General features: G+C 68.3%; 51 protein-coding genes, 2 tRNA genes and 1 pseudogene (1 of these 54 cut by a window edge). 27 read left to right on the forward strand and 27 right to left on the reverse strand.

Annotated elements, in window-relative coordinates:
• Window positions 1–1,097: pseudogene (locus AB0B96_RS28700) on the forward strand (IS256 family transposase); the annotation flags it as partial.
• A gap of 977 nt (window positions 1,098–2,074) precedes the next feature.
• Here AB0B96_RS28700 and AB0B96_RS28705 read toward each other — a convergent pair.
• Window positions 2,075–2,147, reverse strand: a tRNA-Arg gene (locus AB0B96_RS28705).
• 1,293 nt (window positions 2,148–3,440) lie between these two features.
• On the opposite strand from AB0B96_RS28705, the gene AB0B96_RS28710 reads away from it, so the two are divergent.
• Window positions 3,441–4,520, forward strand: coding sequence for a D-alanyl-D-alanine carboxypeptidase family protein (locus AB0B96_RS28710; protein WP_362903538.1), 1,080 nt, complete (start codon window positions 3,441–3,443; stop codon window positions 4,518–4,520).
• A gap of 57 nt (window positions 4,521–4,577) precedes the next feature.
• Here AB0B96_RS28710 and AB0B96_RS28715 read toward each other — a convergent pair whose 3' ends face one another.
• Window positions 4,578–4,778 (reverse strand): DUF397 domain-containing protein, encoded by a 201-nt coding sequence (locus tag AB0B96_RS28715; RefSeq protein ID WP_362903541.1) that lies wholly within the window; start codon window positions 4,776–4,778, stop codon window positions 4,578–4,580.
• The gene (locus AB0B96_RS28720; protein ID WP_362903543.1) at window positions 4,765–5,601 is read right to left on the reverse strand and encodes a helix-turn-helix transcriptional regulator; all 837 of its coding nucleotides are present in this window, start codon (window positions 5,599–5,601) and stop codon (window positions 4,765–4,767) included. Before AB0B96_RS28720 ends, AB0B96_RS28715 begins: the two co-directional genes overlap by 14 nt.
• A gap of 985 nt (window positions 5,602–6,586) precedes the next feature.
• On the opposite strand from AB0B96_RS28720, the gene AB0B96_RS28725 reads away from it, so the two are divergent.
• A complete protein-coding gene (locus AB0B96_RS28725; RefSeq protein WP_362903545.1) occupies window positions 6,587–6,826 on the forward strand; it encodes a hypothetical protein in 240 nt (79 codons plus the stop codon).
• Entirely contained in the window at window positions 6,811–7,143 is a 333-nt protein-coding gene (locus AB0B96_RS28730) for a hypothetical protein (RefSeq protein WP_362903547.1), read from the forward strand. Before AB0B96_RS28725 ends, AB0B96_RS28730 begins: the two co-directional genes overlap by 16 nt.
• 205 nt (window positions 7,144–7,348) lie before the next feature.
• On the opposite strand, the gene AB0B96_RS28735 is transcribed toward AB0B96_RS28730, so the two are convergent.
• The 5 genes from AB0B96_RS28735 to AB0B96_RS28755 all read right to left on the reverse strand — a co-directional run bounded on the left by AB0B96_RS28735 (window position 7,349) and on the right by AB0B96_RS28755 (window position 12,000).
• Entirely contained in the window at window positions 7,349–7,954 is a 606-nt protein-coding gene (locus AB0B96_RS28735) for an RcpC/CpaB family pilus assembly protein (RefSeq protein WP_362903549.1), read from the reverse strand.
• A 165-nt stretch (window positions 7,955–8,119) separates the two neighbouring features.
• Window positions 8,120–8,932 (reverse strand): S-methyl-5'-thioadenosine phosphorylase, encoded by an 813-nt coding sequence (locus AB0B96_RS28740; protein ID WP_362903551.1) that lies wholly within the window; start codon window positions 8,930–8,932, stop codon window positions 8,120–8,122.
• A 179-nt stretch (window positions 8,933–9,111) separates the two neighbouring features.
• Complete coding sequence (locus AB0B96_RS28745; protein WP_362903553.1) at window positions 9,112–9,483, reverse strand: FmdB family zinc ribbon protein; 372 nt, start codon at window positions 9,481–9,483, stop codon at window positions 9,112–9,114.
• Window positions 9,484–9,655: 172 nt separating this feature from the next.
• Window positions 9,656–11,161, reverse strand: coding sequence for a potassium/proton antiporter (locus AB0B96_RS28750; RefSeq protein ID WP_362903555.1), 1,506 nt, complete (start codon window positions 11,159–11,161; stop codon window positions 9,656–9,658).
• 185 nt (window positions 11,162–11,346) lie between these two features.
• Complete coding sequence (locus AB0B96_RS28755; RefSeq protein WP_362903557.1) at window positions 11,347–12,000, reverse strand: 5-formyltetrahydrofolate cyclo-ligase; 654 nt, start codon at window positions 11,998–12,000, stop codon at window positions 11,347–11,349.
• A gap of 25 nt (window positions 12,001–12,025) precedes the next feature.
• Here AB0B96_RS28755 and galU point away from each other — a divergent pair, with 25 nt between their 5' ends.
• The 7 genes from galU to AB0B96_RS28790 all read left to right on the forward strand — a co-directional run bounded on the left by galU (window position 12,026) and on the right by AB0B96_RS28790 (window position 16,871).
• Entirely contained in the window at window positions 12,026–12,925 is a 900-nt protein-coding gene (galU, locus tag AB0B96_RS28760; RefSeq protein ID WP_362903559.1) for a UTP--glucose-1-phosphate uridylyltransferase GalU, read from the forward strand.
• Between the two features lie 5 nt (window positions 12,926–12,930).
• On the forward strand, window positions 12,931–14,118 hold the full coding sequence (glp, locus tag AB0B96_RS28765; protein WP_362903561.1) for a gephyrin-like molybdotransferase Glp: 1,188 nt from the start codon (window positions 12,931–12,933) through the stop codon (window positions 14,116–14,118).
• A gap of 44 nt (window positions 14,119–14,162) precedes the next feature.
• The gene (gene moaC, locus AB0B96_RS28770) at window positions 14,163–14,633 is read left to right on the forward strand and encodes a cyclic pyranopterin monophosphate synthase MoaC (protein ID WP_362903563.1); all 471 of its coding nucleotides are present in this window, start codon (window positions 14,163–14,165) and stop codon (window positions 14,631–14,633) included.
• Between the two features lie 34 nt (window positions 14,634–14,667).
• Window positions 14,668–15,141 (forward strand): MogA/MoaB family molybdenum cofactor biosynthesis protein, encoded by a 474-nt coding sequence (locus AB0B96_RS28775; RefSeq protein ID WP_362903565.1) that lies wholly within the window; start codon window positions 14,668–14,670, stop codon window positions 15,139–15,141.
• A 47-nt stretch (window positions 15,142–15,188) separates the two neighbouring features.
• Window positions 15,189–15,842: a GNAT family protein gene (locus AB0B96_RS28780; RefSeq protein ID WP_362903772.1), complete on the forward strand. Its 654-nt coding sequence runs from the start codon at window positions 15,189–15,191 to the stop codon at window positions 15,840–15,842.
• 124 nt (window positions 15,843–15,966) lie between these two features.
• Window positions 15,967–16,740, forward strand: coding sequence for a hypothetical protein (locus AB0B96_RS28785; RefSeq protein WP_362903567.1), 774 nt, complete (start codon window positions 15,967–15,969; stop codon window positions 16,738–16,740).
• 57 nt (window positions 16,741–16,797) lie between these two features.
• Window positions 16,798–16,871 (forward strand) — tRNA-Ala (locus AB0B96_RS28790).
• Window positions 16,872–17,069: 198 nt separating this feature from the next.
• On the opposite strand, the gene AB0B96_RS28795 is transcribed toward AB0B96_RS28790, so the two are convergent.
• The 4 genes from AB0B96_RS28795 to AB0B96_RS28810 all read right to left on the reverse strand — a co-directional run bounded on the left by AB0B96_RS28795 (window position 17,070) and on the right by AB0B96_RS28810 (window position 21,377).
• Entirely contained in the window at window positions 17,070–17,663 is a 594-nt protein-coding gene (locus AB0B96_RS28795) for a hypothetical protein (RefSeq protein WP_362903569.1), read from the reverse strand.
• A gap of 434 nt (window positions 17,664–18,097) precedes the next feature.
• Window positions 18,098–19,303: a barstar family protein gene (locus tag AB0B96_RS28800; RefSeq protein WP_362903571.1), complete on the reverse strand. Its 1,206-nt coding sequence runs from the start codon at window positions 19,301–19,303 to the stop codon at window positions 18,098–18,100.
• A gap of 282 nt (window positions 19,304–19,585) precedes the next feature.
• Window positions 19,586–20,554, reverse strand: coding sequence for an ankyrin repeat domain-containing protein (locus AB0B96_RS28805; RefSeq protein WP_362903573.1), 969 nt, complete (start codon window positions 20,552–20,554; stop codon window positions 19,586–19,588).
• Window positions 20,555–20,834: 280 nt separating this feature from the next.
• Complete coding sequence (locus AB0B96_RS28810; RefSeq protein WP_362903575.1) at window positions 20,835–21,377, reverse strand: hypothetical protein; 543 nt, start codon at window positions 21,375–21,377, stop codon at window positions 20,835–20,837.
• A gap of 224 nt (window positions 21,378–21,601) precedes the next feature.
• On the opposite strand from AB0B96_RS28810, the gene AB0B96_RS28815 reads away from it, so the two are divergent.
• Together AB0B96_RS28815 and AB0B96_RS28820 are read left to right on the forward strand one after the other, a co-directional pair.
• The gene (locus AB0B96_RS28815) at window positions 21,602–21,808 is read left to right on the forward strand and encodes a hypothetical protein (protein WP_179825708.1); all 207 of its coding nucleotides are present in this window, start codon (window positions 21,602–21,604) and stop codon (window positions 21,806–21,808) included.
• A 1-nt stretch (window position 21,809) separates the two neighbouring features.
• Window positions 21,810–22,241, forward strand: coding sequence for a PIN domain-containing protein (locus tag AB0B96_RS28820; protein ID WP_362903578.1), 432 nt, complete (start codon window positions 21,810–21,812; stop codon window positions 22,239–22,241).
• A 442-nt stretch (window positions 22,242–22,683) separates the two neighbouring features.
• Here the strand turns inward: AB0B96_RS28820 and AB0B96_RS28825 are convergent, their stop codons facing one another.
• Together AB0B96_RS28825 and aceE are read right to left on the reverse strand one after the other, a co-directional pair.
• On the reverse strand, window positions 22,684–22,863 hold the full coding sequence (locus tag AB0B96_RS28825) for a hypothetical protein (protein WP_362903580.1): 180 nt from the start codon (window positions 22,861–22,863) through the stop codon (window positions 22,684–22,686).
• A 413-nt stretch (window positions 22,864–23,276) separates the two neighbouring features.
• Window positions 23,277–25,736 carry a pyruvate dehydrogenase (acetyl-transferring), homodimeric type gene (aceE, locus tag AB0B96_RS28830; protein WP_362903582.1) on the reverse strand — a complete coding sequence of 820 codons (2,460 nt, stop codon included), beginning with the start codon at window positions 25,734–25,736 and terminating at the stop codon, window positions 23,277–23,279.
• A 60-nt stretch (window positions 25,737–25,796) separates the two neighbouring features.
• Between aceE and AB0B96_RS28835 the strand changes: the two genes are divergently transcribed.
• Complete coding sequence (locus AB0B96_RS28835) at window positions 25,797–26,408, forward strand: GntR family transcriptional regulator (protein ID WP_362903584.1); 612 nt, start codon at window positions 25,797–25,799, stop codon at window positions 26,406–26,408.
• 508 nt (window positions 26,409–26,916) lie between these two features.
• Window positions 26,917–27,396, forward strand: coding sequence for a hypothetical protein (locus AB0B96_RS28840; protein ID WP_362903586.1), 480 nt, complete (start codon window positions 26,917–26,919; stop codon window positions 27,394–27,396).
• Window positions 27,397–27,860: 464 nt separating this feature from the next.
• Here the strand turns inward: AB0B96_RS28840 and AB0B96_RS28845 are convergent, their stop codons facing one another.
• On the reverse strand, window positions 27,861–28,637 hold the full coding sequence (locus AB0B96_RS28845) for a MerR family transcriptional regulator (protein WP_362903588.1): 777 nt from the start codon (window positions 28,635–28,637) through the stop codon (window positions 27,861–27,863).
• Window positions 28,638–28,954: 317 nt separating this feature from the next.
• Window positions 28,955–31,249 (reverse strand): MMPL family transporter, encoded by a 2,295-nt coding sequence (locus AB0B96_RS28850; RefSeq protein WP_362903590.1) that lies wholly within the window; start codon window positions 31,247–31,249, stop codon window positions 28,955–28,957.
• A gap of 52 nt (window positions 31,250–31,301) precedes the next feature.
• On the opposite strand from AB0B96_RS28850, the gene AB0B96_RS28855 reads away from it, so the two are divergent.
• The gene (locus tag AB0B96_RS28855) at window positions 31,302–31,553 is read left to right on the forward strand and encodes a hypothetical protein (protein WP_362903592.1); all 252 of its coding nucleotides are present in this window, start codon (window positions 31,302–31,304) and stop codon (window positions 31,551–31,553) included.
• Window positions 31,554–31,767: 214 nt separating this feature from the next.
• Here AB0B96_RS28855 and AB0B96_RS28860 read toward each other — a convergent pair whose 3' ends face one another.
• Window positions 31,768–32,757, reverse strand: a complete 990-nt coding sequence (locus AB0B96_RS28860) for an NAD-dependent epimerase/dehydratase family protein (RefSeq protein ID WP_362903594.1) — start codon at window positions 32,755–32,757, stop codon at window positions 31,768–31,770.
• Between the two features lie 442 nt (window positions 32,758–33,199).
• Here AB0B96_RS28860 and AB0B96_RS28865 point away from each other — a divergent pair, with 442 nt between their 5' ends.
• The 3 genes from AB0B96_RS28865 (at window position 33,200) to AB0B96_RS28875 (ending at window position 37,051) form a co-directional block, all read left to right on the forward strand.
• A complete protein-coding gene (locus AB0B96_RS28865; protein ID WP_362903596.1) occupies window positions 33,200–33,814 on the forward strand; it encodes a TetR/AcrR family transcriptional regulator in 615 nt (204 codons plus the stop codon).
• 208 nt (window positions 33,815–34,022) lie between these two features.
• Window positions 34,023–35,672, forward strand: a complete 1,650-nt coding sequence (locus AB0B96_RS28870; RefSeq protein WP_362903598.1) for a glycoside hydrolase family 13 protein — start codon at window positions 34,023–34,025, stop codon at window positions 35,670–35,672.
• A gap of 38 nt (window positions 35,673–35,710) precedes the next feature.
• A complete protein-coding gene (locus tag AB0B96_RS28875) occupies window positions 35,711–37,051 on the forward strand; it encodes an NAD(P)-binding domain-containing protein (RefSeq protein WP_362903600.1) in 1,341 nt (446 codons plus the stop codon).
• Window positions 37,052–37,282: 231 nt separating this feature from the next.
• Here the strand turns inward: AB0B96_RS28875 and trpS are convergent, their stop codons facing one another.
• The 3 genes from trpS to AB0B96_RS28890 all read right to left on the reverse strand — a co-directional run bounded on the left by trpS (window position 37,283) and on the right by AB0B96_RS28890 (window position 39,749).
• The gene (gene trpS / locus AB0B96_RS28880; protein ID WP_362903602.1) at window positions 37,283–38,263 is read right to left on the reverse strand and encodes a tryptophan--tRNA ligase; all 981 of its coding nucleotides are present in this window, start codon (window positions 38,261–38,263) and stop codon (window positions 37,283–37,285) included.
• Window positions 38,264–38,619: 356 nt separating this feature from the next.
• A complete protein-coding gene (locus tag AB0B96_RS28885; RefSeq protein WP_362903604.1) occupies window positions 38,620–39,120 on the reverse strand; it encodes a GtrA family protein in 501 nt (166 codons plus the stop codon).
• 212 nt (window positions 39,121–39,332) lie between these two features.
• Window positions 39,333–39,749 carry a DoxX family protein gene (locus AB0B96_RS28890; RefSeq protein WP_362903606.1) on the reverse strand — a complete coding sequence of 139 codons (417 nt, stop codon included), beginning with the start codon at window positions 39,747–39,749 and terminating at the stop codon, window positions 39,333–39,335.
• A gap of 139 nt (window positions 39,750–39,888) precedes the next feature.
• Between AB0B96_RS28890 and AB0B96_RS28895 the strand changes: the two genes are divergently transcribed.
• Window positions 39,889–40,464 (forward strand): TetR/AcrR family transcriptional regulator, encoded by a 576-nt coding sequence (locus AB0B96_RS28895; protein WP_362903608.1) that lies wholly within the window; start codon window positions 39,889–39,891, stop codon window positions 40,462–40,464.
• A gap of 203 nt (window positions 40,465–40,667) precedes the next feature.
• Here the strand turns inward: AB0B96_RS28895 and AB0B96_RS28900 are convergent, their stop codons facing one another.
• A complete protein-coding gene (locus tag AB0B96_RS28900; RefSeq protein ID WP_362903610.1) occupies window positions 40,668–41,099 on the reverse strand; it encodes a glutaredoxin domain-containing protein in 432 nt (143 codons plus the stop codon).
• A 362-nt stretch (window positions 41,100–41,461) separates the two neighbouring features.
• Between AB0B96_RS28900 and AB0B96_RS28905 the strand changes: the two genes are divergently transcribed.
• Complete coding sequence (locus tag AB0B96_RS28905) at window positions 41,462–42,379, forward strand: aminoglycoside phosphotransferase family protein (RefSeq protein WP_362903774.1); 918 nt, start codon at window positions 41,462–41,464, stop codon at window positions 42,377–42,379.
• Between the two features lie 385 nt (window positions 42,380–42,764).
• The gene (locus tag AB0B96_RS28910) at window positions 42,765–43,568 is read left to right on the forward strand and encodes a hypothetical protein (protein WP_362903612.1); all 804 of its coding nucleotides are present in this window, start codon (window positions 42,765–42,767) and stop codon (window positions 43,566–43,568) included.
• A 239-nt stretch (window positions 43,569–43,807) separates the two neighbouring features.
• Here the strand turns inward: AB0B96_RS28910 and AB0B96_RS28915 are convergent, their stop codons facing one another.
• A complete protein-coding gene (locus AB0B96_RS28915; protein ID WP_362903614.1) occupies window positions 43,808–45,502 on the reverse strand; it encodes a hypothetical protein in 1,695 nt (564 codons plus the stop codon).
• A 482-nt stretch (window positions 45,503–45,984) separates the two neighbouring features.
• Entirely contained in the window at window positions 45,985–46,599 is a 615-nt protein-coding gene (locus AB0B96_RS28920) for a TetR family transcriptional regulator (RefSeq protein ID WP_362903616.1), read from the reverse strand.
• Window positions 46,600–46,661: 62 nt separating this feature from the next.
• Between AB0B96_RS28920 and AB0B96_RS28925 the strand changes: the two genes are divergently transcribed.
• Window positions 46,662–47,594, forward strand: a complete 933-nt coding sequence (locus tag AB0B96_RS28925; protein ID WP_362903618.1) for an NAD(P)H-binding protein — start codon at window positions 46,662–46,664, stop codon at window positions 47,592–47,594.
• A 172-nt stretch (window positions 47,595–47,766) separates the two neighbouring features.
• On the opposite strand, the gene AB0B96_RS28930 is transcribed toward AB0B96_RS28925, so the two are convergent.
• Window positions 47,767–48,606, reverse strand: a complete 840-nt coding sequence (locus AB0B96_RS28930) for an alpha/beta hydrolase (protein WP_362903620.1) — start codon at window positions 48,604–48,606, stop codon at window positions 47,767–47,769.
• Window positions 48,607–49,293: 687 nt separating this feature from the next.
• Between AB0B96_RS28930 and AB0B96_RS28935 the strand changes: the two genes are divergently transcribed.
• Window positions 49,294–50,613 carry a glutaminase gene (locus AB0B96_RS28935; protein ID WP_362903622.1) on the forward strand — a complete coding sequence of 440 codons (1,320 nt, stop codon included), beginning with the start codon at window positions 49,294–49,296 and terminating at the stop codon, window positions 50,611–50,613.
• 177 nt (window positions 50,614–50,790) lie between these two features.
• On the opposite strand, the gene AB0B96_RS28940 is transcribed toward AB0B96_RS28935, so the two are convergent.
• Window positions 50,791–51,264 carry an NUDIX domain-containing protein gene (locus tag AB0B96_RS28940; RefSeq protein WP_362903624.1) on the reverse strand — a complete coding sequence of 158 codons (474 nt, stop codon included), beginning with the start codon at window positions 51,262–51,264 and terminating at the stop codon, window positions 50,791–50,793.
• A 139-nt stretch (window positions 51,265–51,403) separates the two neighbouring features.
• On the opposite strand from AB0B96_RS28940, the gene AB0B96_RS28945 reads away from it, so the two are divergent.
• Entirely contained in the window at window positions 51,404–52,399 is a 996-nt protein-coding gene (locus AB0B96_RS28945; protein WP_362903626.1) for a MerR family transcriptional regulator, read from the forward strand.
• A 204-nt stretch (window positions 52,400–52,603) separates the two neighbouring features.
• On the opposite strand, the gene AB0B96_RS28950 is transcribed toward AB0B96_RS28945, so the two are convergent.
• The gene (locus tag AB0B96_RS28950; protein WP_362903628.1) at window positions 52,604–53,896 is read right to left on the reverse strand and encodes a lipase; all 1,293 of its coding nucleotides are present in this window, start codon (window positions 53,894–53,896) and stop codon (window positions 52,604–52,606) included.
• A 161-nt stretch (window positions 53,897–54,057) separates the two neighbouring features.
• Here AB0B96_RS28950 and AB0B96_RS28955 point away from each other — a divergent pair, with 161 nt between their 5' ends.
• Window positions 54,058–55,269 carry a histidine kinase gene (locus AB0B96_RS28955; RefSeq protein ID WP_362903630.1) on the forward strand — a complete coding sequence of 404 codons (1,212 nt, stop codon included), beginning with the start codon at window positions 54,058–54,060 and terminating at the stop codon, window positions 55,267–55,269.
• Window positions 55,266–55,934 (forward strand): response regulator transcription factor, encoded by a 669-nt coding sequence (locus AB0B96_RS28960; RefSeq protein WP_362903632.1) that lies wholly within the window; start codon window positions 55,266–55,268, stop codon window positions 55,932–55,934. The genes AB0B96_RS28955 and AB0B96_RS28960 overlap by 4 nt, the downstream gene beginning before the upstream one ends.
• Window positions 55,935–56,054: 120 nt before the next feature.
• Here the strand turns inward: AB0B96_RS28960 and AB0B96_RS28965 are convergent, their stop codons facing one another.
• Window positions 56,055–56,737: the 3' portion of a helix-turn-helix domain-containing protein gene (locus AB0B96_RS28965; protein WP_362903634.1), read on the reverse strand. 295 nt of this gene lie beyond the right edge of the window; 683 of the gene's 978 nt are visible here — the last part of the coding sequence; its start codon lies off the right edge, out of view; it ends in the stop codon at window positions 56,055–56,057.

A 56,737-nucleotide genomic window follows, 5' to 3' on the forward strand; every position in this document is an offset into this window, starting at 1 on the left:
CCCGACCGAACCGCGGTACGCCATGGCAGCGACGCCGGATCGGTAGTGCTCGGCGGCCGTCGCCTACCGATCCGCCGACCACGGGTGCGCACCGCTGACGGCACCGGCGAGGTCACCATCCCGGCCTACGAACTGTTCTCCTCCACTGAGATCCTCGATGAGATGGCGCTGGGCAAGATGCTCGGCAAACTGTCCACCCGCCGCTACCGGCTCGGCCTGGAGCCGGTCGGCGACCGCATCGAGCAGGCCGCCACCGGCACCTCCAAATCGTCGATCTCGCGGCGGTTCGTCGCCGCCACCGAACGCGCACTCGCGGACATGATGTCGGCCGACCTGGCCGGACTGCAGCTAACCGCACTGATGCTGGACGGCGTGCACTTCGGCGAGCACACCTGCATCGTGGCGCTCGGGATCGGCATCGACGGCACCAAATATCCGCTGGCGCTGGTGGAGGGCTCCACCGAGAACGCCACCTTGGCCCGCGAGCTCATCGTTGGCCTGCGTGAGCGCGGCCTCGACGTCACCGCGCCAATCCTGGTGGTGCTGGACGGCTCCAAAGCGCTGCGCCGCGCGGTGCTGGACGTGTTCGACCATCCTGTGATCCAGCGCTGCCAGCTTCACAAGATCCGAAACGTTCGCGACCGGCTGCCACTGAAACTCCGCGCCGCCGCCGAGAAACGCATGCGAGAGGCCTACCACGCCGACACACCGCTGGTCGCCGAGGCCGCGCTCACCGCCCTGGCCGCCGAGTTGGACAAGACCCACCCCGGAGCCGCGGCCTCACTACGGGAGGGCCTGGAGGAGACCCTCACGATCCTGCGGCTGGACGTGCCGCCGATGCTGGCGCGCACCCTGCGCTCGACCAATCCCATCGAGTCGATGATCTCGATCTGCCGTGACCACGCCGTCAACGTCAAGAACTGGAAGGACGGCACGATGGCGCTGCGCTGGTGCGCGGCCGGCATGGCCGAGAGGCCACCAAACAGTTCCGCCGCGTCAACGGCCATATGCACCTGCCCAGACTCCGTGCCGCTCTCGATCGGCATGCCGCGACGCAGAATCCCAGCCCGGACTGCTACAACGAGAACATCGCCTGACTGTCGGACCGCTGATCAAGTTCCACGAACGTCGGGACATCCTCTCCGCCACGCTGCCGCGTCCCTGTGGCTCAATGCCGGGGTCCCGGCAACTGAGGTGGCCAAGCGGGCGGGGCACAGCGTCGATGTGCTGCTGAGGGTCTACGCCAAGTGCATCGAGGGGCAACAGGCTCGCGTAAACGGAAAGATCGCTGATGCTTTACGGGAATAACCCTCTACGAAAGGACCCCGGTTTTGCTGGGGTCCTTTCGTGTTGCATCAGATGTCGCAAGTGAGGAAAAAGCCTACTAATGATCAATGTGAGGTGTACGCTCCGGCCGTACGACTTAGCGCTAGATCGTGAGAGAGGTAGCCATGCAAGAGAGGCGATGGACAACAACAGTCAACGTGTGCAGCACCACGTGGGGTGATGCGCAGGATGAGGTGGGGTGTTCTATCTTGTCTGAAGTCTTGAACGACTGCCTGAGGGCTTTCAACGAAGGCTGCCGGATATATGTCGTTGATGCTCCAATGGAGGGTGATCGGGGGTATTTTCAGATTTTGGCTGACCCGTACTCTCGGCGTGGGCATCGTGAGAATCGGCGTCATGGCCAAGGCGCACGCTACTATGCGCCCCACTCGGTGCGTGTCGATCGGCAGGTATGGAGGATGTTGGCGGCGAAGGGCAATAATTGCTCGGTGTTCGCCGAAGGGGTAGCGCGGGCGCTCGCATGTGGTTCTCGGATCTTTGCTGAAGATCCGGACTCAGGGAACCTGTGCAGGGTGTATGCCCCGACTGGCTGATGGCCTTGTGGAGAGATCAAGTTAGTAGACAGGCCTCGGGTTGCCCGAGGCCTGTCGTTTTGGGGCCGACCTGGGAAGACGTCGGAAAGACTGGATCGCATATGGTTCGCGATCACTGGCCTACGGCTGCAGGTGATCGTTGAGAGAGAGCCTGCTAAGCCCCAGGTCAGGGGGCAAGCGGCTGGTCGGAAGAGTGCCCCCGGCATGATTCGAACATGCGACACCCGCTTTAGGAGAGCGGTGCTCTATCCCCTGAGCTACGGAGGCAGGGGCTCCTAGTAAGAGTAGCGAAAGTAGCGAGTGGTTGCGCGCCCGAAGGGGGAGTTGGGGGCGGAGGGCGGGTTATCGGTTCGCTGGCCTGGAGTAATAAGGGGGGCAAGTGGTCGGGTGTGCGGCGTTGGGTGAGGTTAGCGTCACGATCTGTGATCGGCAGGCGACGGAAGCGCATTCGCGGGCATCGAGCCCTGCGACCGGTGGTGCTGTGCGGTGCGATGCTGGCGCCCGCGCTTCTGGCCGGGGGGTTACTGGTGGCCGAGCTCACCGGGTACGAGGCCGCTGTCCAGCGGGCCGACGCCGGTGCGGAGCCTGAGGGGCCTGGGGAGGTCGAAGAGGGCGGGAGGGCCAGTGAACTCCGGGAGGCCGAACGGGCGAGAGAAGCCGAACGACTCGGGGAGACGGCGGGAGCCGGGGAGGCCCGGAGAGCCCAGGAGGCTGAAGAGGGCGGGGAAACCGAGAGTTTTGACGACGGTGAGGCTCTCTGGGTGGGGGACAGGGGGCGCCGGGGGTTCCGGGAAGGCGGGGGAGCCTGGAGAGGCACGGCTTCTCGACTGAGGGCCGGAGAGCCTGTGGAGTCGCCGGGCGACGAGTCGCAGGATGAGCCGCAAGGAGCCGCGGGGACACCGGCGGAGGCGGAAACACCGGCGGAGGCGGGAACGCCAATAGAAGCGCCGACAGACGTGGAGACACCTCGAGAAGCAGGGACGCCCCGAGAAGCGGAGAAGTCGCGAGAGGCGCGAGCACCGGAAGAAGTGGTGGCCGTGGTACCGGTCGTGGTCGGGTCCGTACGGAGCCGGGTGTTCGGGCCGAGGCTGATGCCTCCGCCGTTGCGGCCGGAGCGGGTGTACGGGGGATGGATGCCTGTCGCGGCGAAATCAAGGATGCGCGACACGGATCCAGACGAGGCCGGTTGGCAAAGCAACCCGAGCGGGACTGATGGTGTGAGCGAGGCGGAGGTGGTCGTTCCCATCACACCTCGCCCGCAAGCCTCCAGAGGCCCACGGAAGGTGGCATCTCCACCCCCTGCGGCACCTGAGTCTCGGGTGCGGCGTACGCCGCCACTCGCGCGACCTGAGCGCCGCGACGAGTGTTCGGCGGAGTGGAAGGGGACGTGGCTCTGGGGGGTCTGCAAGAAGCACGCGCGGCAAGAAGCCTGACTTGTCCGGTCCCAAAAAGGGGTGTTCGGCGCATAACGGCTGTGGAGAGCTGGCCCGTTCACTTGGTCAGCTGTAGTAGCGTGCGTGCCTGACCCAGGTCACGAGTTCGCAAACGGAGGGGTCGAACGTGCCACCTCGTCGATCAGCGGGTCTGATCGCCGTCGTCGCGACGCTGACGTCCCTCCTGCCGGGATCCGCTGTCGCGCAGCGGGCGCCTGCGGAGGTTCAGGCCGTCGTCGCCGCGGATCCGGTGAACCTCACAGAGCTGCGTCGTGAGGCGGAGAAGGCCGCGAAGGATCTGGAGGCCGCTACCAAGGCCCTGGAGCAGCGGCGGACCCAGATCCGCAACTCGGAGAAGGAGCTCTCCGCCAAGCTGCGGGAGCTGCAGGTGGCCGAGCGGGCCTTCGCCCAGGTGCGGCAGCCGCTGTCGGACCTCGTCGGGATCCTCTACCAGCAGCCCTCCGGTGGGGATCTGGCCGGCTTCTTATCCGGCGAGTCCAATGCCGACACCTTGCGCGCGATGGCCGGCCTCACCCAGATCGTCGCCGAGCGCGACCGCATCCTTGAGGACAGCAGCCGTCTGCAGCTGGAACGGGAGCGCTTGGCGGGCGAGGCGCAGGAACTCAGGGCGGGCAACCTCCTCGCGGAGGCGCAGATGGGCGCCGAGATCGGAACGCTCAGGGCACGCTCGCAGAAGATCGTGCAGTCTCTCACCAAGGCCCTGGTGAAACTGGGCGTCAAGATCGACAAGAAGGGGCGTCCGGCCGCCGGGTGCGACCCGACCAGGGCGACCTCGATGAGCGAGTTTCCCAACGGGCTGATCCCGCAGGCGTACCTCTGTCCGCTCCAGCAGAGCGGCAACCAACTGCGAGGGGACGCCGCACTCGCGTTCATCAGCCTCAACGAGGCGTACAAGCGGCAGTTCGGCAAGCCGATGTGCGTGACCGACAGCTACCGGAGCCTGGCCGAGCAGCAGTCGGTCTACTACCGCCGCCCTGGCCTGGCAGCGGTCCCCGGTCGCAGCAACCACGGCCTGGGACTCGCCGTCGACCTCTGCGGGGGCGTCGAACGCTTCCGCTCAGCCGAGTTCAACTGGCTGGAGACGAACGGCAAGAAGTACGGCTGGATCCACCCCAAGTGGGCCTATGTCAGCCCCTTCGAGCCCTGGCACTGGGAGTACGACCCCGAGATCGGGTCCCTGCTTTAAAGGGTTTTACGGTTTCAGGGACAGCTGTCCCTGAAACCGGTGGTGCTTGGCGTCAGGTCAGATCTTTCCGTTGCGGATGCCCGCCAGGAAGTCGGTCCAGGCCGTGAGGGAGAAGGCCAGCGCGGGGCCGGAGGGGTCTTTGCTGTCGCGTACGGCGACGAGGCCCGGCAGGTTGGTTGCTACCTCGACGCAGTTGTTGTTGGCTCCACTGAGGCTGGAGGTGCGGAACTTGGCGCCGGACAGATCAGGGGAGATCATGGTCGCTCCTCAACGCGGTGATGAGCGCCGCGGATTCTTTGGGGGACAGGCAAACCTCGGTAAGGCGCTCAAACGTCAGCATAAGTTGCTTGACCTGCTCGCTGTCCTCGACGTACACCTCGCCTGCCGGGCATTCGGCGTAACCGAGGTCCGGATCATCATCGAACAACAGTATTGAGAAGGTCCCTTCCATGCCGCCGTGTGCACCGACCGCCAACGGGAGGACCTGGACCGTGATGTTCGGTTGTTCCATGGCTTGGAGGATGTCGCCAAGCTGACGGGCCATGGTGCCAGGCGCTCCCACGGGATGACGCAGAGCACCTTCGGCGATAAGGGCATGCAGTGTTGTATGAGCGCCGAACAGGCTGGTCTTGCGCTGTATACGGGCGTCGACACGGCGTGCCAGCTCAATGTCCGACCGATCGGGATGACCTGCTCGGATGATCTCTCGGGCATACTCCGGGGTCTGGAGCAGGCCGGGGATCAGTAGCGGTTCCCAATGCCGGATCGTCCTCGCTGCCGCCTCGAACTCGACGTACGACCCGGTGAACACGTCCGAGTAGGCCGTCCACCAGCCGCGTCGGGCGACTTCACGGGTGAGCTGCATCATGGCCTCGGTGGTCGCCGTCTCCACGCAGTACAGGTGACAGATGGCCGCCACGTCCTCGGGTGCCGGAGCGATCTTGCCGGTCTCGAAGCGGTTGAGCTTCGACCTGGACCAGCCGAGTTGTTCAGCGGCGGCCTCGGTCGTCAGGCCAGTGGTCGCGCGCAGGGTGCGCAGCTCACGAGACAGACGGCGCAGGCGGACCGTGGAGTACTTCATGCGGTCAGTTTGCCGCAGGTCAACCGCCTCTTCTCGCTCAACGCAACAAATTTGTGAGATGGGATTGTCAGCGTGAGATTCTCACGGCATCATGATGCTGGTCACATAGGGTAGTGGGATTAGAACGTATGGTGACGGGCTTGCGTCCGTGTCACCGCAAGCAACCTTGATACAAAAAACGGACCCGCCACCGGTCTTGCACACCGGTGAAACGGGTCCTTGATCAGGAAGTGAGTCCTGACCCGTGAACAACCCTAGTGCTCCGGTGCTCGACTGGAGCGTGGTGAGCGGCTGCGGCTGTTTCGCCGATGCGCCGCCGTTGCCGATGGGGTGTGCCGCCTGCGGGCACGCTCCCTACGCGCACGGTTGCCCCGGCTGGCCAGCCGATCACGAGTACGCGCAGCCTTCGGGCGCCTTGATGGACATCCGCATGGAGGCCCGTCGTACGGGGAACCGCTTCATGCCCTGCTTCGAGCCGCTCGCCCCCGCATGCCCTGCCGAGGCGATCCTTTCGGTGCCCGCCCAGCGGCCCGCAGAGCAGGAGCAGGAGCAGGCCGAGGTTCAAGCTGAGGTCCGGGCTGCGGAGGACATCGCGCCGGTGGCCGTTCAGCGTCTTTCCCGACTTCACGAGTCCTGTCCAACCGGCCGACTCCGGTCAGGCACCGGGTGGTCTCGCGTGCCCCACCCGAACGTGTCTCACTCGGACGCGCCTCACTCGAACGTGCCTCACCGGAACGCGTTCCGCTCGAACGCACCACACCCGAACGAGCCCCGACCGCCCCGGACACCCCGGCCCTTCACCCCCGAGCGCCGCCTCAAGCGAACGACCGCCCGCACCCCGTGCCGCGCGGCGCTCACCCCATCTCCGTACCGGCCGCTCGGCCCGTACGGCTCACCCCTCCGTGTTCTCGCCCGTTCCACAAAGCGGGCCCGTCCACCGCTACCAACGTCCGGACGGGCCCTTGATCGGATGGAGGTCCAATCAATGAACGATGGTAGGTCCAGCGTCCCCGAACCGGCCATCCCCGGCTGGCGGCTGATCCTCAGCGACGCCGGGCGGCTGTGGGCCAGTCGTGAGGAGCCCTTCTCGTCGATCGCGTTTCACGCCGGAGCCGAACGGACCGTCGACGCCGACACCCTCGACGCTCTCCAGGCCGAGACCGAACGGCAGGAGAGCATCGCGAGGAAAGCCCAGGAGCAGGCCGCGGGATGGGGGATCTCGTAATCCGCCGCCTTCCGAGCAGGCGGGCCTACGCTCGCGGGCGTCACCGTGACGGTGTGGTCGCCGTCGCCGTCCCCCACTACACCTGGGACCACCAGGCGCGTGCGGAGGCGGCACTGCTGCAGGTCACCTGGCCGGGCTGGGCCGTGCTGTACGGCACTGGCAGCCGACTCTTCCACGCCATCGCCACCTGGCCCACCCCGGAACCGGTGCTGCTCTGCGACCGGACCGTTGAGGGCCTGAAGTCCCAGATGCGCGAGGCCGAGATGACCGCGATTGTCCAGCGCTGGGCGATCACCGAGACGACCGACCGCCCCTGAGCGGGTACGGCGGCCAGGGCCGGGAAGGGCCCCGGCCGCCGTACCCTCGTCGGCCGCCGTGAGGCCCCCGCGCGAGAGTCGATCGTGACGAAGCAGCGTCGTCGGGAGACCTCACCCCGTGCGGGAGTCGTTCATGATGGGGCGTCGTCGTCAGGAGAGATACCTATGCGGGAGGCGGCCATGATGGAGGGCCGTCGGGAGAAGCTCATCCCGCGCGGGGGCCGATCGTGATGGAGAGTCGCCCGCCGGCCTGGGCGGAGGCGAGTTCGGTGGCCTGGGCCGGTGTGGTGGCCAGCACGACGAGCGCACCCCGCTCCGACTCCCCACCGGGGGTGGCGAGGACCGTGACGTCCTCGGCCACGACGGTCGCCGGGGCGGTGCCGTCCCACGCCGAGGTCGCGGCGAGCACGTTCACCACGTCACCCGGCGAGAGCAGGCGCGCGGTCTCGGGATCGGCGACCCGTACGGGAGTGGCGACCGTTCCCCGGCCGTGGGCGGCGAGCAGGCCGGGGCCGAGCAGGCGGACGTCCGTCAGCGGCTCCCCTCGCCTCGCGGGACCCGTCAGGACCTTTCCCGCGAACGGCGTGCCGGGCCTCAGGGCGCCGTCGGGGGCCGTACCGGGTCTCAGCGGAGCCGGTATCAGGTCGGCCGTCCCCAGCACGCCTCCGGACAGATCCCTCGCGGCGACCAGGACGGTCACCGAGGCGGTGTCCTGACGCAGCGCGAGGATGGCGCAGCCCATCGCCGCAGCGGCGACGACGGTCGCGATGAGACGGTGACGACGGCCGAGGAAGCGGCGCAGAGCGCGCATGGCTGACTCCAGGAGTGGGGAGTCGGGCGGCGCGGTGCCCGCGATGGGTGGTGGGATCACTCAGCGAAGTGACGGAGTGGCGGTGGACCAAGGCCAGGGCGGCTGCGGCCCGGCGCGACTACGGCCAGGCCGCCACGGCACAGCCCGGCCGCTACGAAAAAACGGTCAGCCCGGAAGCTCGAAGGGGAGCTTGAGGCCGTCCAGGACGTCGGGGCAGGGGCAGGTGCGTTTCTCCGGGAGTGCGGCGACGACGTCGCCGATGAGGGAGCGCATGCGGCCGACGTTGGTGGCGAAGAAGGAGAGGACCTCCTCGTGGGTGACCCCCTCGCCCGCCTCCACCCCGGCGTCGTGGTCGGTGACGAGGGAGAGCGTGGTGTAGCAGAGGGCGAGCTCACGGGCGAGGATCGCCTCGGGGAAGCCGGTCATGCCGACGATCGACCAGCCGTTGCCGCTGAACCAGCGGGACTCGGCGCGGGTCGAGAAGCGCGGGCCCTCGATGACCACGAGAGTGCCGCCGTCGACGACCTCCCAGCCCTCGGCGGAACGCGCGGTGGAGATCGCCGCCGTACGGCCCAGGGGACAGTAGGGGTCGGCGAAGGAGACGTGGACGACGCCGCCCGCGTCGTAGTAGGTCTGCGGGCGGCCGATGGTGCGGTCGACGAGCTGGTCGGGAACGACCAGGGCGCCGGGACCGATCTCGGCGCGCAGCGAGCCGACCGCGCTGGGGGCGAGGACCTGGCGGACGCCGAGGGAACGCAGCGCCCACAGGTTCGCCCGGTAGGGGATGCGGTGGGGTGGGAAGCGGTGGTCGCGACCGTGGCGGGGCACGAAGGCGACCGAGCGCCCTCCGATGCGGCCGACGGTGACGACGTCGCTGGGCGGGCCGTACGGCGTGGTGATCTCGACTTCTGTGGCGTCGTCGAGCAGGGAGTAGAAACCAGAGCCGCCGATGACCCCGATGTCCGCGCGAGTGACCATGAAGCTGAGGCTAGCGCCACGAACCGACCACTGAGGACCCCCGATGACGGCCTGTGGATAACCGAGTTCGCCGGGTAATCATCGGGGGTTGACGAGGCTGAGGGGGTTGAGGGCGGGGAGGGGGTGAAGGAGCTGGGGACGGGGGCAAGAGGGCTGGGGAACGGCTCCGGGCGCGCGGCTCAGGAGGCCGCGGCGGCCGTGCTGCTCGTGGCCTTCGCGGGCTTGGAGTCCGACGAGGTCGAGGAGCTCGACGACGAGGACGACGAAGAAGACGAGGACGAGCTCGACGAGTCGGAGGACTTCGAGGCGCCGGAGTCCGAGGAGCCGGAGGCGCTCGACGAGCCGTTCGCGGAGGTCACGGTGCTCGACGACGACGACCGGCTGTCGGTCCGGTAGAAGCCGGATCCCTTGAAGACGATGCCGACCGCGGAGAACACCTTGCGCAGGTCGCCCGCGCAGCTCGGGCACTCGGTGAGAGCATCGTCGGAGAACTTCTGGACGATTTCGAACTGGTGGTTACAAGCGGTGCAGGCGTACTGGTAGGTGGGCACGCTCTCCTCCTCGTGTGATCCGCGCCGATTGGCACTCTAGTGGCGCGACTGCTAATGGTATGCAGCTGACAAGCTTAAACGCGAGTCGGGGTCCTCGCATTCCGTAGCCGGATTCCGATCGGATGAGGCCGTAGCGAGGGCGAATCCCCTGCTCAGAGGGCCTGTCGGGACGTCACGTCCCCTTCTCGCCGTACCATCCGGCGAGCTTGCCCCTGCGGCTGATCGCGCGCATCCGGCGCTCGACCACGTCCCGGCAGGCGGCCGTGGCGACGACGAGAAGCTGATCGTCGACCCTGATCCTCGTGGAGTCGGAGGGGACGAACGAACGGCCTTCCCGCACGATCAACGTCACCTGGGCGTCCCTGGGCAGCCGCAGCTCGAAGATCTCCACGCCCTGCAGCTTGGACGTCGGCGGCACCTTGACCTGGAGCAGGTCGGCGTTGAGCTCCTCCAGCGGCGCCGACTCGACCTCCAGGTCGCGGGCCTCCTCCGGCCTGGTCAGCTTGAGGAGTTTCGCCACGAACGGCAGCGTCGGCCCCTGCAGCAGGGTGTAGACGATGACGATCACGAAGACCTCGTTGAACACGAACTTGGCGGTGCCGTCGGGGACGGAGTCGGCCGCCCACGGGATGGTCGCGAGCACGATGGGCACCGCGCCGCGCAATCCGGCCCACGACAGGAACGCCTGTTCCCGCCAGCCCAGCCGGTCGATGCGGAGCAGCCGGGCCAGCAGCGCGGAGACGATGATCGATGCGGGGCGGGCCACCGCGACCAGGATCAGCCCGGCGACCAGGCCGGGTACGAGCGAGGACGGCATCTCGGAAGGGCTGGCCAGCATCCCGAGCATCACGAACAGGCCGATCTGCGCGAGCCAGGCCACGCCCTCGGCGAAGCCCCGCGAGGCCGCGCGGTGCGGCATCTGCGAGTTGCCCATGACCAGCGCCGCGAGGTAGATCGCGAGGAAGCCGCTGCCGTGCAGCAGCACGGCCCCCGCGTAGGCGACGAACGCGAGCGCGAGCACCGCGATGGGGTACAGGCCCGAGATGGGCAGCGCGATGCGGCGCAGCGCGTACGCGCCGAGCGGGGCGACCGCGAGGCCGACGGCGGCGCCCACCGCCAGCTCGAAGAGCACGTCGACCAGCGCCACCCCCAGGCTGGGAGAGGCGGCGGTGCTCAGCAGCATGACGGCGATCACGGTGGGGGCGTCGTTGAAGCCCGACTCGGCCTCCAGGATGCCCGCGAGGCGCGGCGGCAGGGGCAGGCGGCGCAGTACGGAGAAGACGGCGGCGGCGTCGGTGGAGGCGAGGATCGCGCCGAGCAGGAACGCGGTCCGCCAGTCCATGCCGAGGATGAGGTGCACCGGGACCGCGACGGCCGCGATGCTCACCCCCACGCCGACGGTGGCGAGCACCAGGGAGGTGGGGATGGCGTCCTTGACGTGGCTCCAGGAGGTGGTCAGACCGCCCTCGGCCAGGATGATCGCGAGCGCGATCATGCCTATCTGCTGTGCTAGCTGCGGGTTCTCGAACTGCAACCCGAGCCCGGCCTCGCCGACGATCAGCCCGAATCCGAGAAAGATGAGGAGGCTGGGCAGTCCGCTGCGATGGGCGACGCGTACCGCGACGATGGCCGCGATGACGATCCCGGCGCCGAGAAGCAGCCAGACGTCCAGTCCCATCTGGCCCCCTCTCTCACTCCGGGGACCATTGTGTCGTATTCGCAAAGGCCGTCACGACCAGGTGACGGACGCCTCCCGGCACGTTCCGGCGCCTTCGACCCCGTACCCGGCGGGGGTTTCGCAGGTGATCCGGTCGGGGCACTTCGCCCGGGCTTCTGACGGAGTCCGGGCGGCTGAGTGATAGGTCACACTCCGGCGGCGGCGGTCCTGAAGATTCCCGAGGGGGTTGCGGCGTAGCGGACCGGGACGTCGTGGGGCTCGGCGGGCACCCCCTCGAAAGCGCCGCCGAGAGTGCTGTCGAAACCACTGTCGAGAGCGTCGTTGGAACCACTGTCGCGAGCACCGCCGAGCAGCTCGCCCTCGTGGAGCAGCGCCACCGTCGGCACGTTCGGGCCGACCCTGGCCAGCGCGCGGTCGTAGGAGCCTCCGCCCCTGCCCAGCCGTACGCCGGTGGAGACGTCCACCGCGAGCGCGGGCACGATCACCAGGGCCGCGGTCCTTATGGCGTCGACCCCGCGCCTGGTGTCGACCGGTTCCATGATCCCGAAACGGCCGGGGGCGAGGGTGTCCGGGCCGTCGTACACCGCCCAGTCGAGATCGTCGTCGTCGCGGAGCACGGGCAGGATCACGGTCGCGCCGTGTTTCCACAGGGCGAAGACGAGCCCGTGCGTCGCGGGCTCGGTACCGACCGACCAGTAGCACGCGACCAGTCCGGCCATCTGGACCCAGGGACGGTCCAGCAGGGACTCCCTGATCTGGACGGAGGCCGCATGCCGCTGCTCGTCGGACATCGAGGCGCGTGCCCCCTCGATTGTGGTACGCAGCGTCTGCTTGTCCACAGGTCCCTCCACTATGGTTTTGGTTATGGCCGACTTCGAAGCTGTGACGAAAGCCGTCGTTCCCGCAGCGGGTATGGGCACCCGTTTTCTCCCGGCGACCAAGGCGACGCCCAAGGAGATGTTGCCCATCGTCGACAAGCCCGCGATCCAGTATGTCGTTGAGGAAGCCGTCTCCGCCGGGCTGCTCGACGTCCTCATGGTCACCGGGAAGAACAAGCGTTCCATCGAGGATCACTTCGACCGGGCCCACGAGCTCGAGGAGATCCTGGAGGCCAAGGGAGACGACGAGCGACTCTCCCAGGTGAGAGAGCCCGCCGACCTGGCCATCCTCCACTACGTACGGCAGGGCAAGCCACGCGGCCTCGGCCACGCGGTCCTGTGCGCCAAGCAGCACGTGGGCGACCACCCCTTCGCCTGCCTGCTCGGCGACGACCTCATCGACCCCCGAGACGAACTCCTCAAGCGCATGATCGAGGTGCGCGGCACGTACGGCGGCAGCGTGATCGCACTCATGGAGGTCCCCCAGGAGCAGGCATCCCTGTACGGCTGCGCGGCCATCGAACCCACCGGCGAGGACGACGTGGTCAGGGTGACCGACCTGGTGGAGAAGCCCCCGGCGAACGAGGCCCCGTCCAACTGGGCCGTCATCGGCCGGTACGTGATCGACCCGGCCGTCTTCGAGGTCCTGGAGAACACCCCGCCGGGACGCGGCAACGAGATCCAGCTCACCGACGCCCTGCGTACCCTCGCCGGGCGTGGCAACGACCAGGGCGGCCCGGTGCACGGCGTGCTGTTCAGGGGTCGCCGCTACGACACCGGTAACAAGATCGACTACCTGCGTACGGTGGTGCAGTTCGCCGCCGAACGCCCCGACCTGGCGCCGGAGTTCATGCCCTGGCTCAAGGAGTTCCTGGCCTCGCGATGAGCTCCATGAAATCAGTCGACGACCACCTTTCCGACATCCTGGGCACCGTGCGGGTGCTCGCCCCGCTGGAGTTGGAGCTGGAACGGGCACAGGGCACCACGCTGGCCGAAGAGGTCACGGCCCCGATCCCGTTGCCCCCCTTCGACAACTCCGCGATGGACGGCTACGCCGTGCGGGCCGAGGACGTCGCGGACGCCCCGGTGACGCTCCCGGTGATCGACGACATCGCGGCCGGAGACGGCCGAGTACAGGCCATCGGCCCCGGCATGGTCATGCGGATCATGACTGGGGCCCCGATGCCCGCCGGGGCCGACGCGGTGGTCCCGGTCGAGTGGACCGACGGCGGCACCGCGCAGGTCACGATCAGCCGCCCCGCCGAGAAGGGCAACGCCGTCCGCAGGTCCGGGGAGGACGTGCGGGCCGGTGACGTCGTCCTGCCCGAGGGCACCCCGATCGGGCCCGCCCAGCTCGGGGTGCTCGCCGGCGTCGGCCGCCGCAGGGTTCTCGTACGACCACGCCCGAGGGTGGTCGTGATCTCCACGGGGGCCGAGCTGGTCGAGCCCGGCCTGCCGCTGGGAGACGGCCAGATCTGGGAGTCCAACAGCTTCACCCTCGTCGCCGCCGTCCGCGAGGCGGGCGGCGAGGGCTACCGGGCGGGGATCGTCGGCGACGACGCCGCCGGCTTCCTCGACCAGCTCGACGCGCAACTCCTGCGGGCCGACCTCGTGATCACCAGCGGCGGCGTCTCGATGGGGGCGTACGAGCCCGTCAAGGAGGCGCTCGGCCCGCTCGGCACGGTCCGTTTCGAACGGGTCGCGATGCAGCCGGGCATGCCCCAGGGCTTCGGCGTGGTAGGCGAGGACCAGATACCGATCTTCGCGCTGCCCGGTAACCCGGTCTCGTCGTTCGTGTCGTTCATGTTGTTTGTCCGGCCCGCGCTGCGCAAGATGAACGGCCTGCCCGACGAGCCCACGCCGACCGTACGGGCGGTCACCACGAGCCCGATCCGCTCACCCGCCGGCAGGCGCTCCTACCTGCGCGGCGTGCTCGGGCGCGACGGCACGGTCGGCCCGGTGCGCGGGCAGGGCTCCCACCAGCTCGCCGCCCTCGCCGCGGCCAACGCGCTGATCGTGGTGCCCGAGGACGTCACCGAGCTCCCCGAGGGCGCGGACGTGGAGGTCATCCCCCTGTGAACGAGCGGGAGCGGAGCCTACGAACGAGCGGGGAGCGGAGCGAAGTGACCGGATTCACCCACATCGACGAGACCGGCGCGGCGCGCATGGTGGACGTCTCGGCCAAGGACGTCTCCGTTCGTACGGCGACCGCGACCGGCAGGGTGCTGCTCTCCGCCGAAGCCGTGGCGCTGCTGCGCTCCGGCGAGGTCCCCAAGGGCGACGCGCTCGGCACCGCGCGGATCGCCGGGATCATGGGCGCCAAGCGGACCCCCGACCTGATCCCGCTCTGCCACCCCATCGCGCTGCACGGGGTGAAGGTCGAGCTGACCGTGGCCGACGACGGCGTGGAGATCATGGCGCGGGTCAAGACCGCCGACCGTACCGGCGTCGAGATGGAGGCGCTGACCGCGGTCTCCGTCGCCGCGCTCGCCCTGATCGACATGGTGAAGGCGGTCGACCCGGCGGCGGTGATCACCGATGTCCGCGTCGAGGAGAAGACCGGCGGCAAGACGGGGATCTGGACCCGCCCCTGAGACCGGACCCCCGAGATCCTGGGAGAATGAGCCCATGAGAGCTCTGGTGATCACCGCGTCCAACCGGGCCGCCGCGGGGACGTACGAGGACACCTCGGGGAAGCTGCTCGCCGAACTGCTCACGGCGGCCGGATGCGACGTGGACGGCCCGAGGGTGGTCCCCGACGGCGATCCGGTCGAGGCGGCGCTGCGCTCGGGGGTCGCCGAGGGGTACGACGTGATCGTCACCACCGGCGGCACCGGCCTGACCCCCGCGGACCTCACCCCGGAGATGACCCGGCGGGTGATCGACAGGGAGGTCCCGGGCATCGCCGAGGCCATCCGCCACGTCAACCGGGACAAGGTGCCCACCTCGATCCTGTCCCGCGGGCTCGCCGGGCAGGCCGGCGGCACGTTGATCGTCAATCTGCCGGGCTCCTCGGGAGGGGTACGCGACGGTATGGGGGTGCTGTCTCCCGTGCTCAGGCACGCCGTGGATCAGATCAGGGGCGGAGACCACCCCCGCTGACCCGTCTGCCCGGCTCACATGGCACGACGGGCACTCTTGGGGGGATGATGGAGGGCGTGGATCGACTTCGTGGCTGGCCGGTGACCCTGACGGAAGGCCCGGTAGGACTTCGGCCGCTGCGACTGCGGGACGTACGCGTCTGGCGGGAGTCGCGGCTGCGCAACGCGAACTGGCTTCGCCCCTGGGAGCCGAGCAACCCCGAAACCCCCCTCTTCAAGACCGGTCTCGGTCCCTACATCTCCATGGCCGGCACCCTGCGTAGGGAGGCCAGGCAGGGGCTCGCGCTGCCGTGGGTCGTCACCTACGAGGGCGCCTTCGCAGGACAGCTCACGGTGGGTGCCATCGTCTGGGGTTCGGCCAGATCGGCCCAGATCGGCTACTGGGTGGACGGCGCGCTCGCGGGTCGCGGGATCATCCCCACCGCGGTCGCGCTCGCCGTCGACCACTGCTTCTTCACCACCGGGTTGCATCGTGTCGAGGCCAATATCCGCCCAGAGAATCACGCAAGCCGCAGAGTGGTTGAAAAGCTAGGCTTTAGGGAAGAAGGGGTCAGACGTCGACACTTGCATATTGATGGCGCCTGGCGCGACCACATCTGCTACGCGCTCACGGTCGAGGACGCGCCAAGAGGGCTGCTCGTACGGTGGCGACGGGACCGTGAGGCAGCCGCCCACGGCGGCACTCCCCACGAAGAGGTTTGAAGATCTCGCGACACACCGCATCGAATGCTCGTCAAATAGTGACACGCGGTCTTACGGTGCGTGACATGAGCAGATTGAGGACGCCGGGAGACCACCCCTGTCCTCACGCTGCCCGGAGGTGGTCGTGAGCAGCGGTGTCGTCCTCTATCTGGCCATTGTCGTCATGTGGCTGTGCGTGCTCGTGCCCATGTGGCTGCACCGCGACCGCAACACCCTCCCCGAGACCCACAAGGACGCCGAGCCGTACGCCTACGACGAGCGGGTGATCGACGAGGACTCCGCCGAGACCCTCGCCGAGCCCCTGCCCGTCCCCTCCGCCGCCCCGTCCTCCCCGCCTCCTTCATCCTTGGAGGGGGATGACGCCGCGTCGTCCGGTGCCGGGGAGGTGCGCGGCGCCGGGGAAGCCCCTGCGGGCGTCCAGGCCGCGTCGGAGCCCGCGGCCTCCGGGGTCGCGGCGACGCCCGCCGGACCCTCGGCAGGTAAGCCCGCGACCGGCAGGGCCGCCACCGGTGGCGTTCTCTCCGAGCGTCGCCGTGCGGAGCTTCGCCGCAGGGGCAAGCAGGTGGCCAAGCGCAGGCGCCTCACGCTCTGGTGCGTGCTGCTCCTGCTCGCCTCCGTGGTGACGGCCGCCGTCCAGGTCATCCCCTGGTGGGGCGTGGCGCCCTCAGTGGTGCTCCTGGGGATCTACATGGCCATTCTTAGGGTCACGGTCCAGATCGACGCCGAGCGGCGCGTGGCCATCGCTCAGGCCCACGCGGAACGTGCCAAGCGCGCCCGCCGCCGCGCCGCCCTGCTGGAGGCCCAGCGCCCCGTGGCCGAGATCATCGACCTCGCCGCGCTCCGCGACGAACTCTTCGACCAGTACGCGGAGACACCCCGCCGAGCGGTCGGCGACTGACCCGCGCTCCGGATGGCGCGAGTGCCCTTGGAAGTTTGCTAATCTAGTCCACGTCTTGGGGATGTAGCGCAGTCCGGTAGCGCACTTCGTTCGCATCGAAGGGGTCAGGGGTTCGAATCCCCTCATCTCCACAAGATCGAAAAGGTCCGGTTCCAGTCATGGAGTCGGGCCTTTTCGTTGTTCAGGTGATGTGCAGGTCGTTGGTGGCCGCGATCGCGCGGTGCGGTGTCCGCTGAGGACTCCGAGGCTGGAGTCAGCGAAAAGTCAGCGGACGTTCTCGGAGCGGGTGAGCCGCCCCACCGTGACGAGGAAATCGGCCTGTGACTGGGTCAGGCACCAGGGTTGTCGAGGATGACGACGGGGACGTCCACCACATCCGGCCAGTCGCTCTCGAAGCCCAGGCCGGTGGCCGCCTCGATGAAGGCGAACGCCGCGCTGCGCTTGCCGGAGTAGTCCTCCGGGTCGAGGCCGTCGAGCATGGTACGGAAGCCGGCCAGGATAGTTGGATCGCCTTCCTCAACGGCGTACTGGGCGGAGAGAAAGTTGCGCATCCGCGCTCTGATCTCGCCGCTGGCCGCGTGGAGGATCGTGTAACCCCCGTTGAAGTGCCAGGTCACCATCCACACGCGTGACTCCGCGCTGAGTGCGGTGAGGACGCGGTCGGACAGGCCGAAGCCGTAGGCGAGTTCGAGGAAACCCCAGGTTCCCTCTCCCCTGGAGACGAGGAGGACGGGGCGGTTCTCATCCCCGGCCTCTTCTCGGGGATACTCCATGACGCGCTGCTCGGGGGCGAGGCCGCCGTTCAGTCGTCGCAGGAGGTCGTCCACAGTGATCTCTTCGTTGAGGGGTTGCACGACGGTCCAGGAGAGTCCGTCCTCCAGCCACTGATGCTGCTCGAAGAAGCTGCGGTAGTAATCGATCACATGATCATTGTGAGGGAAGCCAGAGACGGAACACGCCCATGTGGTGCTTCTTTTCGCCGTCATAGCCCTTTATGGGGCGAGAGGCCGAAAGACCCGACTCCAGCTCGTGGAATCGGGCTTCACCGTGTTCGGGCTATGTGGCTGATTCGTCAACGGACGATTGTTGATCCATGGAGAGGACCTTTGGGAGGAGGCCAGGGAGAAGTCAGCGAATACCGCGCGAGCCCTGTTGTTGCGGTCGCGTGAGGCGTGCGTGTAGCGGTTGAGCGTGGTCGAGATCTGCTCGTCGACAACAGGTGTGAGTCTGGGCTCTTAACTCGGCTTCAACCTTTGATCTTCGTTCTGCCCTGTTGGCACTGATGGCGACTCATCGCGCATGGCGGACGGTGGTGAGGGCATGTCGGCTCGAACGACAAGAGGCGGCCAGTGTTGAGTCAGCGGAGCTCGACCTCGATGTCGTGCTCGGAAAAGATCTCCAGGAGGTCGTTCAATTCGACGCTCGGCCCCCAGTCGAGCAGGCGGTGGTCCGGCCGGTCATAACCAGGGATGAGAAACCGGCGGGCCACGTCGGAATGGTGCCAGACCAGCTGGAACGGGCCGGCGGCGCCCCATCCGTGGTCGAGACAGTCGTCGAGGGTGCTGAGGTTCCAGCCGAAGTAGCCGCCGGGACCGTTGATCGCCTCGCCGATGGCGCAGTAGAAGGCGTCGATGTCGGTGACGAAACGGCCGTCGAGGTGATAGGTCGTTCCAGCCGGTTTGTCAGGCAGGTCCTGAAGACGGTGACTGGCTGCCAAGCCGGGCCATTCGTGCCGCATCAGCCGGTCGTAGCGTGCCCACAGGTTGGGCTCGGCAGGGCCGCCGTCGTACCACATCTGGAAGATTTCGCGGGCGCCCCTCGGCAGTGGTTCTTCCATCCCGTCGTCGAGGGCGATGTCCAGCAGGCCGTCGCCCGACCTCGACGGGCAGACCGAGACGACGGTGGCCGACAGCACCCCGGCCCCTCCGGCGATGCGTCCGTCGCGTTGGATGGCCACGACGGACGCTGTGATCCTGCGCCCCTCGACAATCCCCGGCAGCGGTGCTTCGGGGCGGAAGCCGATCAGCGTCACCGGCCGGACGGGCGTAGTGGGGCGCTTGCGGAAGACTCCGACGACATCCAGGCACTCGCCGAGCTCCTCGTTATCGAGCGCAGCCAGGCGGAAGCCCGTCACGTCGGGCTTCTCTTCTGGCAATCCCCATTCCGGAAGCAGCCGTATGTATCCGCGTAAGTCGAGGTCCACCAGGCCAGCCCGCGTTGCCGACGGGCGTTGGTTGACCACGGTGATGTCGATGAGCTCTTCATCGCACGTACACCCATGCTCATGCTGTCGGCACGTGGCGGGCCGTTGCTGCGGTCGGTGGACGGGAACGAGGGCGATGCTGGGCAGCCACGCCCGCTCGGTCCCTGTATGCCGCAGCGCCTTCAGCAGCGGACCCGCCGGATCGCAGCCGAGCAGACTGAAGATCTCGGGTGGGGGGACGGGCTCAAGGTCCACGAAGAGCCCGTCGATGTCGTGGAAGACGCCCGGCATGACGTCTACCTCACTGGTGTAATCGTCCAGCAACAGCCACCGCGCGCCCGACAAAGCGGAAGTTGTCATCGCGACAGATCTTAATGCTGGAGAACCGATGGGCACAGCTGGGCGGCGCTATGGCGGAGTCAGCGAAAAGTCAGCGAACCCGTCGATACAGGAGCGCAGCAGAGATCAACGGACGTCGCTGTCGCGGCACCTGACGGCACCGGATGGCATCCGGCGACCAGGAGCGGTACGCCCCACCGGGGTTCGCATCGAAGGGGGCAGGGGTTCGAATCCCCTCATCTCCACAAGATCGAAAGGTCCGGTTCCAGCTCATGGAGCCGGGCCTTCTCGCTATGTCACCGATCAGGTCCACCAATCCCGCTCGGGCAGCCTGAGCCACATGTCAGGCCGGTCGGTGATCGATCGGGCGTCGGTCGGCCGCAGGGCCGCACCGGCGAAGCAGTAAGCCACGGCTTGGTAGTGGTAGAGGTAGGTGGCGAGGATCTCCTCGGTGGGCTCGTCGGTGGAGACGCTGCCGCCGCCGGGATGGGTGTCCCATTCCTCGATGACGCCGTCGCGGGCGACGGCTCCCTGGTTGCCGCTCTTGGGGTTGGCGTACATCCCGTGGCAGACGGTGCCGGTCGACAGGCGCTTCATGACGCCGGGAGTGGAGGCGATGTATGCCCACGGCTGGAAGATGACGCATCCGCCGGGCACGTCCGTGACGCCGATGACGGCCAGGCTGTCGTCCTCGTTTTCCCAGAGGTCCTCCATGAGTTCTTCGATGTCGGCGTCATCGGCTGGTACGGCTTCCAGCCGTCGTGCGGCCTCGGTCGCGGTGATGTCGGTCACGCAGGCGAGGCTGAAGCCGTCGTGCTCCAGGCGTCCCAACGTGGTGATCAGGTGCCTGGCCTCGGCTATGGCGGCGGTCTCGGTGGCGGACAGGCCGGCCTCGCCGTCGGGCAGAGGGAACAAGTCGGGGGTGGGGGAGGCCAGGCTGAGCCGTCCGGGGGACCAGCCGCTCATCATCGGTCGCCATGGGTCCGCTCCGGCGCTGACCAGCGTGCGGGCGTTGCCGGGGCGGTTGTTGAAGACGGCTTCCCACAGCGCGGTACGGCCCTCGTGCTCCGCGTCGACGTCGTCAACGCGCCGGGCCAGTTCCGCGACCACCTCGGATGAGCCACGCTCGGCCGCCACGTGCAGCGGCAGTCCGAGGAAGGACATCACTGAATTCGGGTCGGCGCCCGCGTCGAGCCGGGCGCGGATCAGGCTGAGATTCGTCCAGCCGTCCCAGCTGATACCAGACCATCCGGTTTCGTCGTTGACGACCATGACACTCCTTGGGGACATACGGGATATATGAGTGCTGATCATGGCGTACAGGGCCGACAGATTCGGGCTAGGACCGCAGGCATCACAGTAAGGTGCTCCAGTAGTCCGGACACCGGCGATGTGCCATCAGGCAGGGGCGGGCGCTGGCTTTCGGTGCGTTTTCTGCTCGCCATCGTCTGCGTGACCTGCTATTGGCCGACCTTCGGGAGCGTGCCCGCCCGATATCGGGTGCTCGAACGCAAAGGTTGCGACTGCCGACCACCATTTAAGGGAAACGGCGTCATCCGTTGATCGGCTCGTAGGCATTGTCCCATTCGTTGAGTAGAACGTAGCCGGGTAGAGTCGCAGTCTCGAGAAGTTGGGCCAGTACGTCTGTCGTCGGTGGAAGGTGGAGTGCAAGTAAGCCGGTCAAAGAGCCGCGGTGGGCATCAAAATCGAGGCCGTCGTCGAGATGTTCATGTTCCAGGCGCATTGCCGCTGATCGCATCGCCTCGAGACCATCGGGAACATATCTGAGGCAATCCTGCCAGTACGGAACCCTCACGATCAGTTGGATCGCGGCGGTCAGGTTGCGGCCGATCAGCCCCGCTTGCCCTTCGGAGTCGGCGTACAGCACGGGCCGCTCTCCGGCCGTCTCCCCGCAGAGGAAGAACGTCCCGCCCGCTCCGTCACCGGCAATCGCCTCCAGGGCATCACCTGATTGCAACCTGACCACTTCGACGTGGTCGGTGCGGGAGACGTCGAAGTCGAATGGCCATGCCAGTGACTCGGCGGCGGCCGGAGTGCGGTGAATGAGGTCGAGAAGAGGTTCCGGGTGCGCCACGGTGAGCACTCTAACAACTTGCCGCTCCTCGACTTCCGGGAAACGATCACCTTCACTTCGGGAAGCGATCTTGTAGGTTCTTGTTACGCCTCGGGCCACCCCTACTCGTGAACACCCCACAAGATCGAAAGGTCCGGTTCCTGATCATGGAGCCGAGCCTTCGACGTGCTGAGATTCCTTCAAGGGCAGGGCGTGTTGGGGGTTGTCCGCCTACACTCGAAGACATGGGTGCCATGCGCGAGGAGCTTCACCACCTGGTGGATCAGGTGCCGGAAGCAGAGCTCCGGCCGGCCTTGGAGTTGATCCGAGGCTTCCTGGAGGAGCATGAGGAGGAGAGCGAGCGGGATCTGCCGTTCTTCGCCTCGTTCGAGGACGAGCCGGACGCATCCGAGAAGTATCGAGAGATCCTGCGCTCCAGGTCGGGTTTCTGACGTGCTCCTGTGCGACTCGGGCGTGCTCATCGCGGCCGGGAGCAAGAAGGATCGGCACCATCACGCGTGCCTCGATCTGCTGCGCCGTACCAAAGGGCCGATTCTTGTGCCGTCACCGGTGCTGGGTGAGGTGGGTTATTACCTGACGACCCGGGTCGGTCCCGAGGCGGAGCTGAACTTCTTGAGGTCTTTCGGTGGCAACGGATTCCGTCTGGCCGAGCTTGAGGACGGAGACGTCGTTCGCATGGCGGAGCTGGCGCAGCGGTACATAGGCTTCCCACTGGGGATCGTCGACGCGTCGGTCATCGCGGTGGCCGAGCGCTTAGGGTTGTCGACGATCGCCACGGTCGATCATCGGCACTTCCGCGCGGTGAGACCTCTCCATGTCGACGCGTTCACCCTCCTGCCGGAAGGGATCACGAACTTCGGCTGAACGGCCGGGGCCGGGATAGGACTTATGATCAGCGAAGATCGGCCGGAGTCAGTGAAAAATCAGCGAACCCGCTGGCATAAGGACGCGGCAGAGGTCATCAGACGACACTGACGCGGCACCCGATGGCACCGGACGTCATCCGGTGACCAGGAGCGGTACGCCCCACCGGGGTTCGCATCGAAGGGGGCAGGGGTTCGAATCCCCTCATCTCCACCAGGTCAGAGGCCACTTCCGAGAGATCGGGAGTGGCCTTCTGCGTTGCTGGGTGACCAACTGAGTGACTATGGGTTGGGGAGGCGCCGCCCAGGCAGCGAACGGAGTCAGGTTTTTGGCTCAGCTGTGTGGCGGCCGCCTCGTCAGGTGTAGGAACTCAAGTCCCACCTCCGCACGATGCCGTCATCGGTGACGGCGATCGGTTGATCGTTCACCTGGCCGACCGCGGCTACGGGGGCGATGGGGTCGATGGGGTCGGTTCCAGGTTCGCCAGTTCGCCGAGGAGTTCATGCGTGGTCAGGTCCCACACCCGCACGATCTTGTCATAGCCGCCGGTGAGGGCGATCGGTTGGCCGTCGACCTGCCCGACCGCTACCGCATGAACGGCCTCTATGCGGCCGGTCGTCAACGCGCCGCTGGGTACGCGCGTGGTCGAATTGAGGTTCCCCCCGCATCCATCGGGCTCGATGCCGTGGGTCGACGAAGGATGCCTGCGGCGGCGATCGCCCCAGCCTGCACGGGAGCCTGGCCACCGCCGGCGATCGTCACGGCCTTGTCAGTTCCTCGAACAGGTGTCCAGGAAACGTTTCGACCGAAAAACTTCCTGGACCGCATGCTCCTGGTGGTCATTTGCGATGGCGACCGTTTCGGCCGAGACGCGTCTGAACGAGTGCTCATGCAACGTGTCTTACATGCCCGACGAGATCATCTGCTGCTGACCTGCGGGAACGGGGCAACAACTCCGGATGATGCCGGTGTCGTCCGCGCGAGGGTGGACGACACCCGGACAGCTCGGCCGCAGCGGTGGCGAAGCCGGGCCGGTCATCTCCGGCCGGTCTCCTTGACGGACTTGAGTACGGCGTCGGCGATCGAACGTGGGTCGACGCCGAAGTGCTCGCGTACGGACTCCCGGGTGCCGGAGAGGCCGAACCCGTCGGTGCCGAGGGAGGTCCACGGCCGGTCGATCCACGGGCTGATCTGATCCGGCACGGCGCGCATCCAGTCGCTGACCGCGATCACCGGGCCCTCGGTCCCGACCAGGGCCTGCCGGAGGTAGGGCACTCCGGTGGAGGTCATCGCGTCGCGGCGCAGTTCGCTCCACGAGGTGACCGACCAGACGTCGACTCCCACGCCGTGCTCCTCCTGGAGCAGCCGCTGCGCGGCCAGTGCCCAGTGGATCGCGGTGCCGCTGGCGAGCAGGTGGGCCTGGCCGCCGCCGGAGGAGTAGCGGTAGATGCCCTTGAGGATGCCCTCGCGCACGCCCTCGGGCATCGCGGGCTGGGGAAGCGGCTCGTTGTAGAGGGTGAGGTAGTAGAAGACGTCCTCGCCGTCGGGCCCGTACATGCGCCGGAGCCCTTCGCGCACGATCTCCGCGACCTCGTAGCCGAAGGCGGGGTCGTAGGCCAGACACGCGGGGTTGGCGGAGGCGAGCAGCTGGGAGTGCCCGTCGGCATGCTGCAGCCCTTCGCCGGTCATCGTGGTCCGTCCCGCGGTGGCGCCGATCAGGAATCCGCGGCCGAGCTGGTCGGCCAGCGCCCACATCTGGTCGCCGGTCCGCTGCCAGCCGAACATCGAGTAGAAGATGTAGAACGGGATCATGGCCTCGCCGTGGGTGGCGTAGCTGGAGGCGGCGGCCGTGAACGACGCCATCGATCCCGCCTCGGTGATGCCCTCGATCAGGAGCTGGCCGTCGACCGCCTCCTGGTAGGACAGCAGCAGATCCCGGTCGACCGACTCGTAACGCTGGCCCAGCGGAGAGTAGATCCTGGCGGTGGGGAACAGCGACTCCATGCCGAAGGTCCTGGCCTCGTCGGGCACGATGGGCACCCAGCGGCGCCCGGTCTCCGGCTCCTTCATGAGGTCCTTGACCAGGCGGACGAAGGCCATCGTGGTGGCCACCGGCTGCTTGGACCCCTTCTCCAGGGACTGGAACGGCCGCTCGGCCGGCGCCGGCAGCGGCTGGTGGGAGACGGTCCGGCTGGGGATGGGTCCGCCCAGGGCACGGCGGCGCTCGGTCACGTAGCGGACCTCGGGCGAGTCGGGCCCGGGGTGCAGGTACGGCGGCAGGTCCGCGTCGAGTGCCTCGTCCGGCACCGGCAGTCCGAGCCGGTCGCGTAGCGCCCGGAACTCGTCCTGGGTGAGTTTCTTCATCTGGTGGTTGGCGTTGCGCGCCTCCACGCCGGCCCCGAGGGTCCACCCCTTGACGGTCTGTACGAGGATCACCGTCGGCGCGCCGTGGTGGTCGAGGGCCCGGCGGTAGGCGGCGTGCACCTTGCGCGGCTCGTGGCCGGCCCGTGAGCCGCCGACGATGCGCCGCAGGTCCTCGTCGGAGTACGGCACGTCCAGCCCGTGGAACAGATGTTGCCTGATGTAGGCCCCGGTCGAGGTGGCGAAGGTCTGGAACTGCCCGTCCGGCATCTCGCCCAGCCGGGACACCAGCTCGTCCGAACCGAGCAGCCCGTCCCATTCGGCGCCCCACAGTGCCTTGACGACGTGCCAGCCCGCGCCCCTGAAGACGCCTTCGAGCTCCTGCACGATGCGGGTGTTGCCGCGCACCGGCCCGTCGAGCCGCTGCAGATTGCAATTGATCACGAAGGTCAGGTTGTCCAGCCCTTCGCGGGCGGCCAGGGTGATGGCCGCCGTGGACTCCGGCTCGTCCATCTCGCCGTCGCCGAGGAAGGCCCATACGTGGCTGAGCGAGGTGTCCTTGATGCCGCGGTTGTGCAGGTAGCGGTTGAACCTGGCCTGGTAGATCGCGTTGAGCGGCCCGAGGCCCATGGACACCGTGGGGAACTGCCAGAACCCGCGCATGCTCCGCGGGTGCGGGTACGACGGCAGCCCGCCCTCGGGCTCGCGCCGGAACAGGTCGAGCTGGCCCTCGGTCAGCCGTCCCTCCAGGAACGCGCGGGCGTAGATGCCCGGGGACGCGTGGCCCTGGAAGTAGACCTGGTCATGACCACCGTGGAAGAAATGGTTGAACCCGACCTCGTACAGCCAGGCGGCCGAGGCATAGGTGGCCAGATGGCCGCCGAGCCCGAGCCGGCTACCTCTGGTGATCATCGCCGCCGCGTTCCACCGGTCGTAGGCCGCGATCCGCTCCTCCAGTTCGAGGTCACCGGGGTAGCCGGGCTCCTCCGACGTCGGCACGGTGTTGATGTAGCGGCTGCTCGTGGCCAGCCGCTTCAGCAGGTACTCGGCCCGTTCGGGGCCTGCCGCCCGGCGGACCGCCTCCAGCGATTCCAGCCATTCCGCGGTCTCCTGCGGGTCAATGTCCTTCTCCATGCCACCATTAAACACCCTATGATCGATCATCGGGTGTTTCCATCTGTCATCATGGGACCCATGAAACCTGTCATGCGGCTCCCGCTTCGTGATCAGATCCGGCAGGCCGTACTCGACGGCCTGATCAGCGGCCGATGGGGGCCCGGTGACCGCGTGGTGGAGCGGCGCATGGCGGCGGAGCTGGGCGTCAGCCAGGCTCCGGTGCGCGAGGCGCTGCGCGAGCTGGAAGCGCTCCGGCTCGTCGAGTCGTCGCCGCACAAGGGCGCACGGATCCGCCGGCTCACCGCGACCGACCTGCGCGAGATCTACGAGGTGCGGGCGGGCCTGGAGGAGACGGCCGTGCGGCTGCGTTATCCGCCCGTCGAGGCGCTGCGGGTCCACCTCGCCGGCCTGCAGCAGGCCGCGGCCGCCTCCTCCTTGGTCGACCAGGTACGCCACGGCGTCGCGTTCCACCGCGAGATCGTCAAAGCCTCGGGCAATGACGTGCTCCTGGCGGTGTGGGAGTCACTCGGCATCGAGGTGTGGACGCACCTGTCGATACGGCTGTTCCGGATGCGGCCTTGCGAGAACGCCGCCGACCACGAGCCGCTCATGGCGGCGTTCGAACACGGGGACCCCGACGCGGGGGCTCTGCTTCGCGACCACATTCTCGGCTACGCACCGCTCAACTGACCACATCTGGTCTCCGCTCCTCGATCTCGATGACGTCGTCCAGTGCACGTATCGACGGCACGCTTGACCGGGCACCAAGGCCGGCGTGGGGCGTGACAAGCAGCCGGAAACGGAGGACGGCAGCTTGAGCAGGGCCTACTCCGCCCGAGAGTCCTGCGCCGGGCTCGCCGGAGCGGGGCCCCTGGCGAGCCGATAGTCGATCAGTTCCTCGGTGGACTGTAAGCACTGGGAAACGATCATTGCGTGTTCGGGAAGCGATCATCGAGCCCTCGGATTCGCGCAGCTCAGCCGTACTCGTGAACGCCCCACAAGACGAAAGGCTCGGCTCCAGATCATGGAGCCGGGCCTTTTCGCTGCGCCATTTCGTTCTCACCAGCCCGTCTGTCAGGAGCTTCGTTGCGCCATTGGGCGAACACCGCACCCGCGATCATGATGTGACCGGACAGACCGCCGCCTGGGATTAAAAGGCCCATCGTGCGACATTGCTGAGGGCACTATGGTCTCGATCATGAAAAGGGTGCTCGGCTGGTTGTTGATGGCGGTCGCGGTTTTCCTGGTGATGGCCGGTCTCGCCGCTGCTCCCCTGATCTTCGGGATCGGGGAGCACCGGAGAGCCTGCGGCAGGTACTACGACAGCATCGAAGCCGCCTTGGCGCCGTTCGACATCCTGGACGCCGCCCCTGCTGGTGTCACCTCGGACGGAGAGCGTGACCGTGATTGCACCGACACCGACGACCACCATGCCACCATCAGCCGTTTCTGTCGCACTTCAGGGCAGCACGGCTCGCGGGAGAACATCGAGTCCTTCTATCGGGACCTCGCTCTGCGTAACGGCTGGAAGCTCTCCTCCGGTGGGGACCCCGCTGCTGAGCCGAGGTGCGTGGTCAAGGAGGAGCCCATGGGTGCAGAGGTCAGTCTCGAAGTCTGGTTCGACCCGGAGTCGAAGGACACCTCGTACATAGTGAGTGCGTCCACCTGGCCCTGTTGAGGCGATCACGATCAGGTCATCGACCCGAGCGCGGGGGACTCGACCTCTTCCCCGTTTCTCCGCTGTAGAAAGTGGAGCTCAATGGGAGCGAGCAGAGCGGCCATTTGCGTATCAGCGATCGTCACAGACGCACGACAGCCCACAAAATGGGGGTTTGACTTCCGCTGGACTCTCATGAATCAGAGTCAGCGAAAAGTCTGCGAGCCCGCTGTGAGCTTCCCCTTGGCCCGGACACCGGCCTTGGGGGAGAGCCCCGCGACACGCACCGTTTCGGCCGGTTTTGCCCCTGTGCAGATGCTCCTGGACCGGCGATGCCGATCGGGCTGTGCCGACACCGGGATGCGACCCCGCCGTCTTCGGATCGTCCTGGGCGAGGCGGCGTGCTGCCGTCGCCCCGCCCGCCGTGAATCAGGGATCAGGACGTGGCCGAAGACCGTCCGCCCAGGTGCCGGGCCAGGAAGCGCTCAAGCGTGCGGTACAGCTCGATGTTGCTGTCCGAGTTGACGAACGTCGGGCCGGGCCAGCCGCTGCTGTACCCGGCGCAGAACACGGTGCTGCACGGGCCTGAGAGTCTGTTCGTTCAGTTCGTCTATCAGCGCCAAGGCCTGCGCGTCGAGCGGGGACAGAACGGCCAGCCGCGCCATCACCGGCTTGAGGTGCGCGACCAACTCGTCGATCAACGATGCGACCTCGTCGTCCGGGGTGTCAGGGGCGAGGGCGTAGAAGCGCGCCGTCAGCGGCGCGGATGTGGACATGACGTCATTCGCCGTGCCGAACAGGGCGGCGGCTCCTGCCGGGCCGTCGTTGCCGAGCAGATGTCCGAGCAGGATGAGCTGTTCGTGCTCGTAGCGGGCCATGTCCGCCGGTATCCCGGCCGCCGGGGCAGAACGCCATGCCGAAAGCTCCGGCGGCAGGTCGGGTGGGGCGCCACTGCGGCGCAGCGCGGCGATGCCGACCCGGCGGGCAGTGAGCCGTTCGATGTCGGCGGCGGCTTGGCGATCGAGCTCGTCGAGCAGCTCTTCTGCGGCCGCCGGATCGTCCAGCACCGCGGGCAGTGCGGACAGCGGTACGCCGAGAGCGGTCATTCTCGTGATGCGCAGGAGCCGGACGAGGTGGCCGACGTCGTAGTTCCGGTATCCCCCGGCCGAGCGTGGTGGCTCGGGCAGCAGCCCGATCTGGTGGTAGTGGCGCAACGTGCGGACGGTGACGCCGGCCAGTTCGGCGAGCTCACTGCTGAGCATTCGGACGGCTCCTTTGATTCCAGGCGCGTGAGACGATCACAGCCGGCAGCACGAGGATCCGGCTCCGGCGACGCCGAACCCGGCCAGGACCGTGGAGCCGTCCTCCGCCGTTGCGACGCGAGATGGGAGACGACGAACAGGTCCTGTTCGAGGGGCATACGACCAGGAGAGACTCTGACGTTACGTCGGAGTCAAGGGTGGTCACGACCGACGTCCTGTAGGCGTCCTGCCAGGTGGGGGGTGAGGTAGCGCCGGTCCTGGCGGAGCCTGTCGTTTCGCGCCGCGAGTTCGGCCGCGTCCGCCTTGAGCTTCTTCCGTCAGGTCCGCGCTTGGTCGGAGACCTCGGTGACCGTGGTCTCGCCCGAAGGCGCGGGCGTCTGGGCAACGTCTGCCAGGCGACGGTCGAGCCCTTCCCCTTCGACATCGAATGACGGCAGTCGCGACTCGAGCCACTTCGGCATTCGCCATGCGTTCTCGCCGAGGAGTTTCATCACCGCGGGCACGAAGGTCATACGCACGACGAACGCGTCGACGAACACGCCCACGGCGAGTGCCAGCGCGATCGGCTTGATCGTCGCATCCGCGCCGGGGATGAACGTCGCGAAGACGGCGAACATGATCAGTGCTGCCGCGGTGACGATCGGTGCCGAGCGGAGGAATCCGTGCGTGATCGCTGCCTGCGCACCCGTGCCGTGGGCGTGCTCCTCTTTCATCGCCGAGACGAGGAAGACCTCGTAGTCCATGGCCAGCCCGAACAGGACGCCCAGCGCGATGATCGGCATGAAGGTGATCACCGGTCCCGTCTGCTCGACTCCGAGAGGTTCCGCGAACCAGCCCCAGGAGTACACCAGCGATACCGCGCCGAACGCGGACCCGATGGTGAAGAGGAAGCCCACGGTCGCTTTGACGGGCACCCAGATCGAACGGAACACCATGGTCATGAGGATGAGGGACAGGATGACGATGAACGCGATGTACGGCAGGAGCGCATCGGCGAGCAGGGCGGACACGTCGATCCCGGCAGCCGTGTACCCGGTGACGGAGAGGTCGACACCGTGCTCGGACTCGATCTCGACGGCGAGGGCGCGGAGAGATCGGACGAGGAGCTTCGTGTCCTCGGATTCCGGTGCGCTCGCCGGGATGACCGTGATCAGGCCGGCCGTGCCGTCGGCGTTGGGCACGGCCAAGGGCACGTCGGTGACGCCCTCCAGCTCGCCGACCTTCTTCGCGATGTCGGCCATGACCTCGATCGGATCCGTGTTCGCCGCGATCGGGCCGGTGAGAAGGAGGGGGCCGTTGAATCCGGGCCCGAAGTGCTCGGTGATCAGGTCGTAGGTCTCGCGCACGAGAGAGGTCACGGGCTCGCTGCCGGCATCCGGAAGCCCCAGCTTCAGATCCAGCGCCGGGATGCTGATGAGGCCGACCGATGCGATGACGAGAGCGACGGTCGTGCGGGGCCGTGCGGTGGCGAGTCGCACCCATCCCCCGAAGAACCTCCCGGAGACGCTCGCGTGCGGCACGACTCCCGGGTCCGGCCGGTGCGCTCGCCGCCGCGAGGCGGCGCGTCGCTCGATGCGGAGGCGGCGGCGAGCGAGTCCGCGGGCAAGCAGGGGCGACGCGAAACCCATGAGCGCCGGCGCGAGAGTCAGAGCCGCCACCACGGCGATTCCGACGGCCGCCGCCGCCGCGAAACCCATCGCCGTCAGGAACGGGATGTCCACGATGACGAGGCCGACCAGCGCGATGACGACGGTAAGGCCCGCGAACACGACGGCCGATCCCGCGGTCGCGACGGCGCGGGCGATCGACTCCGCGGCCCCCATGCCATCTCGCAGGTGTCGCATGTGCCGGAAGAGAACGAACAACGCGTAGTCGATCCCTACGGCGAGGCCAAGCATCATCGCAAGCACCGGCGCCGTCGACGACACATCCACCAGTGCCGTGGCGACCTCGATGGCGGTCAAGCTCACGCCGACGCCGATGGCCGCAGCGAGCAGCGGAAGACCGGCAGCGACGAACGACCCGAAGGTCGCGAGGAGGACGAGGAAGGCCAACGCAAGGCCGAAAATCTCGCCCGCCGAATCGTGCGGGAGCTCTACCGCGCCCAGGGCTTCGCCGCCAACGGCGACTCGCGAGCCGTCGTTCAGCGCGCGCTCCGTCCGCTCGCCGACATCGACGATGCTCGCCAACGTGGCATCGGCGATATCAGCGCTCGCCTGAGAGAACTGCACCGGGACGAGAACAGCGCGACCGTCGCCCGACAGATGTCCCGCGGCGAACGGGTCGGAGACAGACGCCACGCCCTGAACGCTCTCGATCGCAGCGACCGCGTCCGCGATCTGCCGCTGGACAAGCGCATCGTCCGCACGTTGCCCGGGCGGTACGACAACGATCATCTGCGCCGATGAACCGCTCGCCTCCGGGAACGACACGGCCAGGTCGTCCATCGCCCGCTGTGCTTCCGTGCCGGGGATCTTGTAGCCCTCGACTAACGGACGCGCGAATCCGGACGATCCGACGATGAGTGCGGCCAGCGCGAGCACCCACAGTCCCACGACCGTTCTGCGGGCATGAAAGGACCATCGGCCGAGGCGATAGAGCAGTGCGGACATGAGGTTCTCCTCCTATGGTGTGTTGTGGAAGTGGGTTCACAGCCACTCGTCGATGGCAGCGATGTGGATGGTGGTGCTCCTCCTCGGCGCAACCGGCCGGGGTTGGCAACTCGCCTTGCCGGAGGCGCTGCCGGTCACCCTCCGCGACAGCGCACGGGGTCGGCGCCGGCTCGAGATCCGCGCGCGCACCGAGGCGGACACGCGGCGACTCATCGTGCAGGGACTGAGCCGGTTGGGACGGCATCCCACCGTCGAGTTGGAGCTGATCGTGCTTCTGCTGCTGGTCTCGTCGACCGGATCCTGACCGACATGCTGCTTCGGAAGGCGCCGCCGGAGACTTTCTCCCGCCGAGCGGGCCGCGACATCGCGACGCTCCTGCCGCACAGCTCGGAGTCGGGGTCGTAGCCCGGTCGGCTCAGCGCACCCCGCGGATGAAAGCGAGCACCCCCGTCCCCAGGACGGTGGCGATTATCCCCAACACGAGGAGTTCCACATGGCCGCCTCGATCGGCGCCATCATCAGCGCATGACCGGCATGTGCTCGTCGTACCATGCGGCGGCGTCGCGGATCGCCGCGTCGAGGTCACCGGGGTGGTAGTCGAGCTCGGTGCGCGCGGCGCTCCAGTCCGACGCTTGCGGAGAGGACAGGTACGCGGCCATCCCGGGATCCATGTCCGGTGCCCGCTTCGTGAAACCAGCGGCGAACTGCGCGACCGTGCCGTAGGTGAACAGCACCGCGCGAGGCACCCTGATGGGGCCGCGAGGCGCGCCGACGAGCTCGGCGATGCGGCTGAACATGTCGAGGTACGTGCGGTTCTCGCCGGTGAGGTTGTATCCGACGCCGGTACGGCCCCGCTCCGCAGCCGCGACCATGCCGTCGGCGACGGCTCGCACGTCGCAGAATGACGAAGTACCGGCCGGCGCGAACGTGAGCTTACCTGCCTGGAGGTCGCGGACGACTCGGCCGAGCTGAAGCGTGTGGTCGTATGGCCCGATCATGAAGCCCGGGTAGACGACCACCACGTTGAGTCCCCTCGGGATACGGGCCAGGGCTTGTCGCTCTCCCTCCGCCTTGGTGTCGGCATAGTCGTATCCGATCCCGAAGAACGACCGGTCGCCGGGGCGCTCCGCAAGGGGGGAGCCGTCGCGGTTGTACCCGTGGACGTCGAGGGTGCTCGTATGGACGAAGCGTTTCACTCCGGCGGCCACGCTCGCGTCGGCCAGCATTGCCGTGGCGTCGATGTTGACCCTGCGCCTGCGCGCGGCAAGACGACTCCAGGTCGAGGTGTCGCCGGCCACGTGGAAGACCCAGTCCTGCTCCGCCACCAGTGCGGGAAGCGCAGCAGGGTTGAGCAGATCGGCCGACTCCACACGGATGGGCAGGTCCTCCAAGTAGCGCGTCGTCGATCCCGGCGCCCCCGTCGCCACCACCTCGTGCCCGCTCGCGACGAGACTTCGTACGAGGTTGCTGCCCAAGAAACCCGTGGCACCCGTTACCAGACAACGCATTCTTCCTCTTTCCGTGCTCATAGCTGTGAGTCGAGCTCCGCCGCGATGGCGCGGTGGGCCTCAGCAGTCGGGTGACAGGGCATCGGACCCCACTGCCCCGGGAACCCGGGGAGCGTGTACCTCGGCACCCACGGACCCTCCGAGCAGACGTCGTGGATCTACGAGAGGGCTGGAGCATGGAGCAGTTCGACGTCCTCGCTCGCCGCGACTGTCGCGGTGAGGTCTCGCAAGCGCGCTGGTGCCTGTTTCGGTCTCATGTATCCGACTCCCGGGTCGGTGGACTTCGGAGGTCCCATGAAGGTCCAGTGCCAAGTGGTAGAACCGTAGCACAAAATATCCAGTTGGATATTTTTGGATGTGCTCGCGGAATACGATGGACCGAGTGTGGCGACGGAGGGCTGGGCATGCCCCACCTGGGAAAACCGGAAGGAATGAGGAGAACGTGACGAAGCAGTCCGATCGGGGCCCGTACGCGAAGAGCGCGCGCCGGAAGCAGGAGATCGTCGACAAGGCGCTCGATGTCTTTCACGAGCTGGGTTCGGATCGAACATCGCTGCGGTCGATCGCGGACTCGCTGGGGGTGACCCACCCCGTGCTCCGCCATCACTTTGGTTCACGCGAGGAGCTGTTTCTCGAAGTTCTGCGGCAGGCCGATGCCCGGGCGCGCGAGCAACTGGCCAACGAGAGCAGCGAGAACCCCGCCGTGTTCGCCGCCGCCATGGCCGAGTTCAGCTTGCGTCAGCCCGGGATGATGGCGCTCTACAACGCGATGATCGCCCGGGCGCTCGAGCGGGAGAACACCTACTCGCGTGCGTACTTCATCGATCGCTATAACGGTCTGCGCGGTGACGTCACCGCACTCCTCATCGCCGGACGCGCCGCCGGCGTCGTTCGCGACGACATCCCCCTTGAGACGATTGCCGCCGTCATCGTCGCCGCGAGCGACGGCTTGTCCACGCAGTGGCTGCTCGACCGGAGCGTGGACATGTCGGCCGGCATGAGCGTCCTCGGCCGGCTTCTCGCCCCTCCAGGCAAGGCCGACACCGCCGGAGAGTGACCGGAAACCCCGCATCCCTTCGAGGGGGGATGCGGGGTTTCTTCGTGCTTTCGCATGTGGTCGGCGAGACTTGGCTTGAAATTGTCCACTCGGATATTTTCGTGTTACCGTCTCTACCAGCTGCCGCCCCCTGCGGCGCTCTGGCCGACTGGAGCAGCGCATGTCGTCCCATCCCACACCCGCGGCAGATCAGGCGAGACCGTCCCGCATGTCCGACCCGGCGTGGTGGCGCCAGGCCGTCGTCTATCAGGTGTATCCGCGTAGCTTCGCTGACTCGAACGGCGACGGGGTCGGAGATCTGGGCGGCGTCCTCTCCCGAGTGGACTACCTCGCCTCCCTCGGCATCGACGCGGTGTGGCTCAGCCCCTTCTACCCGTCCGCCCTCAACGACGGCGGCTACGACGTCGACGACCACCGCGAGGTCGATCCGCTCATCGGTACACTCGAGGTCTTCGATGAGCTCGTCGACGCGCTTCACAAACGAGGCATCAAGGTCATCGTCGACCTGGTCCCGAACCACACCTCCGACCGCCACGCCTGGTTCCAGGAGGCGCTGGGCGGCGGACGCGGCTCCGCGGCGCGCGATCGTTACGTCTTCCGAGACGGTCGCGGCGAAAACGGGGATCTGCCCCCGACCGACTGGATGGCGCTTTTCGGCGGGCCGGCGTGGACGCGTGTCGAGGATGGACAGTGGTATCTGCACCTGTTCACGAAGCATCAGCCCGATCTGAACTGGCAGCGCGAAGACGTGCGGTCAGACTTCCTGCGTACATTGCGTTTCTGGGGCGACCGAGGAGTGGACGGCTTCCGGGTCGACGTCGCGATGGGCCTGGCCAAGGATCTTCGCGATCCGCTCCCGAGTTGGCAGCAGATCGTTCCGGGCCTGGCCATACTGAAGGGGCTTACCTTCGACGATCCTTTCGCGGATGGGCAGCATCCGCTCTTCGACCGCGACGAGGTGCACGACATCTACGCCGAATGGCGAGAAGTCTTCGACAGCTACGACCCGCCCTTGTTCGCCGTCGCCGAGGCGTGGGTGAAGCCTCACCGGCGCGTTCGCTACGCCAGTGCCACCGGCCTCGGCCAGGCATTCAACTTCGACCTGCTCACGGCGCCGTGGGGTGCACCCGCGGTCAGGGCGATCGTCCAGCACAATCTTGATCTGGCCGCCCGATCCGGCAGCTCGAGCACATGGGTTTTCTCGAACCACGACGTCGTGCGACACGCGAGCCGCCTCGCCCTCCCCGATGGTGCCGATCCCCGACTCATCCCCACCTCGACCCCGGACACCGTCGCTCTCGGTCTGCGGCGCGCCAACGCCGCGACACTGCTCTCTCTCGCCCTGCCCGGCAGTGCCTATCTCTATCAAGGCGAGGAGCTCGGCCTGCCCGAGGTGACGGACATCCCGCCAGGCCAATGGCAGGACCCGATGGCGCGCCTTGAGGACGGCGTCGCCATCACCCGAGACGGCTGCCGAGTCCCGCTTCCGTGGATTACCCAAGGACCGTCGTTCGGCTTCAGCGAGCAGACCTCACATCTGCCGCAGCCCGAGTGGTTCGGTGCGCTCTCCGTCCAGGCGCAGACCGCCGCCCCCGATTCGACCTTGTCGCTGTATCGCACCGCGCTGCGCCTCAGGCGGGATCTGCAGTGTGACGAGTCGATCGAGTGGATCGACCTCGGCGAGGACATCATCGCGTTTCGGCGCGCCAACGGATGGACGTCGATCACGAACTTCAGCCACGATCCGATTCACCTTCCCGAGGGGAGCGTACTGATCAGCACCCAACCGGTGACCACTGACAGACGTATCCCCGGCAACGCCACGGCATGGCTCCGAGCGGGCACGACCGCCGCGTAACCGCCCCCAAAGCGCTCCCGCGACAACCGAGGAAGAGCATGACGACCCCCACGCCGATTCCCACGACAGACCTACCTGTGGTCATCATCGGCGCGGGCCCCGCGGGGCTCGCCGCCGCCCGCGCTCTCCTGGCACGCGAGATCCCCTATGTCCAGCTCGAACGTCACACCGACGTCGGCGGGATCTGGGATCTCGACAATCCGGGGACTCCGATGTACAAATCCGCGCATTTCATCTCATCACGGGATAAATCCGGCTTCTTTGATCATCCGATGCCGCAGACGTTCGGCGACTACCCGAACCGCGCCGAGATCCTCGACTACACGCGATCCTTCGCCGACGCGTACCGGCTTCGCGACCGGATCCGATTCAACACCTGCGTCACAACCGTGACGCAGAACGACGCCACCGGCGAGTGGACGGTCACGACCGACAGCGACCGCATCCAGGCGGCAGCCATCATCTGTTGCACGGGCGTGACATGGGACCCGAAGGTGCCTGAGGTCTCCGGCGCCTTCATCGGGGAGACGCGCCACTCCGTGACCTACACGGATCCCCGGGAGTTCGAGGGCAGGCGCGTCCTCATCGTCGGCCTCGGGAACTCGGGCGCCGATATCGCATGTGATGCGGCGGCACACGCCGACAAGGCGTTCATCAGCACCCGCCGCGGGTATCACTTCATCCCCAAACACATCATGGGCAAACCGTCGGACACATCCGAACACCTGCCGATCTGGGTTGAACGCCTGCTCTACAGGACCGTCTCGCCGATCATGATCGGCGACGTCCGCCGGTGGGGACTGCCGCGCCCGGATCATAAGCTCTTCGAGTCACACCCGCTCATCAACACGCAGCTCCTCCACTACCTGCAGCACGGCGACATCACCGCGAAACCCGGCATCTCCCGATTCGACGGCAAGGACGTCCTCTTCACCGATGGCAGCCGCGAGGAGGTCGACCTCGTCCTGTTCGCCACCGGCTACAACATGTCGATCCCCTACCTCCCACCGGATTACATGGAATGGGCGGGAGGTAGACCCAAGATGTTCCTCAACGCGTTCGCTCGTCGGCCGGGGCTGTTCGGAATCAGCTATATCGAGGTGAACTCAAGCGCGTACACGCTGTTCGACCGGATCGCCCACCTCATCGCCGAGCATCTGGCCGACACCCGATCGAACCCCGATCGCATCAGATCGTTCCGACACATCGTGGAGTCGGAAAGCCCCGACCTCTCGGGCGGCATCAGATTCGTAGGCAGCGACCGGCACGCCACCTACGTCGAGGTCCGTGCCTACAAACGCGAGCTCCGCAGACTCGCACGCAGAATGGGGTGGCAAGACCTCACCCCCGGACGCTTCAACGCGTTCCTACACCCATGACCCGAACTTCGGCCTTCCGACGACGGTGGTGCTGGACAGCGCCCATGTTGTCTTGCGCCCAGCCCTTGCCCCGTACCGCGACCTCCGCCGGGGCCATGGCAGGAGACCGGTCGCCGGGTGCGACGCCGCGGCGGCCGGCTGGACGGCCCGGCCGGCGACGGCGCATCACGACGGCCTCCCGCCCGGGGCGTCGTCGGCTACGCGGACGGCCGGATCCCCGCACTCACCGGCTCATCCGGGGAGCAGACCGATCGCCGCCTTGGCCTGGCGTACCTTCGCGCCGGCCGGTCCGCGGGCACGGTCGGCACCGGCCCGCAGCACCGCCTGGACGTGCCGCGGATCCTCGGCCAGTCGCAGGTAGCGGTCCCGGAGAGGGGCGAGGGTGGCCACCACCGCGTCGGCGACCGCTTCCTTCAACTCGCCGTACCGGTCGAACCGCCCGGCCAGCCGCTGAGGCTCGTCGCCGGTGCAGGCGGCCAGGATGGCGAGCAGGTTGGATACTCCCGGTTTGTGTTCCGGGTCGTAGCTCACCACGGTGTCGGCGTCGGTGACCGCACGCATCACCTTGCGCCGCAGGACGTTCGGCTCGTCGAGCAGCCGAAGCACCCCCGCCGCCGAGGGGGCCGACTTGCTCATCTTGTCGCCGGGTGACGTCAGGTCCATGATGCGGGCGGCGACCGGCGGGTTGACCGCCCGGGGGACGGTGAAGGTGGGGCCGTAGCGGGTGTTGAACCGCTGGGCGACGTCGCGGGCCAGCTCCACGTGCTGGCTCTGGTCCTCGCCGACCGGCACCTCGTCGGTGTCGTACAGCAGGATGTCGGCGGCCATCAGGATCGGATAGGTCAGCAGCGACATCCGGACCTGGTTCTGACGGCCGGACTTCTCCTTGAACTGGATCATGCGCTGGGCCTCACCGTACCCGGTGGTGCATTCCAGCAGGTAGTGCAGTTCGGCGTGCTCGGGGACGTGCGACTGGACCAGGAACAAAGACGCGTCGGGGTCGGCGCCCGCGGCCAGCAGGATGGTCGCGAACTCCAGCGTCCGCCGCCGCACCTCGGCCGGATCATGCTCCAGAGTCAGGGAGTGCAGGTCGGAGATGAACACCACCGTGTCCGTGACGGCCTGCTTGGCGACTATCGGGGCGATCGCGCCGATGTAGTTGCCCAGATGCAGGTCGCCGGACGGGGTGAAGCCGGTGAGTCGTCGTGGCATCGGTTTGGCTCCCTCGGAATCGGGAGGCCGCCCTGGCCGGGCCACCGAGGTGCGAACACACGAAACGGCCGCCCGAACCGGGCGGCCGCGTTGTCAGGTACGCGGATGAACGGTGCCGCCCGTCAGGGGCGCCACCAGCCAAGGAACAAGAAAATCGTCCGCATGCCGAGACCGTACCATCCGGCGGGCGGAGATCGCAGTCAAGCCGACGATGATCCTTGTGCGGACCCGCCACACGGGCCGAGTCCGGGAAACGAATCATGGCCGGCGCGGGAGGCGATCTTTCAAGCCTCGCTTCGACCGCGGGTCGTCCCTGCTCGTGAACACCCCCGCGACGGCTTCTGGATTCGCCGTCGTCAAGCCGCCTCTTCCGTGGAATCGGGGGTGGGAGTCAGTCGCACGTCGCCGGACCGGGCCTCCTCGTCGGGGAAGACCCACTTCCGGAACGCCCAGAAACGGAAGACCATGGCGATCAGCGTGCCGATGACCTGCGCGCTCACGAAGTCGGCGATCTCCTGGGTCACCAGGCTCACGTCCGGGGTCTCCAGCAGGAACACGTATCGGGAGATCCACAGCGGCACGGAGCTGAGCACCAGACCGACGCCACTGACCAGGAAGAACAGCGCCGCCTCGTGACGGCGCTCGCGACCGCCCCTGGTCCGGAACGACCATTCACGGTTCAGCACGTAGGACACGATCGTCGCCACGAGCACCGCGATGACCTTCGCGGTCACCGGCTTCGGCTCCAGAACGGTCAGCTTCAGCCCATAGAACACCGCGTTGTCCGCCAGGAACGCTGTTCCGCCCACCACCGCGAACTTCAGCAGCTCACGGTGCTTCAGCGCGAGTGCGTGCAACGGTCCCGGTAATCTGGCGAGTACTGCTTTCGCTGTTCGGAGCACCCCCGATCTTCTCACCGGTCGGACACCCCGGTGACAAGATTTACGGACACGGCCTATCCGGCTTCGCCGTCACCGATCGCGCTCAATCCTTGGCGTTCGCTCACGCTTTTCTTGGCGAAGCACGACACATTCCGACGCCGAGGGTTCCGGATGGACACCGGCCGCCGTCACCCGCGCGGGGCGATCGGGGCCAGGCGATGGCGGCCCCAGGCGACGAAGAGCGCGAGTGCGAGGAGCACGACGTTGAACGCCACGTCCGTCTCCCCGCGCGAGAGGTGGAAGACGATCGCGGACACCTGGAGCGCGACGCAGCCGAGCGCCGCCAGCGGGGTCAGCCCCGGCTTGACGCGGGTGAGCGCGGGCAGCAGCACGCCGATCCCGCCCAGGATGTCGAACGCGGAGGTCGCGTAGAGCAGCGCCGGAGGCGTCTCCCCGACCCAGGGGAAGATCTCGGCGAGCTGCGCTCTCGGTGTGACCAGCTTCCAGACGCCGCCACCGGCGAAGGCGAGCGCCAGGAGGCCCTGGGCGGCCCAGAGGCCGAGGTCGAGCTTTTTCGAACGGTTCCGCGGGGTGGTGGTTCTCACAGCGCCTCTTCCGATGTCGACGGCAGGCGGTGCGCTGTGGTGCGCGCCGCCGGTCACTTAATATGCCGCATTGGAAAGTACTGTACAAGGTGTTCAGAAGTTATCTCTTGGTGTGGGAAGCCGGATAGGATCGTTCGACATGGAGCAGGGGGAAGCGGAGGGGATCGATCCCAGAGTCCTGCGGACGCGCCGCGACGTCGTCGAGGCCGCGACGCGGCTCTTCCTCGAGGAAGGGTGGAACGCGGTGACCCATGCCGAGGTCGCACGCCGATCCGGCTACTCCAAGGTGACCGTCTACGCCCACTGGCCGACCCGCCTGGACCTGGTGCGGGCCTCGGTCGGCCGGATCTGCGACGCGGTCGATCACCCGGAGCCGACCGGCGACCTGCGGGTCGACCTGATCGCCGGGCTGACCGACTTCGCCGAGGACCTCGCGGACGGGCACCTCGACCGCGTCCTGGGAGGTGTTTTCGAGCGCTCCGGGAGCGATCCGGTCGTGGACGAGCTGCGTCAGCAGCTCTACGAGGCGGGCACCCGGTCGCTGGAAGCGGTCCTGCGCGCCCACCTGCCGCCCGAGGACGTCGAGTCGTCCCTCGCCCTGCTGGTGGGCGGTGTGCTCGTCCGGGGCGTCTTCCAGGCCCGGCCGCCGTCCAGGGCCTTCGTCGAAGACCTCGTCGATCGGGTCATCGCGCCGGGCCGCCGGAAGGTGATCTGACGGGAGCGATTCAGTACGACTCGGTCGACCTCGCCGTCACCGGCTGATTTCGGCTCGTGCGAGTGCGAGTGCGTGGCTCGCGCCGTTTTTCGACGACCGGCTGACGCGACTCCTCGGCGACGTCCCGGTATCTCGCGGCCGGCTGGGAAGTCCGAAGGCGCCGCCAGGTCAGGCGGCATGTCGAAACGGACGGCCGCGACCTCTCAGGAGGGCGGTTGCGCGCGCACCCATTGAGGATCGGGGTTGACGTGCGGCTTGCCGGCCACCACCACGGTCGGCACCGTCTCGTCGCCGCCGGTGGCCGCCCGGACCGCCGCGGCGCCTTCCGGATCGCGCCAGATGTCGACCCAGTGCATCCGGTAGGCGTGGCGGCCGAGCCGGATGCGCAGCCGCAGGCAGAAGCGGCAGCCGGGGCGCCAGTAGACGATCGGGCGGCCGTCGGCCTCGCTGCGGCGTAGCGCTTCCGCCGCGCCGATGGACTTCGGGAACATCAGCGGGGACAGCAGGACGGCCCCCAGCAGGAACAGCAGGAGCGGTGCGACGGCGGCGCCCGGGGACCCCTGGGCGGTCTGCCGGGCCGCTGCGGCGAGTCCGAGTCCCAGGAAGAGGATCGGTAGCATCCATCGGCGCAGCATGTGATGACGCTAACGCATCGGACGGGGACGTCAGCGGTCGAGGGCGGTAGCGGCGGACCCGGACCATGCGGACCATGGTCTCGGTCGGATCGGAGTCTGCCGCCACCCGGCGGATCGAACGGTCACCTCGCCGGTCTCGGACCCGTGGGTGAACGGACGGCGAGGGACGGTCTTGTCGTTTCATGATCTCTCGCAGTGAGGCTTGAGCGTCGTCATCGAAGGTCGGTGACCACCAGGTCTTCTCGCCGAAGGTTGAGCGGCTGTCCGGGGAGGTCGTGGGGAATCGTGTTCCGGGCGACTTCGGCCTGGACTTCTTCGACGAGAGCGGGAGCCGTTCCGCCTGCCCCGGTACCGTGCTTCGCATGACCGACACCGAGATCGAGATCACCGCAGACCTGGTCCGCGACCTGCTGCGGGAGCAGCATCCGGACCTTGCGGGGCTGACCATCCGTGAGGTGGCGGGCGGCTGGGGCAACCAGATGTGGCGCCTCGGGGACGAGTTGGCCATGCGCATGCAGCGCATGGACCCTACCCCGGAGCTTCAGTTCAAGGAGCGGCGATGGCTACCCGTGCTGGCCCCGCGCCTGCCGCTCCCGGTGCCGACCCCGGTGCGGTTCGGCGAGCCGTCCGAGCGTTTCCCCAAGCACTGGACGGTGATGACGTGGGTTCCCGGCGAGCCGCTGGACCACGGCTCGATCAGCCGCAGCGCCGACGCGGCCGACACGCTGGCGGGCTTCCTCAGGGCGCTCCATGTGGAGGCGCCCGCCGAGGCCCCGGCCAGTTCGGACTTCGGCGCTCACCCCAAGAGGTGCACGGGTGGTTTCGAGCAGTTCTTGCAGGCCATTGAGCCCGACGCCATCGGCGATGTCCACGCCGTCCGGGCGGTCTGGGCCGACGCTGTCGCGGCCCCCGAGTGGGAGGGCCCGCCGGTGTGGGTGCACGGCGACCTCCATCCCGCGAACGTCGTCGTCTCGGACGGAACACTCTCGGGTGTGATCGACTTCGGTGCCTTGTTCGCCGGTGATCCCGCGTGGGACCTCGGCGCCGCGTGGGTACTGCTCCCCGCGGGCGCGGCCGCACGGTTCTTCGACGCGTACGCGCACGCGGACGAGGCGACGATTCGGCGCGCCCGCGGACTGGCCGCTATGAAGAGCCTCTTCCTGATGCTCATGGGGCAGAACGGAGACCGGGGCCTTCCTGGCGGCAAGCCGACATGGGGACCCGCAGGCCGGGCGGCGCTCGATCGTGTTCTGAGACGCGGTTTGGCGCGGACACGGTGAACACTCGACGAAGGCCGGTGACACGCCGGTACCTTCGGTGAAGGTTCTGCCCCGTGTCCGGCGGTGTCAGGGAGCCGGTGGAGGTCGGAGTTCGCGTCGCCGGGCAGGGCGAATCCGACGCCGGGCCGGGGCCGCGTCATGGCTGTCTGGTTTGCGGCTCATGCAGGGGCCGGTGGCCTGCTTCAGCCCGGATGACGGGCCCCGCCGGAGTTTCGAGGTCGCCGGCGGGTGCGTCGGGCTCGTCATGAGGCTCCTCTGCGGACGTACGCCCTCCGCCCGGCGCCACTTCTCGTGATCGTACGCTCTCCGTCCGATGCCACTTCTCATGATCGACTGTAGGGTGAGGCATTCGCTCCCGTCCCCCCGAATCCTCAGGAAGCCTCCTGTGTTACGTCGTCACCGTTCGGCCCTGCCCGCCCTGCTCGTCACCGGTCTGTACGGCGCCGCGCTGACGGTCGCCGTCGTCGTCGCCCTGATCTTCGGCGACCTCGGCCCGTTGTGCCGGCTGACGCTGTTCACGGCCATGCCCGAAGACTTCGCGGGGACAGGGCAGAACCTGCTCCTCCTGGTCCTGGCCGGGCTGTCCTGGGCATGGGGGATCTGGCAGATCCTGCGCGGGCCGTCGGCGGGACCGCCGCCCCAGCAGGACCGGAACACCCTGCGGTTGCGTGTGGCGCTCTACGTCGAGGTGGCCACGATGTGGCTGATCCACGTCACCGCGTCGTTGATCTGGGCGGATACGGCGGTGATCGACTCCGCGGTGATGTTGGTGGTCGTGCTGCTGTTCATGCGGGTGCTGGATCGCGACCGCGAGTACACGCGGGGCGCGGGGGTGCTGGGGTACGGCGGTTTCACCGTCATCGGCGTGCTCGACCTCGTCGGCCTGTCCGTCCCGGATTGGGTGGAGATGGTCTGTGGCCTGGCAGCCCTGGCCTGGACGGTGCTGATCCTGCGGGCCCAGGCGGGCGACGACCGCTGGGGGAGGGCGACCGTCACGTACGGCATCGCCGCCCTGGTGGTGCCCATCTTGCTGCTACTGGCGGCACTGCCGTTCCAGGATGAGGGAATCGCTGTCGAGCCACTCGGTGTGGTCTCGAGCGTCCTGGTCATGATCTGGCTGGCCCGCTCCGCCCACGACCTCGCCGCCCCGCGCCGCCAACCGGCCGCCCAGACCACGTCGGAGGCATGAGCCGGCGAGCGGTCGCCGTGATCGCCGACTTCGCGCTGATGTCGACGGGAGCCCTCCGGTGAGGTCGCGATGGCTGTGGGCGAAGGCGGTGGGGAAGCCGAGCGTGGCGACAGGCAGGTGAGCACGACTTTTGTCACATCGACGCCGGTCTACTCGGCCACCTCTTGGCGATCTGTAGTCCCTTTGGGAAAGCCTGGGTGACGGCGAGCCGGGTCGCCGTCACCCAAGGGTCGGGATGGTTACGCGGGCGGCTGGAGGACGGCGACCGCGTGGGTGGTGCTCGCTGACTCGATGGTCGAGTTGCCGAACAAGATGACGGTGTAGGTGTGTTCGCCGGCCATGGTCGGCGTATCGGAGAAGCCGAACGACCCGTCGGCGGCGGGGGTCAACTTCACCAGGCTCTTCGAGGTGACGCTGCCATCGAGGCCGACGACCTTGCGCGAGACGGTGACGATCGTCCGCGGGAAAGTGATGCCGTCGGCGCCGAAGGTGCCGCTGAAGTCGAGTCGCTCGCCGACGTCGCCCGCCGCCGGTCCGGTCACGGTGAGCGTCGGCTCGTACAAGGCCACCGTGACGGTCACCGAGGAGCCGCTCCCCCGGAACCATGAGTTGCCCGGCCAGTACACCTGATACTTGAACGCCCCGATGGACGGTGGCGCGTCGGTGAATCGGTAGGTCCCGTCCGCCGCCGTGGTGATCTCCTGGAACGGCCTGGGTGTGCCGTCGGGGAGCCAGCTGTGCAGTTCGAGCGTCTGTACGCCGGGTGGCGGTCCGCTGCTCAGCGTGAGTCGTCCGCTGAAGGTCGACTGCTTGAGCGCGGTCACCTTGGAGGGAGCCGTCAAGCTCAGCGTGGAGGAGTGGTAGGGCGAGGGCGGCAGCCGCCAGAGATGCATGCGCCCGGTGCCGGGCTCCTTCAAAACCGCGAAGGTGAGTGTGCCGTAGAACTCGATGCTGCCCGCTACCACGGTCTTCCCCTGGTGGGCGGCTGTGTAGATGACCTCCGAGGTGGTCGCGTCGTACACCACGAGCTCCGCCGCGTCGCCCGCGGGGGAGTTCCAGCCGCCCACGACGTAGGGGGCGTCCGGGCTGGCCGCGACGGCGGTGGGGAGGCCGTGCTCGCCGAATCCGCTGCTGTCGTAGGCGCGGCCCTGAGTCAGGGCCGTCGTGTCCCAGGCGTCGAACCGGCGGGTGTCGTCCAACGCCGACAGCGCCGCCGATCCGTGCTCGGCGAGCGCGAGATCCCGCAGGGCCGGCAGCTCGTTCGCCTCTCCGCGGATCTCGCCGCGCGAAGTGGCAGGCGTGGTGCTGATGTCGTACACCTTGACGGTGGCGGGGCTGACTCCCGGCTCCCCGGCCACCAGCGTGTTCCCGGCGACGGCGACGAGCGGAGCCTGGGTCGTGGCCGGCCCCACCCGGACGGCGGGGGTGGGTGGGGCCGGCCACGTGACGAGGCCGAGAACCCCTCCCTGTCCCTCTTCGCCGCAACCGAATCCGATCCACAGCCGGTCGTACTCCTGCGCCAGACTCGACGGGCACGGGTACGCGGTGAGGTCGACGCGCCTGGTGATGGCGAGCGTGGCGATGTCGATCTCGATCACTTCATGCGAATCGCGCAGCGCCGCGTACACCTTCCCGCCGCTCTCCGGCGAGGCCAGGGCGACAGCGCCGGACAGGCCGGTGATCGTGTCGATGACCTTGCCGTCGGTGGACGCGACCACGATCCGGTCGCCGGCGGCGACGAAGACCTTCCTGCTGCGCGCCACCACGTCCCCACCCTTTCCGGCGACGCCGAGGTCGGTGACGGTCAGGGCGGCTGCGGCGGTCGCGGCGGTGGGCACCTGAGTGACGAGCAGGGCCGCCGTGAGGAGCAGGGGCCCGGCCCAGGCGACTAATCGGCGGGACAGAGAAGCACGGGCAGAGGTTGATGGGCGCACAGACACTCCATTCTGGAGAAGAAGGGGCAAGTCGAGCACCCCGGCATGGCTACCGGACCCGTCCTCTTTGACGATCTTCGTCAATCGAACACATATTCGCATAGCGTGGGACTGTCGTCCAGAGCATCGGTCGGTACGATGCACACGCAAATCCGTGCCCCCGGACCGCCGCTCCTGCTCGCCGATGCCCTGCGCGGGAACGGGTGCCTGCCGGGCGAACCGTTCACCTTGGACGTGGAAGTCCAGTCGGCGGCACTGGGAAACGATCAACCTTCACACGGGAAGCGATCTTCGGGTGCGCCTGTTCCGCCAGGTAATCCGCTCTCATGAACCCCTCCCGCCAGGGGGCGTTCCTAGTTGGCTCAGGAACAGTCGACGAGATCCCGTCCGATCACGTGATCGGACGGGATCTCGTCGTTTCCGAGGTCCTGCGGACGCTGGGCGGGCTGGTTTCGGCTCGTGGAAGATGCGGGCGCGGCGGGCTAGGGGCTGTCCGTCGCGTGGCGCAGTCGGGCGAAGGCGTGGTCCGCGTCGGCGACCGCCTCGGGTCGCACGTCGTGTGCGGTCCGCCCGTCGGCGATCTTCTGCCAGTTGGTCCTGGCCAGTACGCGTTGAACCGCGATCACCTGGGCGGCCTGCAGCCGGCCCCGGACGCCCGGGTCGAGGGCGGCGGCCAACGCGTCCTCGTCGTCGAGCATGTACTGCAGGAGCCGTCCCGCCAGGCTTGGCGTGGTGAACACCAGCCGATGGAACGCGACCACCTCGGGGTGGTCGTTGAGGCCGGTGACCGGCTCGAAGCGATCGAGAGCGGTCAGGAAGTGCCGGTGCAGCGCCGTCATCGGCGTGATTCCGGGGGGCCGGTCGCGGACCACGCGTGCGGCCTCGCCGCTGTGGTCGGCGAAGCGGTGCAGGATCAGGTCTTCCTTGGTGGCGAAGTAGCGGAACAGCGTCGGTTTCGACACCTCGGCCGTCGCGGCGATGTCGGACACCGATACCTGGTCGAACCCGTGCGTCAGGAACAGCGAGATCGCCGCCTCGGCGATCGCGTCCCGGGTTCGTACCTTCTTGCGGGCCCGCAGCCCGACCGGCTCGCTCACCTCGTCAGGGTAACATTTGTTACTGAGTTGTGTTTTTAACTCGGTAACGAAAAGATGGTGCAATGGAACAGACAGAAACAACGTCGCACCCCGTCGACGACGGCGGGGCTGCCATCACACCCGCGGGAAGGCCTCCGGTGCTCGTCACCGGGGCGACCGGACGCATCGGCCGGGCCGTGGTCGACCTGCTGACCGACGCGGACGTGCCGGTCCGAGCCCTGGTGCGCCGCTCCGAGTCGGCGGCGACGCTGCCCGCCGACGTCGAGATCGTCACCGGTGATCTCACGGTGCCCGAATCGCTCGACGCCGCGCTGCTCACCGTCGGCACGGTCTTCCTGGTCTGGACCGCCCCGCCGCAGACCGCGGCGGCCGTCGTCGACCGGCTGGCCGCCCACGCGCAGCGGGTCGTCTACCTGTCCGCACCGCACCGGACCCCGCACCCGTTCTTCCGGCAACCGAACCCGATGGCGGCGCTGCACGCCGAGATCGAGGAGCACATCGCGGCCACCGGCCTCGACGCGACGATCGTCCGGCCGGGGATGTTCGCGTCGAACGCCCTGTTCTGGTGGTCCGCCGCGATCCGTGGCGACGGCGTGGTCCGGTGGCCGTACGGCGCTGCCGAGACGGCCCCGGTCGACGATCGGGACGTGGCCGCGGTCGTCGCGCGGATCCTGCGCGAGGGCGGGCACGCCGGCGGTGACTACGTCCTGACCGGCCCCGAGTCGCTCACCCAGGCCGAACAGGTACGCGTCATCGGAGACGTGCTGGGCCGTCGGCTGACGTTCGAGGAACTGCCGCCCGACGACTTTCGGCGCGAGACCCCGGAAGCCTCGCGCCCGGCCGTGGACATGCTCCTCGCGGCGTGGAACGCCACGACGGGACACCCGGCGTACGTCACCTCGACGGTGTCCGACCTCCTCGGAAGGCCGGCGCGGACCTTCCGCCGGTGGGTCACCGACCACGCCACGTCGTTCACCGGGGGCCCCACCCGATGAACCAGCCGATCTCTGCTGACAACCCCGCTCACGCCTTACCAACCCCGAAGCCGGTCCCACCGCATGAGCACAGGCCAGGGGAATCACGTGAAACAGGTTGGTGAATCCAGGCGCGGACCGTGGTCTCGGGCAGGATGCCGACAGGGCTTTCGGCGTCGAGTGACCTTTCACCTCAGGCCCGCAGGAACTCGGCGATCGGCTCGGCCTGGCCGAAGATGGCGTGACCGGCTTCGGGGAGCAGGTGCACGGTCGAGTGCGGGACGCACTCACGGACACGCCGGGCGGTCTGGTGGGAGTCGAGCATGGCGTCGCGGCCACCGACGATGACGAGTACGGGCATGGTGAGGCCGCGCAACGCCTCGTCGGGGAATACCGGCAGCTTCTCCCTGCGCGGGTTGAAGTGCGTGAACGTCAGGACGACGGCGTCGAGCGCCTGCCGGTTCTTCTCCCCGTCCAGTCCCGCGACGGCCATCGCCGACCCGCGTAGTCCGTCGCGTCGGAACGGGCGGGTCAGCAGGGCCTTGAAGATCCAGCCGACCTTCTGCCGTCCCACGCCGCCGGGGCACATCAGCACCAGGCGGGTCACTCGCTCTGGACGGCGGATAGCGTAGTCCAGGGCCGTCCAGCCGCCCAAGGACGTGCCGACGAACGCGGCGTTGGTGATCTGAAGTCCTTCCCGTACGTCGTCCAGCCAGCGGGATACCGCGTCAGAGTCCAGGGCGGGGCGCGAGGGCGCGCTCAGGCCCGGCTCGCCGACGAGGTCGACGGCGTAGGTGCGGAAGTGCCGAGACCAGGTGGCGACATCTCCTCGCCACATCGACGTGTTCGCACCCGAGCCGTGCAGCAGCACCAGGGGCGGCGCGTCCTGCGGGCCGCAGGCCAGGACGAAGGTCTCGCCCTCGCGCGTCGGCACCCACAGGTGCTCGGCGGGAACCGGCCAGGCCTCCAGCACCTGCCGGTAGTGGTCGCGGAGCTCGCGTTCACCGGCCTCGGACTTGTAGATCATGGTCATGACGGATCGCACCCCCTCTTCGCGCGTCGAGCGCGTTGAAATGTGGAACGAGTCGGCCGGACCTGTTCGACGCGTCGACGAGCGCGCGGAGCAGAACCGGCCGGCGGATACGAGGAGAGGTCGCCGACGACCACGGCTTCAGCCGGTAGGTGACGACCTTCCGGGTGAGTTTGCCCGCCAAACGGGAGCTCTACGAGAAGAACCGCTGTCGCGGGCACCGCCACCACGTCCCGTTCGAGCATGGGGACCACCTCCTTGGCAGCAGTGAAAGCCTTCTCACCGTGTCAAGGTCAAGCGGTGCCGACGTTCGAGTGACTCCGCGATTCACCACATCGTTCGGACGGCTCCGGCCGCCTTCGCCGAATCGATGGACGACTCCTGTCGTCCCGCGTCCGTACATGTCCTGGACGCCGGTCGGATGGCCGCCGTAGCGTCGTTCACGCCGGGGAGACGTTCTCATCTGCCCCGCCGGACTTTGCCGCGAACGGTGGTGTGTTCCGCGACCGGCACCTGCCGACATCGCACCGGTCACGTACGCCGCACGGAGCGGGTCATGAGACCGATCGATCACGCGTCGACGTTGTGATCCGGTGAGGCGTCCACGGATGCCGGAAGGTACCCGCAGGATGATGGCTGCAGCGCTGATGTCACGGCGCGGAGGTCGCACATCCGTATGGAGGAGGAAGAATGCGGTCGGTCATTCCCGACTATCTGGCCGAGGTACTCGAAGATGTGAGGTCGGACACCTCCGGAGAGCCGGCGGGGTACATTCCCGAGCTCGCGGCAGCGGAGCCCGAGCGCCTCGGCGCGGTCTTCGCCATGGTCGACGGCGCGGTCTACGGTGCCGGTGACATCGATGTCGAGTTCACGATCCAGTCGATCTCCAAGCCGTTCACGTATGCGCTGGCCCTGTCTGATCGTGGATTCGACCCCGTGCTCGCCAAAGTCGGTGTCGAGCCGTCGGGAGAGGCGTTCAACGAGATCTCCCTCGAAAGTGATACCGGGCGCCCGCTCAATCCCATGATCAACGCTGGCGCGATCACGACCCACTCGATGGCCGGCTCGGAGGACCTGAGTCCGGCAGAGCGTGTGGAGCGCGTGGTCGACGGCCTTTCGGCCTTCGCCGGTCGTCGGCTGAAGGTGGACGAGGTGGTGTGCGCGTCAGAGATGGAGAGCGCGCACCGCAACCTCGCCATCGCGTACATGCTCCGCAGCCACGACATCCTCACCGAGGACCCGAGAGCCGTCGTCGACGGCTACATCCGCCAGTGCTCCGTGCTCGTCACCGCCCGAGACCTGGCCATCATGGCCGCGACGCTGGCCAACCGGGGGGTGAACCCTCTCACCGGTGAGCAGGTGGTACGCGGGCCGGTGGTGCGCCAGGTGCTGAGCGTCATGGCCACCTGCGGAATGTACGACGCGGCCGGTGACTGGGCGACCCAGGTGGGCATTCCGGCGAAGAGCGGCGTGGCCGGGGGCCTGATCGGCGCGCTCCCCGGCCAGATCGGCATCGCCACGTTCTCACCGCGACTGGATCCCCACGGCAACAGCGTCCGAGGAGTGTCGCTGTTCGAACGATTCTCCTCCGACATGGGGCTGCACGTGATGGAGGTCCCGGCCGCCGCGCGTGCGGTGGTGCGATCCAACCAGGTCGTCGGCAGCGGACCGGACGCGATCCGGGTCTTCCAGCTGCAGGGCGGGATCCGCTTCGCCGGAGCCGAGAGGGTGGTTCGAGAGGTCCTGGACACCGCGCCCGCGGAGGCGAGGGTGGCCTTGGACCTCACGATGGTCCACTCGATCGACGACGTGTCACGGCGCATGCTGCTGGAGGTCGTGCGTCGGCTCACGCTGGACGGACGCGAGGTCTACCTCGTCGACCCGGAATCGATCATCCCCGACCCCGATCCCGGTGACGGCGGCCGAGTCACGGTGATAGGCGACGTCGAGGAAGCCGTGAGCCCACCGCGCACGGTGGTCCAGGGCGGCGGTCGTTCAGGGGAGGCATGACAGGAGCGGTGAGCCCGGTGGCCGTGCTGACCGCGACGGTGCTGCCGGCCGGTCGCCCGCACAACGAAGGCGATGGGGAAGCCGAACGCGGCCAGAGGTTTCACCGTGGTGACGGCGTTGGCGTCGACGCGGAGGACCCCGTTCGGGAGAAGGAGCGCGGCCGCTGTCGCGGTCGTTCTATGACGCCGCGCGTCGGAGGCCGCGCAGAACCCACGGCGGGCAGTTCGCGTCGGCTTCGGCCTCGGCGACGGTGAGCCAGACGAGTCCGGCCACTTCCTGCGGTGAGGCGGCGATGGGCCGAGCGTGCGCCGGCAGCTCAGCGCGGAAGACCACGTTGATCACCGGGTCGCCGTCGTCGGTCGTGAAGAACGCGCTCTCCACGTAGGTGAGCACGACGCCCGTCGCGTCGACGCCGATCTCCTCGGCCACCTCCCGGCGTGCGGTCTCCTCCAGGACGTCGGCTCCGGCGCCGTCGAGTTCGACCTTGCCGCCGACACCGGCCAGCGCACCGGGAGCGTGGGCCTCCCGCGTCCCGCGTCGGATGAGCAGCCAGCGGCCGTCGCGCTCCAGGAAGACCTCGACGTTCACGACGAACGCCGGTCGCCCTCTTCGCGTCGTGCAGGCCGACGTGTCAGGTGTGTGAACGCCCATGCTTGGTAACCCTACGTGGCAGGAACCTCAACGTGATCGTCCACGCGTCCGGCGCGGGGATTCCACAGGTCGAGTGCGGCCGCATGACGGTGGCGAGGGGACTTGAGTCTCAAGCCGCTTGAGACACCATAGTGGCGGCATGGACGACAACGAGCTGTATCCGATCGGGGACGTGGCACGCCGGACCGGTCTGAGTGTCAGCGCCATCCGCTACTACTCCGACGCCGGGGTCATCGCGCCCACAGATGTGACCGAGGCGGGCTACCGCCTGTACGACGTCCGGGCGATCGCCCGGCTGGAGCTCATCCGCACCCTGCGTGACCTGGACGCCGGCCTGGACGACATCCGCGGGCTGCTCGACGGCGAGACGTCGCTGCACGATCTCCTCGCGACGCACCTGGAGCTCGTCGAGCGTCAGGAGCGAGCCCTTCGGGCCAGGCGGGCCGTGCTGAGAACCCTGGTCAAGCAGGGCGGAACGGCCGCGCAGGTGACCTTGATGCACAAACTCGTCTCGATGCCCGACGAGGAGCGCGAGCGGCTCGTCGACGACTTCTGGAACGAGGTCGGCGAGGATCTCGACGTACCCCCCGGCTTCGTCGAGCGGTTGCGGACGATGCGACCGAGCCTGCCGGAGGACCCCACCGCCGCCCAGCTCGAAGCCTGGATCGAGCTGGCCGACCTGCTGCGGGGCGAGGAGTTCCGTGACGCGGTCCGCTCCTATCTCCGGGACACCTACGGCACGTTCCCCGGACGGCGCATGGCCGCCGCACCGGTGTGGGACTTCATCCACGAGGAGGGGGCGAAGGTCGGGGAGGAGATCGTGGAGGCGTATCGTTCCGGGCTGCCGGCGGACTCTCCCCGAGCGCGGGAGCTGGTCGTTCGCCTGGCGAACGCGTCCGCCGAGGCCGTCGGCGGGCAGACCGCGGCCGAGTCGCGGGAGCGAATGGCCACGGCCTTCCTCCTCGTCGAGGAGATCCGGCGCGAGGATTCCCACGAGGAGGCCCGCTACGACGCGACCCACGGCAGGTACCTGTCCCTGGTGGCCGTGATCAACGGGACGCCGCCCGCCGGTGATGAGGAGGGTCCCGAGCTCTTCGCGTGGATCGCGGCGGCTCTTCGTGCCTCGGCCCGGTGAGACGGCGAACCGGGCGCGCCGGAAAGAGGAGACGGGCGAGGCCGGCAGCCGACGCGGTCGTGCCGATCACGGCTGGAGAACGGCCGGCGTTCGGGCCCTCTTCGCAGGGGCAGGGCTCGGGCGCATGCGGGAGAGGTGACTGCCCCGCGCCGTCGTCCGGGATGCCTGACCGGGGAACCGGCCGCGTGGGCGGGACCCGTGGATTCAGGGGATGAGGGAGACCTCGGGGAAGCGAGTGTCGGGGCCCTCGAACAGGCGGGTCGGCTTGCCTCGCAGGTGCAGGTCGAAGAAGGCCCCGACGTAGGCGCGCTGGGCCGCCACCGAACGACCGGGGTCGATCGTGCCCACGTAGTCCGCGAGCGGCACCTTGGGGAGTGTGGTCGCGATCTGCGGCAGCAGCGGCTGCAGGTCGGTGAACGAGCCGTGGGCCGCGCCCTTGAAGCGCAGCTCCCGCTTCCATCCGGTCGAGGCCCGCCAGAACGACTTCCAGCTCGGCTCGCTGTCACGCGTGTGGGTCTCGGCCGCCAGTTGCAGGAACGGCTTGGCCGCACCCCGGGCGGCCACCGGGCCGACATAGGCGCCGTCGAGGTTGACGCCCGCGTCCACGCGGGCGTCCTCGCGAGTCAGTTGCGCGGCGACCGACCCGCCCAGCGACTGTCCCAGTACCCCGACCCGCGAGGCGTCGGGTGCGCCGAGCATCCCCGTGGGCAGCCTGCCGCCGATGGGGCGGCCGTGGGCCAGGGCGGTCACCCGGTCCAGAACGTAGCGCATGTCCGCCAGGCGTGCCGTCGCGTGTTCGGCCAGCAGCTTGGCGATGACCTTCGGCGTCAGCTTCGCGGGCAGCGGCAGGGCGCGTACCAGGCGTCGGCCGGGAAACTCCACCTGGTCGGCCTCGTAGGTGTGGTCGACGGTGACGACCAGGTAGCCGCGCGAGGCCAGGTCCTCGACCAGGGTGGTGCCCAGCGTGCGCGGCCCGCCGTCCCCCGAACCGAACAGCACCACCGGCAGCCTGCCCGCGCGCGGTTCGACCGGCGCGCCCACGCGGGCATGCGTGCGCGTGGCGGCCCAGGCGACGGCGCCCTTGGCGATGCCCAGGGGCGGTGCCGAGTGCCGATCCCAGTCGGCGGCGGCCAGTGGCGGCATGTGCGGCGCGAGCGGTCCGCCGCCCGTCGCCGGATACCACAGACTGATCATCAGTTCTCGGTACGGCTTGGCCGCCACCAGTGGGTCGGGCCGCGAGCGGTCGACCAGTCGCATGGCGACGGTCCCGACCGTATAGGGGCCGCCGGGCGCGGGCAGGCTCACCCCGATCGGTCTCCCGGCGTCGGCGCCGGCCGCGGGCGGGCAGGTCGCCAGCACCAGTACGGCCAGCCCCGCGACCTTGCCTGCGGTGCGTGCGGCTTTCGAGACGGCGGACGCCGGGCTGCTGGAGACGGCGGACGAGCCAGTGGCCTTGGCATCAACGGCCAAATCCATATTTTTCGTGACAATGGGCATGTGAAGGCTCCTCAACCGGAAAAGGGGTGTCCGACGAGGCTGGCAGTCCGGCACGCCCGCGGGCCAGCGGCGGAGGTCGTGCGCGCGCATGCGACTTTCGGATGACGGTCATCCCCGGGGAGGAGCGGGAGCGAACCCGCAGGAGACCTAGGGTGAAGTGCATGGAACCAGCCGGCCATCCGGCGGCCCGCCTCATCGCGCCGAGCCGATGGTCGACCATGCCCCTCGACGCGCTGCTCGCCGCCGCGCTGTTCCTGGCCACGCTCGGACCCGGCCAGGTGTTGTCCGGTCCTTCGTGGCTGCTCGCGTTGCAGACGGCGCTGGTGGCGCCATTGGCCTGGAGACGGCGCGCTCCGATGACGGTCCTGGGCGCGATCGGTCTCGCCGCCGCCGTCCAGTGGGCGTTGGACGTGCAGCTTCCCGCCGACGCCGCCCTCCTGGTGGCCCTCTACACGGTCGCCGCGCGTCGCCCGTGGCGTCACACCCTGTCGGCGGCGCTCGCGCTGCAGGTCGGGGTGCTGCTGGCCGCCGCCCGCTGGGCGCCGCCCGGCCGGTTCCCCTTCACGGCGGCCGCGCTGAGCGCGATGGCGGGCGCCGCCCTCATGAGCGGCCTGTGGGTGCGGGGGCGGGGGGCGTACGTGACCTTCCTGGAACGCGACCGCGAGCAGCGGGCACGGCTGGCCGTCGCCGAGGAGCGCGCGCGGATGACCCGCGACATGCACGACATCGTCACTCACAATCTGTCGGTCATGGTCGCGCTCGCCGACAGCGCCGCCCACGTCCGCCACAGCGCGCCGGACCGGGCCGCGGCGGCGATGGAACAGATCGCCGCGACGGGACGTCAGGCCCTGCGGGACATGCGTCACTCCCTGGGCTCCGGCCGAGGCCACGCCACCTGGGACGAGGACCGCCTCGAGGAGACACTTCAGCCCGCGCCCGGGATCGCCGAGATCGGCCCGCTGGCCGAGCGGATGCGCGCGGCCGGGCTCGCGACGTGTGTCCGGGTAACCGGTGACACCAAGGCGGTTCCCGCCGCCGCCCAGCTCACGATCTACCGGCTGGTTCAGGAGGCGCTGACGAACACGCTGCGGCACGCGCCCGGGGCTGGCGCCGATGTGCGGGTCGACGTGTCGCCGCGCCGAGCCGAGGTGGAGGTCACCGATGTTCGTGCCCCGGTCGTGCTCGGCGCTCCTGGGGCCCCGGGTGCCGGGGCCCGGGTGCCGGGGCCCCGCCCCGGGCTCCGGGACGACGGGCGCGGGATCGCGGGCATGCGGGAACGGGTGGCCGCCTACGGCGGGACCCTGGACGCCGGACCGGTGGCGGGCGGCGGATGGCGGGTGCTGGCCGTGCTGAACCTGGGAGCGCCACGATGATCCGGCTGCTGATCGCCGACGACGAGTCGCTGCTGCGGATGGCCTTCCGCATGGTCTTCGAGGCGGAGCCGGACATGGAGGTGGCCGGAGAAGCGGATGACGGCGAGCAGGCGGCCCGGTTGGCGCGGCACCTGCGTCCGGACGTGGTGCTGATGGACGTACGCATGCCCGGCCTGGACGGCATCGAGGCCACCCGCAGGATCGTGCGCGACAGCCCACGTTCGCGCGTGCTCATCCTGACCACTTTCGATCTGGACGAGTACGCCTTCGCCGGACTGAAGGCCGGAGCGTCCGGGTTCCTGCCGAAGAACACCCGGCCGCAGGAACTGCTGAGCGCGATCCGCAACGTCGCGGAGGGAGAGGCGGCGCTGTCGCCACGCGTCACCCGCCGCGTGCTGGAGAGGTTCGCGCCACAGATGACACAGGGGCCCGCCGAGCGGGACGAGCGGCTGACGCAGTTGACCGCGCGCGAGTACGAGGTGCTGGTGCAGGTGGCGCGCGGGCTGTCCAACGCCGAGGTCGCCGCGGCGTTGCATCTGGCCGAGGCGACGGTCAAGACGCATCTGAGCCGCGTGCTGGTCAAGCTCGGGCTGCGTGATCGCGCCCAGGTGGTGGTCTTCGCCTACGAGAGCGGCCTCATCCGCCCCGCCACCCCCGACCTTTGACCGATGTCGGGGACCGTTCGATCACCTTGTTCGGACGGGATTTCGTGCTTTTCACGCCTTGAGGCCGCTGCACGGGCTCCTGCCCGGCCGGTGGTCCCTGGCGAGTCGGTGCTCTGGCCGTCAGAGTGATCGGTCGACACGACGGAAGGCCGAGCGGTAGTCCCCCGGGCGTCGTCCGGTGTGCTTGGCGAAGAGGGCGGCGAACGTGCCGGGGTCCTTGTATCCGACCACGGCGGATATGCGGGCGACGGTTTGGTTCGTGGTCTCAAGGAGGTGGCGGGCGCGACGGACACGCGACGACTGCAGGTACTCCAGCGGGCTCCGGCCGGTCTCGTCCGCGAAGCGCCGCAGCAGCGTCCGAGTGCTGACCTTGAACGTGTCCGACAACGCGGTGAGGTCGTATCGGGCGGCGAGGTTCTGGTCGAGTCGTCGCATGACCCTGTGGGAGAACTCGTTTCCCGGCTGCGGAAGAAATCGTGCGTCGACATATGGAGTCTGGGACGATCGCGCGTCGTCGACGAGCGCCACCCGTGCGGTCGTCCGTGCCACGCCGGCACCGCTGTGACGGCGGATCAGCTCCAGCGCGAAGTCGTACATGGCGCTGAAGGCCGCCGTTGTCGTCACCCCCGTGTCGGTGACGACCAGATGCTCAGGTCGGACGTCGGCGTCCGGACAGCGTCGAGCCAGTTCGTCCGCGAGGAGCCAGGCGGTCGTGGCACGGCGTCGGTCGAGGAGCCCGGCCTCGGCGAGCAGGAACGCGCCGACACAGATCGAGACGACGGCGGTGCCGGCGGCGGCGTGTG

The sequence above is a fragment of the Streptosporangium sp. NPDC049046 genome (genome assembly GCF_040649155.1).
Taxonomy (GTDB): domain Bacteria; phylum Actinomycetota; class Actinomycetes; order Streptosporangiales; family Streptosporangiaceae; genus Streptosporangium.

Bases quoted from the DNA above. Each gene is read 5' to 3' on its own strand.
- AB0B96_RS28735 (WP_362903549.1), bottom strand. From the start codon at position 7,954: ATGCGCGCTCTGCGCCGCTTCCTCGGCCGTCGTCACCGTCTCATCGCG.
- AB0B96_RS28895 (WP_362903608.1), top strand. From the start codon at position 39,889: ATGGAGCAGGGGGAAGCGGAGGGGATCGATCCCAGAGTCCTGCGGACG.
- galU (WP_362903559.1), top strand. From the start codon at position 12,026: ATGGCCGACTTCGAAGCTGTGACGAAAGCCGTCGTTCCCGCAGCGGGT.
- AB0B96_RS28740 (WP_362903551.1), bottom strand. From the start codon at position 8,932: ATGGTCACTCGCGCGGACATCGGGGTCATCGGCGGCTCTGGTTTCTAC.
- AB0B96_RS28845 (WP_362903588.1), bottom strand. From the start codon at position 28,637: ATGCTCAGCAGTGAGCTCGCCGAACTGGCCGGCGTCACCGTCCGCACG.
- AB0B96_RS28860 (WP_362903594.1), bottom strand. From the start codon at position 32,757: ATGCGTTGTCTGGTAACGGGTGCCACGGGTTTCTTGGGCAGCAACCTC.
- aceE (WP_362903582.1), bottom strand. From the start codon at position 25,736: ATGGAGAAGGACATTGACCCGCAGGAGACCGCGGAATGGCTGGAATCG.
- AB0B96_RS28850 (WP_362903590.1), bottom strand. From the start codon at position 31,249: ATGTCCGCACTGCTCTATCGCCTCGGCCGATGGTCCTTTCATGCCCGC.
- glp (WP_362903561.1), top strand. From the start codon at position 12,931: ATGAAATCAGTCGACGACCACCTTTCCGACATCCTGGGCACCGTGCGG.
- AB0B96_RS28800 (WP_362903571.1), bottom strand. From the start codon at position 19,303: ATGACAACTTCCGCTTTGTCGGGCGCGCGGTGGCTGTTGCTGGACGAT.
- AB0B96_RS28925 (WP_362903618.1), top strand. From the start codon at position 46,662: ATGGAACAGACAGAAACAACGTCGCACCCCGTCGACGACGGCGGGGCT.
- AB0B96_RS28780 (WP_362903772.1), top strand. From the start codon at position 15,189: ATGGAGGGCGTGGATCGACTTCGTGGCTGGCCGGTGACCCTGACGGAA.
- trpS (WP_362903602.1), bottom strand. From the start codon at position 38,263: ATGCCACGACGACTCACCGGCTTCACCCCGTCCGGCGACCTGCATCTG.
- AB0B96_RS28750 (WP_362903555.1), bottom strand. From the start codon at position 11,161: ATGGGACTGGACGTCTGGCTGCTTCTCGGCGCCGGGATCGTCATCGCG.
- AB0B96_RS28875 (WP_362903600.1), top strand. From the start codon at position 35,711: ATGACGACCCCCACGCCGATTCCCACGACAGACCTACCTGTGGTCATC.
- AB0B96_RS28955 (WP_362903630.1), top strand. From the start codon at position 54,058: ATGGAACCAGCCGGCCATCCGGCGGCCCGCCTCATCGCGCCGAGCCGA.
- AB0B96_RS28935 (WP_362903622.1), top strand. From the start codon at position 49,294: ATGCGGTCGGTCATTCCCGACTATCTGGCCGAGGTACTCGAAGATGTG.
- AB0B96_RS28855 (WP_362903592.1), top strand. From the start codon at position 31,302: ATGGCAGCGATGTGGATGGTGGTGCTCCTCCTCGGCGCAACCGGCCGG.
- AB0B96_RS28725 (WP_362903545.1), top strand. From the start codon at position 6,587: ATGAACGATGGTAGGTCCAGCGTCCCCGAACCGGCCATCCCCGGCTGG.
- AB0B96_RS28835 (WP_362903584.1), top strand. From the start codon at position 25,797: ATGAAACCTGTCATGCGGCTCCCGCTTCGTGATCAGATCCGGCAGGCC.
- AB0B96_RS28950 (WP_362903628.1), bottom strand. From the start codon at position 53,896: ATGCCCATTGTCACGAAAAATATGGATTTGGCCGTTGATGCCAAGGCC.
- AB0B96_RS28815 (WP_179825708.1), top strand. From the start codon at position 21,602: ATGGGTGCCATGCGCGAGGAGCTTCACCACCTGGTGGATCAGGTGCCG.
- AB0B96_RS28960 (WP_362903632.1), top strand. From the start codon at position 55,266: ATGATCCGGCTGCTGATCGCCGACGACGAGTCGCTGCTGCGGATGGCC.
- AB0B96_RS28730 (WP_362903547.1), top strand. From the start codon at position 6,811: ATGGGGGATCTCGTAATCCGCCGCCTTCCGAGCAGGCGGGCCTACGCT.
- AB0B96_RS28930 (WP_362903620.1), bottom strand. From the start codon at position 48,606: ATGACCATGATCTACAAGTCCGAGGCCGGTGAACGCGAGCTCCGCGAC.
- AB0B96_RS28805 (WP_362903573.1), bottom strand. From the start codon at position 20,554: ATGGTCGTCAACGACGAAACCGGATGGTCTGGTATCAGCTGGGACGGC.
- AB0B96_RS28715 (WP_362903541.1), bottom strand. From the start codon at position 4,778: ATGATCTCCCCTGATCTGTCCGGCGCCAAGTTCCGCACCTCCAGCCTC.
- AB0B96_RS28720 (WP_362903543.1), bottom strand. From the start codon at position 5,601: ATGAAGTACTCCACGGTCCGCCTGCGCCGTCTGTCTCGTGAGCTGCGC.
- AB0B96_RS28775 (WP_362903565.1), top strand. From the start codon at position 14,668: ATGAGAGCTCTGGTGATCACCGCGTCCAACCGGGCCGCCGCGGGGACG.
- AB0B96_RS28905 (WP_362903774.1), top strand. From the start codon at position 41,462: ATGACCGACACCGAGATCGAGATCACCGCAGACCTGGTCCGCGACCTG.
- AB0B96_RS28940 (WP_362903624.1), bottom strand. From the start codon at position 51,264: ATGGGCGTTCACACACCTGACACGTCGGCCTGCACGACGCGAAGAGGG.
- AB0B96_RS28870 (WP_362903598.1), top strand. From the start codon at position 34,023: ATGTCCGACCCGGCGTGGTGGCGCCAGGCCGTCGTCTATCAGGTGTAT.
- AB0B96_RS28945 (WP_362903626.1), top strand. From the start codon at position 51,404: ATGGACGACAACGAGCTGTATCCGATCGGGGACGTGGCACGCCGGACC.
- AB0B96_RS28900 (WP_362903610.1), bottom strand. From the start codon at position 41,099: ATGCTGCGCCGATGGATGCTACCGATCCTCTTCCTGGGACTCGGACTC.
- AB0B96_RS28840 (WP_362903586.1), top strand. From the start codon at position 26,917: ATGAAAAGGGTGCTCGGCTGGTTGTTGATGGCGGTCGCGGTTTTCCTG.